This window comes from Arsenicicoccus cauae, from assembly GCF_043162025.1.
Lineage (GTDB): Bacteria > Actinomycetota > Actinomycetes > Actinomycetales > Dermatophilaceae > Arsenicicoccus > Arsenicicoccus cauae.
On record NZ_CP171001.1, the window covers coordinates 1,179,636 to 1,236,124 of the forward strand.

Annotated in this window: 47 protein-coding genes, 2 tRNA genes and 1 other RNA gene (2 of these 50 cut by a window edge); 31 read left to right on the forward strand and 19 right to left on the reverse strand. The window is 73.1% G+C overall.

The genetic code is table 11. The features are described 5' to 3' along the window. Together ACF3NS_RS05485 and ACF3NS_RS05490 are read left to right on the forward strand one after the other, a co-directional pair. Window positions 1-479, forward strand: the 3' portion of a protein-coding gene (locus ACF3NS_RS05485; protein ID WP_392468353.1) for an enoyl-CoA hydratase/isomerase family protein. It extends 316 nt beyond the left edge of the window; the window shows 479 of its 795 coding nt (coding positions 317-795); the start codon falls outside the window, past its left edge; it ends in the stop codon at window positions 477-479. A gap of 143 nt (window positions 480-622) precedes the next feature. Beyond that, the gene (locus ACF3NS_RS05490) at window positions 623-2,470 is read left to right on the forward strand and encodes a S8 family serine peptidase (protein ID WP_392468356.1); all 1,848 of its coding nucleotides are present in this window, start codon (window positions 623-625) and stop codon (window positions 2,468-2,470) included. 88 nt (window positions 2,471-2,558) lie between these two features. Here ACF3NS_RS05490 and ACF3NS_RS05495 read toward each other — a convergent pair whose 3' ends face one another. Further along, window positions 2,559-2,894 carry a type II toxin-antitoxin system VapB family antitoxin gene (locus ACF3NS_RS05495; RefSeq protein ID WP_392468358.1) on the reverse strand — a complete coding sequence of 112 codons (336 nt, stop codon included), beginning with the start codon at window positions 2,892-2,894 and terminating at the stop codon, window positions 2,559-2,561. A gap of 93 nt (window positions 2,895-2,987) precedes the next feature. On the opposite strand from ACF3NS_RS05495, the gene ACF3NS_RS05500 reads away from it, so the two are divergent. The 3 genes from ACF3NS_RS05500 (at window position 2,988) to ACF3NS_RS05510 (ending at window position 6,663) form a co-directional block, all read left to right on the forward strand. Further along, a complete protein-coding gene (locus tag ACF3NS_RS05500) occupies window positions 2,988-4,553 on the forward strand; it encodes a helicase HerA-like domain-containing protein (protein WP_288798678.1) in 1,566 nt (521 codons plus the stop codon). Window positions 4,554-4,964: 411 nt separating this feature from the next. Beyond that, window positions 4,965-6,500: a M4 family metallopeptidase gene (locus ACF3NS_RS05505; RefSeq protein ID WP_392468362.1), complete on the forward strand. Its 1,536-nt coding sequence runs from the start codon at window positions 4,965-4,967 to the stop codon at window positions 6,498-6,500. 75 nt (window positions 6,501-6,575) lie between these two features. After that, window positions 6,576-6,663 (forward strand) — tRNA-Ser (locus ACF3NS_RS05510). Between the two features lie 69 nt (window positions 6,664-6,732). Here the strand turns inward: ACF3NS_RS05510 and ACF3NS_RS05515 are convergent. Next, entirely contained in the window at window positions 6,733-9,303 is a 2,571-nt protein-coding gene (locus ACF3NS_RS05515) for a bifunctional FO biosynthesis protein CofGH (RefSeq protein WP_392468365.1), read from the reverse strand. Window positions 9,304-9,422: 119 nt separating this feature from the next. Here ACF3NS_RS05515 and ffs point away from each other — a divergent pair. From ffs to ACF3NS_RS05530, 3 genes are all read left to right on the forward strand, one after another. Continuing rightward, window positions 9,423-9,519, forward strand: an RNA gene (gene ffs, locus ACF3NS_RS05520) — signal recognition particle sRNA small type. A 131-nt stretch (window positions 9,520-9,650) separates the two neighbouring features. Next, window positions 9,651-12,191: a DNA polymerase III subunit gamma and tau gene (locus ACF3NS_RS05525; protein WP_392468368.1), complete on the forward strand. Its 2,541-nt coding sequence runs from the start codon at window positions 9,651-9,653 to the stop codon at window positions 12,189-12,191. A gap of 119 nt (window positions 12,192-12,310) precedes the next feature. Continuing rightward, window positions 12,311-12,979, forward strand: coding sequence for a lysophospholipid acyltransferase family protein (locus tag ACF3NS_RS05530; RefSeq protein ID WP_392468370.1), 669 nt, complete (start codon window positions 12,311-12,313; stop codon window positions 12,977-12,979). A 70-nt stretch (window positions 12,980-13,049) separates the two neighbouring features. Here the strand turns inward: ACF3NS_RS05530 and ACF3NS_RS05535 are convergent, their stop codons facing one another. Next, a complete protein-coding gene (locus tag ACF3NS_RS05535; protein WP_392468373.1) occupies window positions 13,050-13,874 on the reverse strand; it encodes an LLM class F420-dependent oxidoreductase in 825 nt (274 codons plus the stop codon). A 107-nt stretch (window positions 13,875-13,981) separates the two neighbouring features. On the opposite strand from ACF3NS_RS05535, the gene recR reads away from it, so the two are divergent. Together recR and ACF3NS_RS05545 are read left to right on the forward strand one after the other, a co-directional pair. Further along, window positions 13,982-14,581 (forward strand): recombination mediator RecR, encoded by a 600-nt coding sequence (recR, locus tag ACF3NS_RS05540; RefSeq protein WP_392468376.1) that lies wholly within the window; start codon window positions 13,982-13,984, stop codon window positions 14,579-14,581. Beyond that, a complete protein-coding gene (locus ACF3NS_RS05545; protein WP_392468379.1) occupies window positions 14,574-15,143 on the forward strand; it encodes a DUF5063 domain-containing protein in 570 nt (189 codons plus the stop codon). Before recR ends, ACF3NS_RS05545 begins: the two co-directional genes overlap by 8 nt. Window position 15,144: 1 nt before the next feature. Here the strand turns inward: ACF3NS_RS05545 and ACF3NS_RS05550 are convergent, their stop codons facing one another. Further along, window positions 15,145-16,419 carry a glycosyltransferase gene (locus ACF3NS_RS05550; RefSeq protein ID WP_392468382.1) on the reverse strand — a complete coding sequence of 425 codons (1,275 nt, stop codon included), beginning with the start codon at window positions 16,417-16,419 and terminating at the stop codon, window positions 15,145-15,147. Window positions 16,420-16,535: 116 nt separating this feature from the next. Here ACF3NS_RS05550 and ACF3NS_RS05555 point away from each other — a divergent pair, with 116 nt between their 5' ends. Further along, window positions 16,536-17,804, forward strand: a complete 1,269-nt coding sequence (locus ACF3NS_RS05555) for an aspartate kinase (protein WP_288797345.1) — start codon at window positions 16,536-16,538, stop codon at window positions 17,802-17,804. 13 nt (window positions 17,805-17,817) lie between these two features. Then, window positions 17,818-18,885: an aspartate-semialdehyde dehydrogenase gene (locus ACF3NS_RS05560; RefSeq protein WP_392468386.1), complete on the forward strand. Its 1,068-nt coding sequence runs from the start codon at window positions 17,818-17,820 to the stop codon at window positions 18,883-18,885. Window positions 18,886-18,987: 102 nt separating this feature from the next. On the opposite strand, the gene ACF3NS_RS05565 is transcribed toward ACF3NS_RS05560, so the two are convergent. Beyond that, window positions 18,988-19,968: an LLM class flavin-dependent oxidoreductase gene (locus tag ACF3NS_RS05565; protein WP_392468389.1), complete on the reverse strand. Its 981-nt coding sequence runs from the start codon at window positions 19,966-19,968 to the stop codon at window positions 18,988-18,990. A 118-nt stretch (window positions 19,969-20,086) separates the two neighbouring features. Then, a complete protein-coding gene (locus ACF3NS_RS05570) occupies window positions 20,087-21,217 on the reverse strand; it encodes a citrate/2-methylcitrate synthase (protein WP_392468391.1) in 1,131 nt (376 codons plus the stop codon). Between the two features lie 96 nt (window positions 21,218-21,313). Here ACF3NS_RS05570 and ACF3NS_RS05575 point away from each other — a divergent pair, with 96 nt between their 5' ends. Then, window positions 21,314-22,564, forward strand: a complete 1,251-nt coding sequence (locus tag ACF3NS_RS05575) for a citrate/2-methylcitrate synthase (protein ID WP_392468392.1) — start codon at window positions 21,314-21,316, stop codon at window positions 22,562-22,564. 263 nt (window positions 22,565-22,827) lie between these two features. Continuing rightward, window positions 22,828-24,822, forward strand: a complete 1,995-nt coding sequence (locus ACF3NS_RS05580) for a PTS mannitol transporter subunit IICBA (protein WP_392469083.1) — start codon at window positions 22,828-22,830, stop codon at window positions 24,820-24,822. Between the two features lie 330 nt (window positions 24,823-25,152). Here ACF3NS_RS05580 and ACF3NS_RS05585 read toward each other — a convergent pair whose 3' ends face one another. After that, the gene (locus tag ACF3NS_RS05585; RefSeq protein ID WP_392468394.1) at window positions 25,153-28,677 is read right to left on the reverse strand and encodes a TM0106 family RecB-like putative nuclease; all 3,525 of its coding nucleotides are present in this window, start codon (window positions 28,675-28,677) and stop codon (window positions 25,153-25,155) included. 118 nt (window positions 28,678-28,795) lie between these two features. On the opposite strand from ACF3NS_RS05585, the gene ACF3NS_RS05590 reads away from it, so the two are divergent. The 5 genes from ACF3NS_RS05590 (at window position 28,796) to ACF3NS_RS05610 (ending at window position 34,552) form a co-directional block, all read left to right on the forward strand. After that, window positions 28,796-29,446, forward strand: a complete 651-nt coding sequence (locus ACF3NS_RS05590; RefSeq protein WP_392468395.1) for an NAD(P)H-binding protein — start codon at window positions 28,796-28,798, stop codon at window positions 29,444-29,446. 132 nt (window positions 29,447-29,578) lie between these two features. After that, entirely contained in the window at window positions 29,579-29,839 is a 261-nt protein-coding gene (locus ACF3NS_RS05595) for a hypothetical protein (RefSeq protein WP_019285175.1), read from the forward strand. Between the two features lie 14 nt (window positions 29,840-29,853). Next, entirely contained in the window at window positions 29,854-31,674 is a 1,821-nt protein-coding gene (gene glmS, locus ACF3NS_RS05600; RefSeq protein ID WP_392468397.1) for a glutamine--fructose-6-phosphate transaminase (isomerizing), read from the forward strand. A 185-nt stretch (window positions 31,675-31,859) separates the two neighbouring features. Then, window positions 31,860-33,401 (forward strand): amidohydrolase, encoded by a 1,542-nt coding sequence (locus tag ACF3NS_RS05605; protein WP_392468399.1) that lies wholly within the window; start codon window positions 31,860-31,862, stop codon window positions 33,399-33,401. Between the two features lie 242 nt (window positions 33,402-33,643). Continuing rightward, window positions 33,644-34,552 (forward strand): DUF559 domain-containing protein, encoded by a 909-nt coding sequence (locus ACF3NS_RS05610; RefSeq protein ID WP_392468401.1) that lies wholly within the window; start codon window positions 33,644-33,646, stop codon window positions 34,550-34,552. A 139-nt stretch (window positions 34,553-34,691) separates the two neighbouring features. Here the strand turns inward: ACF3NS_RS05610 and ACF3NS_RS05615 are convergent, their stop codons facing one another. Beyond that, window positions 34,692-35,906 carry a globin domain-containing protein gene (locus ACF3NS_RS05615; RefSeq protein WP_392468404.1) on the reverse strand — a complete coding sequence of 405 codons (1,215 nt, stop codon included), beginning with the start codon at window positions 35,904-35,906 and terminating at the stop codon, window positions 34,692-34,694. Between the two features lie 158 nt (window positions 35,907-36,064). Between ACF3NS_RS05615 and ACF3NS_RS05620 the strand changes: the two genes are divergently transcribed. Both ACF3NS_RS05620 and ACF3NS_RS05625 read left to right on the forward strand, forming a co-directional pair. After that, the gene (locus ACF3NS_RS05620) at window positions 36,065-37,000 is read left to right on the forward strand and encodes a pirin family protein (protein ID WP_392468407.1); all 936 of its coding nucleotides are present in this window, start codon (window positions 36,065-36,067) and stop codon (window positions 36,998-37,000) included. After that, window positions 36,997-37,638, forward strand: coding sequence for a phosphatase PAP2 family protein (locus ACF3NS_RS05625; RefSeq protein WP_392468410.1), 642 nt, complete (start codon window positions 36,997-36,999; stop codon window positions 37,636-37,638). Before ACF3NS_RS05620 ends, ACF3NS_RS05625 begins: the two co-directional genes overlap by 4 nt. Before the next feature lie 6 nt (window positions 37,639-37,644). On the opposite strand, the gene ACF3NS_RS05630 is transcribed toward ACF3NS_RS05625, so the two are convergent. The 3 genes from ACF3NS_RS05630 to ACF3NS_RS05640 all read right to left on the reverse strand — a co-directional run bounded on the left by ACF3NS_RS05630 (window position 37,645) and on the right by ACF3NS_RS05640 (window position 40,310). Continuing rightward, entirely contained in the window at window positions 37,645-38,799 is a 1,155-nt protein-coding gene (locus ACF3NS_RS05630) for an NAD(P)/FAD-dependent oxidoreductase (RefSeq protein ID WP_392468413.1), read from the reverse strand. Window positions 38,800-39,190: 391 nt separating this feature from the next. Continuing rightward, a tRNA-Pro gene (locus ACF3NS_RS05635) sits at window positions 39,191-39,267 on the reverse strand. Window positions 39,268-39,377: 110 nt separating this feature from the next. Next, entirely contained in the window at window positions 39,378-40,310 is a 933-nt protein-coding gene (locus ACF3NS_RS05640; RefSeq protein WP_288797358.1) for a metallophosphoesterase, read from the reverse strand. Window positions 40,311-40,400: 90 nt separating this feature from the next. On the opposite strand from ACF3NS_RS05640, the gene ACF3NS_RS05645 reads away from it, so the two are divergent. Beyond that, window positions 40,401-40,853, forward strand: coding sequence for a GatB/YqeY domain-containing protein (locus ACF3NS_RS05645; RefSeq protein WP_288797359.1), 453 nt, complete (start codon window positions 40,401-40,403; stop codon window positions 40,851-40,853). A 75-nt stretch (window positions 40,854-40,928) separates the two neighbouring features. On the opposite strand, the gene ACF3NS_RS05650 is transcribed toward ACF3NS_RS05645, so the two are convergent. After that, window positions 40,929-43,307 carry a transglycosylase domain-containing protein gene (locus ACF3NS_RS05650; RefSeq protein ID WP_392468416.1) on the reverse strand — a complete coding sequence of 793 codons (2,379 nt, stop codon included), beginning with the start codon at window positions 43,305-43,307 and terminating at the stop codon, window positions 40,929-40,931. Window positions 43,308-43,494: 187 nt separating this feature from the next. Between ACF3NS_RS05650 and ACF3NS_RS05655 the strand changes: the two genes are divergently transcribed. After that, the gene (locus ACF3NS_RS05655) at window positions 43,495-43,824 is read left to right on the forward strand and encodes a WhiB family transcriptional regulator (RefSeq protein ID WP_154593846.1); all 330 of its coding nucleotides are present in this window, start codon (window positions 43,495-43,497) and stop codon (window positions 43,822-43,824) included. 7 nt (window positions 43,825-43,831) lie between these two features. Here the strand turns inward: ACF3NS_RS05655 and ACF3NS_RS05660 are convergent, their stop codons facing one another. Together ACF3NS_RS05660 and ACF3NS_RS05665 are read right to left on the reverse strand one after the other, a co-directional pair. Beyond that, window positions 43,832-45,013, reverse strand: a complete 1,182-nt coding sequence (locus ACF3NS_RS05660; protein WP_392468418.1) for an ArsA family ATPase — start codon at window positions 45,011-45,013, stop codon at window positions 43,832-43,834. After that, window positions 45,010-46,047, reverse strand: a complete 1,038-nt coding sequence (locus ACF3NS_RS05665) for an ArsA-related P-loop ATPase (RefSeq protein WP_392468420.1) — start codon at window positions 46,045-46,047, stop codon at window positions 45,010-45,012. Before ACF3NS_RS05665 ends, ACF3NS_RS05660 begins: the two co-directional genes overlap by 4 nt. A gap of 51 nt (window positions 46,048-46,098) precedes the next feature. Between ACF3NS_RS05665 and ACF3NS_RS05670 the strand changes: the two genes are divergently transcribed. From ACF3NS_RS05670 to ACF3NS_RS05685, 4 genes are read left to right on the forward strand one after another with little or no spacing between them, the layout of a single operon-like run. After that, complete coding sequence (locus ACF3NS_RS05670) at window positions 46,099-46,251, forward strand: DUF4177 domain-containing protein (RefSeq protein ID WP_154593843.1); 153 nt, start codon at window positions 46,099-46,101, stop codon at window positions 46,249-46,251. Window positions 46,252-46,265: 14 nt separating this feature from the next. Beyond that, entirely contained in the window at window positions 46,266-46,742 is a 477-nt protein-coding gene (locus tag ACF3NS_RS05675) for a RidA family protein (RefSeq protein WP_154593842.1), read from the forward strand. A gap of 8 nt (window positions 46,743-46,750) precedes the next feature. Next, a complete protein-coding gene (locus tag ACF3NS_RS05680; protein WP_392468423.1) occupies window positions 46,751-47,668 on the forward strand; it encodes an NUDIX hydrolase in 918 nt (305 codons plus the stop codon). Further along, window positions 47,665-48,480 (forward strand): MBL fold metallo-hydrolase, encoded by an 816-nt coding sequence (locus tag ACF3NS_RS05685; protein WP_392468425.1) that lies wholly within the window; start codon window positions 47,665-47,667, stop codon window positions 48,478-48,480. The genes ACF3NS_RS05680 and ACF3NS_RS05685 overlap by 4 nt, the downstream gene beginning before the upstream one ends. A 48-nt stretch (window positions 48,481-48,528) precedes the next feature. Here ACF3NS_RS05685 and ACF3NS_RS05690 read toward each other — a convergent pair whose 3' ends face one another. Continuing rightward, window positions 48,529-49,206, reverse strand: a complete 678-nt coding sequence (locus ACF3NS_RS05690; RefSeq protein WP_288797364.1) for a Crp/Fnr family transcriptional regulator — start codon at window positions 49,204-49,206, stop codon at window positions 48,529-48,531. 63 nt (window positions 49,207-49,269) lie between these two features. Between ACF3NS_RS05690 and nth the strand changes: the two genes are divergently transcribed. Genes nth through ACF3NS_RS05705 form a run of 3 tightly spaced genes read left to right on the forward strand, consistent with a single transcriptional unit; the run spans window position 49,270 to window position 51,939 of the window. Next, on the forward strand, window positions 49,270-50,076 hold the full coding sequence (nth, locus tag ACF3NS_RS05695; protein ID WP_288797365.1) for an endonuclease III: 807 nt from the start codon (window positions 49,270-49,272) through the stop codon (window positions 50,074-50,076). Then, window positions 50,073-50,726, forward strand: coding sequence for an NUDIX hydrolase (locus ACF3NS_RS05700; RefSeq protein ID WP_392468427.1), 654 nt, complete (start codon window positions 50,073-50,075; stop codon window positions 50,724-50,726). Before nth ends, ACF3NS_RS05700 begins: the two co-directional genes overlap by 4 nt. 7 nt (window positions 50,727-50,733) lie before the next feature. After that, window positions 50,734-51,939 carry a MarP family serine protease gene (locus ACF3NS_RS05705; protein WP_392468429.1) on the forward strand — a complete coding sequence of 402 codons (1,206 nt, stop codon included), beginning with the start codon at window positions 50,734-50,736 and terminating at the stop codon, window positions 51,937-51,939. A gap of 43 nt (window positions 51,940-51,982) precedes the next feature. On the opposite strand, the gene ACF3NS_RS05710 is transcribed toward ACF3NS_RS05705, so the two are convergent. The 4 genes from ACF3NS_RS05710 to nhaA all read right to left on the reverse strand — a co-directional run bounded on the left by ACF3NS_RS05710 (window position 51,983) and on the right by nhaA (window position 55,992). Further along, window positions 51,983-52,912 carry an alpha/beta fold hydrolase gene (locus ACF3NS_RS05710; protein ID WP_288797368.1) on the reverse strand — a complete coding sequence of 310 codons (930 nt, stop codon included), beginning with the start codon at window positions 52,910-52,912 and terminating at the stop codon, window positions 51,983-51,985. 130 nt (window positions 52,913-53,042) lie between these two features. Then, window positions 53,043-53,642, reverse strand: coding sequence for a phage holin family protein (locus ACF3NS_RS05715; protein WP_154593837.1), 600 nt, complete (start codon window positions 53,640-53,642; stop codon window positions 53,043-53,045). Window positions 53,643-53,773: 131 nt separating this feature from the next. Next, the gene (locus ACF3NS_RS05720; protein ID WP_392468433.1) at window positions 53,774-54,637 is read right to left on the reverse strand and encodes a YwiC-like family protein; all 864 of its coding nucleotides are present in this window, start codon (window positions 54,635-54,637) and stop codon (window positions 53,774-53,776) included. After that, entirely contained in the window at window positions 54,634-55,992 is a 1,359-nt protein-coding gene (gene nhaA / locus ACF3NS_RS05725) for a Na+/H+ antiporter NhaA (RefSeq protein ID WP_392468434.1), read from the reverse strand. Before nhaA ends, ACF3NS_RS05720 begins: the two co-directional genes overlap by 4 nt. A gap of 236 nt (window positions 55,993-56,228) precedes the next feature. Between nhaA and ACF3NS_RS05730 the strand changes: the two genes are divergently transcribed. Next, a protein-coding gene (locus ACF3NS_RS05730) for a glycerophosphodiester phosphodiesterase family protein (RefSeq protein WP_392468436.1) crosses the window boundary here: on the forward strand, window positions 56,229-56,489 show its 5' portion. 561 nt of this gene lie beyond the right edge of the window; only the first 261 of its 822 coding nucleotides appear in the window; it begins with the start codon at window positions 56,229-56,231; its stop codon lies beyond the right edge, outside the window.

Below are 56,489 nucleotides of genomic sequence, written 5' to 3' on the forward strand. Positions count from 1 at the left end.
TGCGTGGCAGCTGTATCGGGGGTGGGCTGGAGATCGCCGCGTCGTGCGACCTGAGGGTGGCCGAGGAGGGTGCCAGGTTCGGCGTGACGCCCGCCCGGCTCGGCGTGGCCTACGCGCCCCTCGGCATACGGACCCTCCTGGACCTGGTCGGGCCGGCGACCACCCGGCGGCTGCTGCTGACCGCCGGCCTGGTCGACGCGGTCGAGGCCCACCGGCTCGGTCTGGTCGACGTGCTGACCGGGCCGGGCGGGCTGGACGACGCCGTCGCGGGGCTGACCGACGAGCTGTGCAGCCGCTCGCAGCTGACCATCGCGGCCGTCAAGGAGACGGTGCGGCTGCTGCTCGACGGGGAGGACCCCGAGCCGGCGGCGCGGGCGCGCTACCGCGAGGCGATCACCTCCGGGGAGCTGGCGGAGGGGGTGCTGGCGTTCAGCGAGCGGCGGGACCCGCAGTTCCCCTGGAGCGCCGCCGACGCGTGAGCGGTTGGCCTGGACGGGTGAGCGGGGTGTCGCCATCCGGGTGTCTTGCCCTGGACCATCTCGCATACGCAGAGTGAGGTGAACTAACGTTCAGTGATCTCGTGGGGCTGATCCAGGGCTCCCGATCCCCAGAAGGACACCCCATGCAGACCCGTGCTCGCGTCGGCGTCGCCCTCACCGCCCTCGCCGCCCTGCTCGCCGGGGTGGGCGCACCCTCCACGGCCCACGCCCTGACCGCTCCCGCCCCCGCCGCCTCCGCCGCCTCCGCCCAGACCGCCCTCCCCGCTCCGGTCTCTGCGTGGTCGACGCCCGCGTCTGACGGCTCCCGCCCGGGATGGTCGACCCGCAACGCCTCGGTGCTGCGCGCGCCCGCCGCGGTGGTGGCCCCCGCGCTGGCGTCCGGGGCCTCCCGCCTGCGGGTGGTGACCACGCGTGTCGTCGGCGGCCAGCCGGTCGTCAGCACCGCGACGGTCCCCGCGGCCCAGGCCGTGGCGACGGTCGACCGCGCCCAGGACGCGCCTGGCGCCGTGGCCGTCTCGGTCGACACCCGCGCCCAGGCGACGGGCTACAACGACCCCATCCGACCCCAGCAGTGGTCCCTCAGCCGGCTCGGGGGCGAGACCTTCCACGGACGGGTGAGCACGGCGGGCGTCACGGTCGCGGTCGTGGACACCGGCGTCGACGGGGGCCACCCCGACCTGCGCGGCGTCCTCGTGCCCGGCGCGCAGTTCCTCGAGCCCTCCGCCGGGGGGACCGGCGGCACCGGGGCCACCGACCCAAACGGCCACGGCACCCACGTCGCGGGGATCATCGCCGCGGTGGCCGACAACCGGGTCGGCGTCGCCGGCATGGCGCCGGGCACGCGGATCATGCCCGTGCGGGTGCTCGACGGCCACGGCGAGGGCTGGACCTCCGACATCGCGCGTGGCGTCATCCACGCGGCCAACCACGGCGCCACGGTCATCAACCTCTCCCTCGGCAGCGACCAGCCCGACGTGACCCTGGACAAGGCGGTGCAGTATGCCGTGGCCAAGGGCGTCGTCGTCGTCGCGGCCGGCGGCAACGAGCGGCTCGCCGGCAACCGGGCGTCCTACCCCGCCGCCTACGACAACGTGATCGGGGTCGCCGCCACCACGAGCAGCAGCCGGGCGGCCGCCTACTCCAACACCGGTCGCTACATCGACGTGGCCGCCCCCGGCGACGGGATCGTGTCGACCTACCCGACGCGTCTCATCCGGTCGGGCTACGCCCGGATGAGCGGCACCTCCATGGCGACGCCCCTCGTCGCCGCGACCGTCGCAGGGCTGCGGGCGGCCCGCCCCTCGCTCACGGTGGCGCAGGTCCAGTCGCTGCTGGCCAGCACGGCCACGGACCTCGGCGTCCGGGGCCGGGACGACACCTATGGGGCCGGGCTGGTGGACGCCAACCGGGCGCTGTGCACCCTCAGGGTCTGTCCCGCGGTGCTCACCTGGTCCGGGGTGAGCTCCTGGACCCCGACCGTCGGGACGCCGGCGACCGGCGTCGTCACCGCCCGCACCGCGACCGGCGGCGTGCTTGCCGGCGCGCCCGTCCGGGTCTGCTACGCCCCGGCCCACCTCGGCCGCACCACCTGCTCCGACCGGCGCAGCGACGCCGCGGGCCGGGTGGCGACGACCTTCACCGCCCGCAGCATCACGGGCGTCTCGGTGACCTACCTCGGCACCTCGGCAGCCACCGCGTCCACGACCCACGTCACCTACCAGACGCGGTCTGCGGTCACCACCCGGACCGGGCCCCGCTCCCTCGCCGTGTCGGTGGCACCGCGCCAGGCCACCGTCCTGCTGGATCGCTACGACGCCTACCGCAGGACCTGGACGCAGGTGCGGTCCGCCACCACGTCGGTGGCTGGGGCGGCGGCCTTCACCCGGCTCCCCGCCGGGACCTACCGCCTCCGGACGCCCCGCTCCAGCACGCTCGCGGCGATCGTGACCGGTGCCGTGTCCGTGCGCTGACCTCCCGGCCGCAACCGCGCCCGTATGCCGGGGCCCGGTGCCCGCCGGGGCTGCGGCATACGGCCTGGTGCTGGCGAGCCGCGGGGGCTCAGAGCTCGCGCAGGGGCTCGCCGACCGGGATCCCCGGCGCGTCGAGGTTGAGCACCCGGGCGTGCAGGTGGGGACGCTGCTGCAGGGCCGCGCGCAGCGCCCGGTGCAGGCCGTCCTCGAGGTAGAGGGTGCCCTGCCAGGCCACCACGTGCGCGAACAGGTCGCCGTAGAAGGTGGAGTCCTCGGCCAGCAGCTGATGCAGGTCGAGGGTCGCCCTCGTGGTCACCAGCTGGTCGAGGCGCACGAGGCTGGGGGCGATGCCCGCCCAGTCCCGCGTCGTCACCCTGCCGTGCGCCGGGTAGGGACGGTCCTCCCCGATGGCCTTGAAGATCACGCTGCGTAGCCTAGTCGGACCCTCCGACCGTCGGGGGATCGTTGCGTACCGTCCCGGCGCGCAACGTCCGGGCGACCGCCCCCGGCCACCGCTATGGTCGGTCGCGTGACCGACACGACCTCCCAGCTCGACCAGATCCGCAGCGGCTACGCCTTCGACGGGCCGGCTCTCGACCTCGGCGCCGCCGTCGTCGACGGCACCGCTCACCCCGACGTGCCGGTGCGGCTGCCGCTGGCGGTGATGAACCGCCACGGCCTCGTCGCGGGCGCCACCGGCACCGGCAAGACCAAGACGCTGCAGCTCATGGCCGAGCAGCTGTCCGCGAGCGGCGTCCCCGTCTTTCTCGCCGACATCAAGGGCGACCTGTCCGGCCTCGCGTCGCCCGGCACCAGCAACGAGCGGCTCGCGGCACGGGCCGCAGACGTGGGCCAGACCTGGGAGGCGAGCGGCTTCCCGACCCAGCTGCTCACCCTCGGGGGCCTCGGCAAGGGTGCCCCGATCCGCTCGACGATCACGAGCTTCGGCCCCACCCTGCTGTCGAAGGTGCTGGGGCTCAACGACACCCAGGAGTCCAGCCTCGGGCTGATCTTTCACTACGCCGACACCAAGGGTCTCCTGCTCGACGACCTCAAGGACCTCCGGGAGGTGATCACCCACCTCACGAGCGACGAGGGCAAGGCTGAGCTCAAGAGCATCGGCGGCCTGTCCAAGGCCACCGCGGGCGTCATCCTGCGCGAGCTCGTGACCTTCGACAACCAGGGCGCCGCCGCCTTCTTCGGGATGCCGGAGTTCGACACGGCCGACCTGCTGCAGGTCGGGTCCGACGGCCGCGGCGTCGTGTCCTGCCTCGAGCTCCCGGCCGTGCAGGACCGCCCCGCGCTGTTCTCGACCTTCCTCATGTGGCTGCTCGCCGACCTGTTCCACGACCTGCCCGAGGTCGGTGACGTCGACCGGCCCAAGCTGGTGTTCTTCTTCGACGAGGCGCACCTGCTCTTCGACGACGCGTCGGACGCCTTCCTCGACGCGATCGAGCAGACCGTGCGCCTCATCCGCTCCAAGGGCGTCGGCGTGTTCTTCGTGACGCAGTCCCCCAAGGACGTCCCCGCCGGCGTGCTGGGGCAGCTCGGCAACCGCGTGCAGCACGCGCTGCGGGCCTTCACCCCAGATGACGCCAAGGCGCTCAAGGCGGCGGTCTCGACCTACCCGCGCTCGGGCTACGACCTGCAGTCGCTGCTGACCCAGCTCGGCACCGGCGAGGCGGTCGTCACCGTCCTGTCCGAGAGCGGCGCGCCCACGCCTGTGGCCTGGACCCGGATGCGGGCCCCGCAGTCGCTGATGGCGCCGACCCCGGACGCCGAGCTGGACCGCCTGGTGGCGGCGTCGCCGCTGACGGCGCGCTACGCCACGGCCGAGGACCGCGAGTCGGCGTACGAGAAGCTGACGGCTGCCCAGCAGGCGGCGACCCCGGAGCGCGCCCCGCAGACGCCCGCCCCCGCCCCTGCCCCCGACAAGGGCGCGAAGCCGGAGAAGGACGAGCCCGGCCTGGTCGAGCAGGTCGTGCAGTCCTCGGCGTTCAAGTCGATGCTGCGCTCGGCCGGGACGCAGATCGGGCGCGAGATCACGCGCTCGCTGTTCGGGACGGCCCGCCGCCGCCGCTGACCTACCCCCGGTAGTCACATCCGCCGGGCTTGGTTCGCCAGGCGGATGTTCCTACCGGGGGCGGTCACATTCGCCTGGCTTGGTTTGCCAGGCGGATGTTCCTACCGGGGGCGGTCACATCCGCCTGGTTGGTTCGGGTCGGCCCCGGCCCATCCCGCCCGTCCCCGGTCGCCGACTGCGCCGTATGGCGGATCGGTCGCCGCAAACCGTGACGATCCGTGAGAGCGAGCGTTCGACATACCGCCGGGTAGGCCCCTGAACAGGGGATCTCTGCTGCACGTGGATCCATGGCGGTCAGGGTCTTCACAGAATCCGTCGCAGCACGTAGATTCCCGGCACCCGTTGCTCGACGGGTCGACGGCCCCCACCCCGCCCCCGCGGAGAACCGTCGACGAACCCCCTGGAGGATCCATGTCACGTGCGCGCACCGCCGCCGTCCTGACCACCCCCCTCGCCCTGGCGCTCGCCGCCGCCCTCGTGCCGGCCACCTCGTCGGCCGCCCCGGCAGACGCTGCCTCCGCCACCGCTCGCGCCCTCGGGCTGGGCGCCGGCGAGCAGCTGGTCCAGCGCACCGTGGGTCGCACCCCGGACGGCGCCACGCACATCCGCTACGACCGCCGCGTCGACGGCCTGCGCGTGGTCGGCGGCGACATCGTCGTCCACGCAGACGCCAAGGGCGCGGTGCAGCGCACCACCTGGGGCCGGGGTCGCGCCGTCGCGGTCGCGGACAAGCGCCCCGCGATCTCCGCGTCGGCCGCCGAGGCGACCGCCCGCGCCACCGTCACCGACCTGGTCGGGACCGCCGCCGTCAGCAGCGAGACCGTCGTCGACAACGCCGAGCACGGGCCCCGCCTCGCCCACGAGGTCGTCGTGCGCGGCACCCGCGCGGACCAGACCCCGACGGCCGTGCACGTCGTGGTCGACGCCAAGACCGGTGCGGTGCTGGACACCTGGGACACCGTGACGGCGGGTGCCGGCCACGGCGTCCACGTCGGCGACGTCACGGTCGGCACCAGCGGCGCGGCCCCGAGCTTCCGCATGGTCGATGCGCTCGGGCACCAGACGAGCGACCTCAACGGCGCCACCACGGGCACCGGCACGGTCTTCACCGACGCCGACGACGTCTGGGGCAACGGCACCATGGCGGACCGCGCCTCGGTGGCGGTCGACGCGCAGCTCGGCGCACAGAAGACCTACGACTACTACCTGACGACCTTCGGCCGCAAGGGGATCTGGGACACCGGCAAGGGGGCACCCTCGCGGGTCCACTACGGCAGCGCCTACGACAACGCCTTCTGGGACGGCACGCAGATGACGTATGGCGATGGCGCGGGCAACGCCAACCCGCTCACCTCGCTCGACGTGTCGGGGCACGAGATGACCCACGGGGTCACCGAGAACACCGCCGGCCTGGCCTACCGCGCCGAGTCCGGCGGCCTGAACGAGGCCACGTCGGACATCTTCGGCACCATGGTCGAGTGGTATGCCGCCAGCCCGGCCGACCCCGGCGACTACCTCATCGGCGAGAAGCTCGGCAGCACTCCCTTCCGCTACCTGGACAAGCCCAGCAGGGACGGCCGCAGCGCCGACTGCTGGTCCTCCAAGGTCGGCCGGCTCGACGTGCACTACTCCTCGGGGCCGCTCAACCACTGGTTCTACCTCGCCGCGGAGGGCTCGGGCGCCAAGACCGTCAACGGCGTGAGCTACAACAGCCCCACCTGCAACAGCAAGCCCGTGGCGGGCGCCGGTCGGGACGCCGCCGCCAAGGTGTGGTACTCCACCCTCACCAACGAGCTCACCTCCCGCTCCGGCTACGCCAACGCCCGTGAGGGCGCGATCCGCCAGGCCAAGGCCATCTATGGCAAGGGCTCGGCGCAGTGCTCGTCGATCGCAACGGCCTTCGACGGGATCGCGGTGCCGGCCGGGACGCAGACCTGCAGCAACTGAGCCGGTGAACGCCCGGCGACGAGGCGGTGACGCTCGATTGTGAGCGGGACCGCCCCATCCGGTACATTGCTCGGCGGAGGATTCGCATAGTGGCCTAGTGCGCACGATTGGAAATCGTGTTGGGATAAAACCCTCGGGGGTTCAAATCCCCCATCCTCCGCCAGTCGACAGGCCCCGCACCGTTCGTCGGTGCGGGGCCTCGTCGCGTGCTGGGAGGGCTCCCGGGCGCGCCTCAGGCCGTGGGCTCGAGCTCGGCGTAGGTGGTGGAGCGCTGCCGCAGCGGTCGCCCGATCCCATCGACGATCTCCCGCAGCTCGGCGACCGTCTTGGCCGACCCGTGCTCGGACCCTGCCATCCGGCTGATGGTCTCCTCCATCAGGGTGCCGCCGAGGTCATCGGCGCCGCCGCGGAGCATGAGCCGGGTCCCGTCGACGCCGAGCTTGACCCAGGAGGTCTGGACGTGGCGGATGCGACCGTGCAGCAGGAGGCGGGCGACGGCGTGCACGGCGCGGTTGTCCCGCACCGTCGGCCCGGGTCGCGCGACCCCCGCGAGGTAGACCGGCGCGTTGGTGTGCACGAACGGCAGCGGCACGAACTCCGTGAACCCACCGGTGCGGTCCTGGATCCCGGCGAGCGTGCGAAGGTGGCCGACCCAGTGCCGGGGGTGATCGACGTGGCCGTACATCATCGTCGACGAGCTGGGGATGCCGAGGGCGTGGGCGGTCTCGACGATCTCGATCCACTGAGCGCTGGGCAGCTTGCCCTTGGTGAGGACCCACCGCACGTCGTCGTCGAGGATCTCGGCGGCGGTGCCGGGGATCGAGTCCAGCCCGGCCTCGCGGACCTCCTCCAGCCAGGCCCCGGGTGAGACGCCGGCCTTGGCGGACGCCGTCGCGATCTCCATGGGGGAGAAGGCGTGCACGTGCAGCTGCGGCTGGACGTCCTTGACGGCCCGCACGATCCGCGCGTAGTCCCCGGGCCGCAGGTCGGGGCTGATGCCGCCCTGCAGGCACACCTCCGTGGCGCCCAGCGTGACGGCCTCCGTGGCGCGGGAGGCGATCTCGTCCAGGGACAGGGTGAAGGCGTCGGCGTCGGTCTTGCGCTGGGCGAACGCGCAGAACCGGCACCCGACGTAGCAGACGTTGGTGAAGTTGATGTTGCGGTTGACGACGTAGGTGACCTCGTCCCCGACGGTCTCCCGCCGCAGGTCGTCGGCCAGCCGGGTGACGGCCTCGAGGTCGTCACCGCCGCTGGTCAGCAGCGCCAGGTAGTCCTCGTCCGACAGCCCTGCGGGGTCCGCCTCGGCGCGCGCCAGCGCCTGCCTCGCGTCGGAGGGGGTGCGGACGTGCAGGCCGTATGCCGCGCCCGCGGCACCACCCTCCGCGGCAGCGGCGCTCGTCGTCGCCCGCTCGGCCACGGCCGCCCAGTCGCCGTACACCTCGTCGAAGTCTCCGCGACGGTCCTCGCTGCGGCCCGTCGTGTCGATGGACGCGTGCAGGTCGACCCGGCCGCGGCCCCGCGCCAGCCCGCTGGTGTCGAACCCGCCGTCCGGCTCCTGCCATGCCCGGCCCTCGGGTCGCGCGTCCTCGCGCGCCAGGCCCGTCCCGGCGTCGGCCAGCGCGGCGACGTGGTCGTGCAGGCGCGGGTCGATCCACGCCTCGTCCCGGGCCAGCGCCCCCTGCACGAAGCGGGGATGGGTGGTGAGGCGCTCGCGCAGCTCGAGCCCGGCGGCGGCGGTGGTGTCGCGCAGCAGCGCGATCTCGGGCCAGGGGCGCTCGGGGTTGACGTGGTCCGGCGTGACGGGGGAGACCCCGCCCCAGTCGTCCACGCCCGCGGCCAGCAGGCGGGCGCCGTCGTCGAGGTCGCTGAGGTTGGGCGGGGCCTGCACGCTCGTGCCCGGTCCGAGCAGGATGCGGGTGACGGCGATCGTGGCGAGGTACTCCTCGAGCCCCACGTCCTGCGCCCCGCGCATGGCGGTGTCGTCCTTGGCGCGGAAGTTCTGGACGATCACCTCCTGCACGTGGTGGTACTCCCGGGCGAGGCGGCGGATCGCGAGGATCGACGCGACGCGGTCGGCCGGCGTCTCGCCGATGCCCACGAGGATCCCGGTGGTGAAGGGCACCCCGATCCGTCCCGCGTCCTCCAGCACGCGCAGGCGCACGGCCGGGTCCTTGTCGGGCGAGCCGAAGTGCGGTCCGCCCGGCTCGGTCAGCGCCGTCGAGGTGGACTCCAGCATCATCCCCATCGACGGGGCGACCGGCTTGAGGCGCTGCAGGTCGGACCAGCTCATGACGCCGGGGTTGAGGTGGGGGAGCAGCCCGGTGTCCTCCAGCACCCGGATCGCAGCGGCCCGGACATAGGCCAGAGTGTCGTCATACCCCTTGCTGTCCAACCACTCTCGTGCGGCCGGCCAGCGGTCCTCGGGGCGGTCGCCGAGGGTGAAGAGCGCCTCCTTGCAGCCCTGCACCGCGCCCTGCCGGGCGATCTCGACCACCTCGTCGAGGGAGAGGAAGGGCGCCTGCACCCGGCCCGGCGTCGTCGCGAAGGTGCAGTAGTGGCACCGGTCCCGGCACAGCCTGCTCAGGGGCACGAAGACCTTGCGGGAGTACGTGACGACGCCGGGGCGCCCGGCCTGGACCATGGCCGCGTCGCGCACCCGGCTTGCCGCCACGCACAGCGACTCCAGGGCGGCGCCGCGAGCCCCGAGCAGCACCTCCGCCTCGGCCGGGTCCAGCGCCTTGCCGTCCCGCGCCCGCGCCAGCGCTCGTCGCATCGCGTTGCTGGACCTGCCGTCGTCCGTCATGCCCACCACGCTACGTCGGGGTGCCGACAGACCCATCCCGTGTCCGGGGGAGAGCAGCGCTCTCGAGCCGGGACTGGTCCGGGATTGGTTGAGCGGGCGGGGGCTGGACTAGCATGAGGGTCGGCCCCCCGCGTGGTGGTACCTCTCCCAACTCCCCCAGGGCAGGAATGCAGCAAGGGCAAGAGAGCTCTTCCAGGTGCGCGGGGGGTCTTCTGCTGCCCTCCCCTCCTGCCGTCTCCCCGCCTGCCGTCCCCCCGGGTGCGGGACCAGCGCGTATGCCGGTCCGGCCGCCCCAGGCCGGCGTGACGGCATACCCCTTGTCAGAGGCGACGACTAGGGTCGTGGCCGTGAGCACAGCCCTCTACCGCCGCTACCGCCCCGAGACGTTCACCGACGTCATCGGGCAGGAGCACGTGACCGAGCCCCTGATGCAGGCCCTGCGATCGGGGAGAGCCAGCCACGCCTACCTGTTCAGCGGTCCGCGAGGCTGCGGCAAGACGACCTCCGCCCGCATCCTCGCCCGTTGCCTCAACTGCGAGCAGGGTCCGACGGACACCCCCTGCGGCACGTGCGAGTCGTGCGTGGCCCTGGCGCGCGGTGGCGCGGGGTCGGTGGACGTGATCGAGATCGACGCGGCGAGCCACGGTGGTGTCGACGACGCCCGTGACCTGCGGGAGAAGGCGTCCTACGGCCCGGCCCGGTCGCGCTACAAGGTCTACATCATCGACGAGGCGCACATGGTGACGCCGCAGGGCTTCAACGCGTTGCTCAAGATCGTCGAGGAGCCGCCCGAGCACGTGAAGTTCGTCTTCGCGACCACCGAGCCGGACAAGGTGATCGGCACGATCCGATCGCGGACCCACCACTACCCCTTCCGGCTCGTGCCGCCCGCCCGGCTGACGGAGTACCTGCAGGAGCTGTGCGACGCCGAGGGCGTGCAGGTGGCGCAGGGGGTGCTGTCCTTCGTCGTGCGCGCGGGTGGTGGCTCTGTGCGTGACTCGCTGTCCGTGCTCGACCAGCTCATGGCGGGGGCCGGCGAGGAGGGGCTGACCTACGAGCGGGCGGCGGCGCTGCTCGGCTTCACCGAGGTGGAGCTGCTCGACGCGACGGTGGACGCGCTGGCCGCCGCCGACGGTGCCGCGGTGTTCCGCCAGATCGACAAGGTCATCGAGTCGGGCCAGGACCCGCGCCGCTTCCTGGAGGACCTGCTCGAACGGCTGCGCGACCTGATCATCGTCCTCGCCACCGACGAGGGCGCCGCGGCGGTCCTGCGAGGGGTGCCCGAGGACCAGCTCGAGCGGATGCGCTCCCAGGCGGCCGGCTTCGGGGCCGGCGCCCTGTCCCGCGCGGCCGACGTCGTCAACACCGGCCTCACCGAGATGACGGGGGCCACCTCCCCCCGCCTGCAGCTCGAGCTCATCTGCGCCCGGCTGCTGCTGCCCGGGGCCGCCGGCGAGCAGGGGTATGCCGCCCGCATCGACCGGCTCGAGCGCCGCATGGAGCTCGGCGCAGGCCACCCCACGTCCGCCGGGCCGGTTGCCGACCTGCGCGAGGTTCCGGGTGCGCGCCAGGGTGGTCTCACCGGCGCCGACGCGGCGCGGGCTGCCGCACGGCGTCCCCCCGAGGCGTCGTCGCCCGCGGAGGCAGCGGTGGCCGCCGCGTCCCCCCCGTCGTCCCCCTCGCCGTCGTCCACCACCGCGTCGTCCACCACCCCGTCCCCGTCCCCTGTGGCCGAGCGGGGGGAGGAGGTGCGCCAGCAGGTCGCGGCGGACGCCTCCAGGGTCAGCGACGTGCCGATGCCCGCGCCGGCTGCCTCGGGGGACGTGCCCCGCAGCGCCGGCGTCTCGGCGCAGGAGCGTGAGGCGCTGCAGCAGAAGCACGTGCGGGAGAGCCGTCCTTCGGCGGCGCAGCCGCAGCGCCCCCCGCAGTCCCCCGGCGGGGTCGACGCCGACATGCTGCGGCGCGCCTGGCCCGACGTGCTGGCCGCCGTCTTCAAGGACAAGCGCGTGACCTGGACGATGCTGTCCGAGCACGCCCAGATCATGGAGTTCGACGGCCGTCGCGTCGTGCTCGGCATCAACAACCCCGGTGTCGCGCAACGGTTCGCGACGAGCAAGGTGCACGCCGAGGTCGTGCGTCAGGCGCTGATCGACGTGATCGGCGTCGACGCCCAGGTCGAGGGGGTGCCGCTCGCGTCCCACGCGGCCGGTGGCCACGGTGCCGTCCCGCCCACACGCCCGCCGGCAGCCCCGCGGCAGTCCGATCCGTCAAGCCCAACAACCCCATCAGCGCCATCAACGCCGCCGACGCCCTCAACGCCGTCAACGCCGCCCGCTCCGGGCGCGTCGGGCCCCGGCTCCGCCCCTGACCCGTCCGCGTCGATGCGGGAGGCCATGGGCATGGGGGGAGCGCCCTCCCGCAGCACCGACGACGGCTCCGGTGGCTGGGCCGCCGGCGCGCCGGCGCCCGACTGGGCGGCGCCCAGCCAGCCGACGACGCCGTCCACCGCAGCGGAGCCCCGCACGGACCGGTCGTCGGAGGGACAGACCTCTGCGCCGGCAGGGGAAGCCGACGCGGTGAGGCGCGGTCAGGCCGAGACCTCCGACGGGCCCGGCGCGGCGTCGCACGCCGCGGACGGCCCACGCGACGAGGACGAGCCCGTGGATCCCGAGTCGGTGCCCGTGGACGAGGCGTCGTTGTCGCCCTACCAGCGGGCGATGCGTCGAGCGGCGGCGCAGGAGGGGCGCCAGGCCCAGGGGCGCCAGGTTCGCCGGGTCTCCGACGACGACGTCAGCACCGATGACGAGAGCGTGGACGGAGGTGCCGCCGGGCCGGCGGTCATCGCCAGCATCCTCGGCGGCAAGGTCATCGAGGATCGGAGCCCCTGACGGTGCCCACCGAGGCGGTGGGACCGGCATACGGACGCGGGGCGCGCCAGGGGACCTACCGCCACGTCAAGGACCGCTAGGCTCGCCCCGCACGCCCGTTCCGTCGACTGCGAGGGTCCATGTTCTACCGACTCGTCCACTCGGTGCTCAAGCCGGTGACCCACGCGATCTATCGGCCGCGCATCGAGGGCATGGACAACGTCCCCCGGCGCGGGCCGGTGATCCTGGCGAGCAACCACCTGTCGTTCATCGACAGCTTCGTGATCCCGCTGGCGGCTCCGCGCCAGGTCGCCTTCCTCGCCAAGGCGGAGTACTTCACCGGCACGGGCGTCGTGGGCGCGATCCGTCGCGAGATGTTCGAGGCCGTCGGTGCCATCCCGGTCGACCGCGACTCCTCCCGCGCTGCGCAGCAGTCGCTCGAGGCGCAGCTGGAGGTCCTGCGTCGCGGCGGCGCCACCGGCATCTATCCGGAGGGCACCCGATCGCGCGACGGCCGGCTCTACAAGGGCAAGACGGGAGCGGCCTGGCTCGCGCTGCAGGCGGGCTGCCCGATCGTGCCGGTCGGTCTGATCGGCACGCCCGACATCCAACCCGTCGGCGCGCGCTGGCCCCGGATCGCCAAGGTCACCGTGAGGTTCGGCACCCCCATCGAGGTGGCCGGGCGCTTCGACGGCATCCCCGCCGCCAAGGCCCGCCGCCAGGTCACGGACGAGGTGATGGCCGCGATCCACGAGCTGACCGGCCAGGAGCTCGCGGGCACGACCAACGACCGCTCCGCCCAGGTCTGAGGCGTCCGCTCCGGTCGGCGTCCGTGAGCTGGGAGCGCACGTATGACGGCGGGTGCGGTCAGTCGTGCGGTCAGCGGGAGGCGTTGAGCTCGTCGCGCCACCGCAGCCACGGCTCCACGTGCTCCATCGGGTAGTCCGGCCCGCTCACACCCATCGTGAACGTCGTCGCGCCCATCTCGAGCAGCGGCGTGCCCTCCACCTCCGGTGCCTCCGGCTGCCGCGCGTCGCGCCCGCGGCCGCCGACGCCGACCGACATCTCGATCTCGGCGGGGTCCCGCCCGACCGCGGCGCAGTGGTCCCGCAGCACCGACGCCTTGTGCGCCAGCTCCTCGCCCGTCGCGAAGGTGTGCCAGATGTCGGCGTGCTGCGCCACGATCCGCAGTGTCTTGCGCTCGCCACCGCCGCCGATCAGCACGGGGATGTCGCGCGTGGGCTGCGGGTTGAGCGCGGCCCACCGGGCCTTGATGCGCGGCATCGACGCGGCGAGGTCGTCCAGGCGAGAGCCGGCGGTGCCGAACTCGTAGCCGTACGCGTCGTAGTCGCGCTCGAACCACCCCGACCCGATGCCGAGGATCAGCCGGCCGTCGCTGATGTGGTCGACCGTGCGGGCCATGTCGGCGAGCAGGTCGGGGTTGCGATAGCTGTTGCACGTGACCAGGGGCGCCAGCTGCACCCGGGTCGTCTGCTCGGCCCACGCTGCCAGCAGCGTCCAGCACTCGAAGTGCGCGCCGTCCGGGTCGCCGTTCAGCGGATAGAAGTGGTCCCAGTTGTAGACGATGTCCACGCCCAGGTCCTCGGCCCGACTGACGGCGTCGCGGAGCTGGGCGTAGGTGGCGTGCTGCGGCTGGAGCTGGAGCCCGATGCGGGTGGGGCGCGAGGCGGCGGCGGTCGTCATACCGTCCACCATCCCCGACCCACCGCCGTCGCACCAGTCGACGTCCTCCCTGACCCGGACGCCCGGCACGACGGGGTTTGTCGGCGCCAGGGCATAGGCTCGCGGTTGTGTATGAAGGCGCTGTCCAAGACCTGATCGACGAGCTCGGCAGACTTCCCGGGGTCGGTCCCAAGAGTGCGCAGCGCATCGCGTTCCACATCCTGCAGGCCGACCAGGCCGACGTGAGCCGGCTCGTGGAGGCGCTCAACCAGGTCAAGGCCAAGGTGCGGTTCTGCGTGGTGTGCGGCAACGTCGCCGAGGCCGAGCAGTGCCGCATCTGCCTCGACCCGCGGCGCGACCCGGGCCTGATCTGCGTGGTCGAGGAGCCCAAGGACGTCGTGGCCATCGAGCGGACGCGCGAGTTCCGGGGTCGCTACCACGTGCTCGGCGGCGCCATCAGCCCGATCGACGGCATCGGCCCGGACGACCTGCGCATCACCGAGCTGATGGCCCGGCTCGGCAGCACCGAGATCACCGAGATCATCATCGCCACGGACCCCAACCTCGAGGGCGAGGCCACCGCGAGCTATCTCGCGCGCCTCCTCGGGCCGCTGGGGCTGCGGGTGAGCCGCCTCGCGAGCGGGCTGCCGGTGGGTGGAGACTTGGAGTACGCCGACGAAGTCACGCTCGGGAGGGCGTTCGAGGGCAGGAGGATGCTCAATGTCTGACCGGACGATCGCGGACGACCTGGCTGCGGTGGAGAGCCAGACCGCTCAGGACGTGCGCGCCTTCTGCGACATCGTGACCGACGTGGCCCGGGGCGACGCCCCCGACTCGGCCATCCCGTTCCTGCTGCTGGGTCTGTCACAGGTGCTCCTGACGGGCGCGCGCCTCGGGGCCATCCAGGACGTCGTCCTGGACGAGAGGTTCGAGCCCGACCCTGGTCCGGACGTCGACACGGACCCGGTCCGCGAGGGCCTGGCCCGGTTGTTCGAGGGCCTGGACGACTATGCCGACGTCGTCGACCCCGTCACCTCGGGGGAGCTCACGGCAGGCTCCCTGTCCAACGACCTGGCCTCCATCGTCGTCGACCTGGTCCACGGCCTGCAGCACCACGAGGCAGGGCGGCCGGTCGAGGCGTTGTGGTGGTGGCAGTTCTCCTACCTGTCCTCCTGGGGCGACCGCGCCGCGTCAGCGCTGCGCGTCCTGCAGTCCGTGCTGTCCCACATCCGCCTGGATGCCGACCAGGAGACCGTGGCCGAGGCGGAGTTCGAGGCGCTGCACACCTGAGTCAGCGGGCAAAGGTCCGCTCGAGGTGGGCGACCGCCGCCGCGACCCCGTCCTCGGTGCGCACCTGGTCGCCGAGCCTGCGGGCGGCATCGGCGCACCCGGGTGTCAGAGCCGCTCGTAGGCCGTCCGCCAGCCGCTGCGCGGTGAGCTCTCGCCGCGCGACGGGCGCCGGCCCGCACCCGAGCTCGTGGACCCGCCGCCCCCAGTAGGGCTGGTCGCCCATGTGCGGCACGACCACCTGGGGCACCCCCGCGCGGAACGCCGCCCCGGTCGTGCCTGCTCCGCCGTGCCCGACCACGGCCGCCATACGCGGAAAGAGCAGATCGTGAGAGGCCCCCTCGATGGTGAGGACATCGTCGCCGGTGACGTGCAGGTCGGCGTTGCCCCGCAGCACGACCGCACGGACCCCGGCGGCCCGGCAGGCGTCGGCCACGAGTCGCGAGCTCCCGCGAGGATCAGGTGAGCTCATCGACCCGAAGCCGACGTAGACCGGTGGCGGACCGGCCTCGACGAAGGCGAGCAGCGCGGGGTCGGGCTCGCCGGGGTGACCGGGGTCGCCGGGATCGCCGGGGTGGGCGGGCAGCGTCCACCAGCCGGTGACCTGCACCGGCATGGGCCAGTCCGGTGCCGGCGGCACCACGCGCGGGCTGACGGCCAGGAGCGTCGGCGTGCAGCGGATGTCCGTGCGCACCTGCTGCAGGGTGGGGCGGCGGCTGCCCAGTCGCCGACGCAGCTCGGCGGCGATCGGGGCGACGACGGGCTGGACGGCCGTGGAGGTCAGCGCCCCCAGCACCCGGTTGAGGGTGCTGTGTCGACGGGGGAGGGCGGCATACACGTAGGACGACCCGAGCGAGGTCTGCAGCGCAGGCGCGAACAGCGCGATGGCATGACCGATCCCGGTGGCGCGGGCGAGGGCCCAGCCCGCCTCGAAGGTGAGCGTGCTCGAGATCAGCACGTCGTGGTCCGGCACGGCACGCAGCAGGGTGGTGGAGACGACGTCGGCGGCCAGGGTGCTGACCTCGCGCATCATCCGCAGCTCGCCGACGACGGTGCGAGACGTGCCGCCGAGCCAGCGGCGGCCGAGGTCGGTGCGGGACAGCTCGGCGACCGACACGCCGAAGTCCGTGTAGCCGAGGCCCTGCTCGCGGATCCACGCCTCGAAGTCCAGGGTCGCGGCGACGGTCACCTCGTGACCGGCCGCGCGCAGCCCCAGCCCGAGCGCGACGAAGGGCTGGACGTCCCCGCGCGATCCCCAGGCGAGAAGCAGGTAGCGCACCCGTCGAACCTACCCGAGGCATCTCGGGATGCGGCGTCCGCCAGGCGCGGCGGCGGTGCTCGCTAGGCTGGCCCCGCCCCATCCCCGTCCCCGTCCCCGTCCCGAGAGGCGAGCCCGTGAGCCTGGTGGTCATGAAGTTCGGCGGTTCGTCCGTCGCGGACGCCGACAGCGTCAAGCGTGTCGCGCGCCGGATCGTCGAGACCAAGAAGGCCGGCAACGACGTCTGCGTCGTGGTGAGCGCCATGGGTGACAGCACCGACGAGCTCATCGACCTGGCGACGCAGATCAGCCCGCTGCCCCCCCTGCGCGAGATGGACATGCTCCTCACGGCGGGCGAGCGGATCTCGATGGCGGTCATGGCGATGGCGATCGCCAACCTCGGCTACACCGCTCAGTCCTTCACGGGCAGCCAGGCCGGCATCATCACCGACGAGCAGCACGGCAAGGCGCGCATCCTCGATGTCACCCCCGGCCGCATCCGCGCCGCCATGGACGTCGGCCACATCGCGATCGTCGCCGGCTTCCAGGGGGTCTCGCAGGAGACCAAGAACATCACGACCCTCGGCCGCGGTGGCTCGGACACCACCGCGGTGGCCCTGGCGGCGGCGCTCGAGGCGGACGTCTGCGAGATCTACACCGACGTCGACGGCGTCTTCACCGCCGATCCCCGCATCGTCCCCACCGCCCGCAAGCTCGACCGCGTCTCCAGCGAGGAGATGCTCGAGCTGGCCGCCAACGGCGCCAAGATCCTCATGCTGCGCTGCGTCGAGTACGCCCGCCGCTACAACCTCCCGATCCACGTGCGGTCGTCCTTCTCCCACAAGGAGGGCACCCTCGTCATGGACCACCCCGAAGGAGCAGACGTGGAAGCATCCCTGATCTCCGGAGTCGCGCACGACCGCAGCGAGGCCAAGATCACGATCGTGGGCGTGCCGGACAACCCGGGCAAGGCCGCCGAGATCTTCGAGGCGCTGTCGCAGGCCGGCGTCAACATCGACATGATCGTGCAGAACGTCTCGGCCGTGGAGACCGGCCTGACGGACATCTCCTTCACCCTCCCCAAGACGGACGGCCCGCAGGCGGCCCAGTTCCTCGGCCGGGTCCAGGAGCGCGTCGGTTTCCGGTCGCTGCAGTATGACGACCAGATCGGCAAGCTCTCGCTCGTCGGCGCGGGCATGAAGTCCAACCCCGGGGTGTCGGCGACCTTCTTCAAGGCGCTGGCGGACTCGGGCATCAACATCGAGATGATCTCGACCTCCGAGATCCGCATCTCGGTCGTCACCCGCGACGACCAGCTCGACGACGCGGTGCGCGCCGTGCACACCGCGTTCGGGCTGGACAGCGCGTCCGGCGAGGCCGTCGTCTATGGCGGCACCGGGCGCTGAGAAGGAGACTGACATGAGCACTGGAGTCAACCTCGGCGTCGTCGGCGCCACCGGGCAGGTCGGCACCGTCGTCCTGAGGATCCTCGAGGAGCGCGACTTCCCGGTCGCCTCCCTGCGGCTGTTCGCGTCCGCGCGCTCGGCGGGCAGGACCCTGACCTACCGCGGGCAGGAGATCACGATCGAGGACGCCGCGACGGCCGACCCCAGCGGGCTGGACATCGCGATCTTCTCCGCCGGCGCGACCACCTCCAAGTCGCAGGCGCCGCGGTTCGCCGAGGCCGGGGTCGTCGTGGTCGACAACTCCTCCGGCTGGCGCAAGGACCCCGAGGTCCCGCTGGTCGTGTCCGAGGTCAACCCCGGGGCCATCGGGGACCGCCCCAAGGGCATCATCGCCAACCCCAACTGCACGACGATGGCCGCGATGCCGGTGCTCAAGCCCCTCGCCGACGAGGCCGGACTCGAGCGGCTGGTCGTCTCGAGCTACCAGGCCGTGTCCGGCTCGGGGCTGGCCGGGGTCGAGGAGCTCGCCGGGCAGGTCCGGCGCGGCACCGACGCGGGTGAGGGCGCCATCGAGGGCCTGACCCACGACGGGTCCGCGGTCGACCTCGGCGAGCCCGCCAAGTACGTCGCACCCATCGCCTACAACGTGCTCCCCATGGCCGGCTCGATCGTCGACGACGGCTCCCTCGAGACCGACGAGGAGCAGAAGCTCCGCAACGAGTCCCGCAAGATCCTGGACCTGCCCGAGCTGCGCGTCTCCGGCACGTGCGTGCGCGTGCCGGTCTTCAGCGGGCACTCGCTGTCGATCAACGCGGAGTTCGCCCGCCCCCTCTCGGTCGAGCGGGCCACCGAGCTGTTGGCGTCCGCGCCGGGCGTCGAACTGCGCGACGTGCCGACACCCCTCGAGGCGGCGGGCGCCGACCCGTCATACGTCGGGCGCATCCGGCAGGACCAGTCGGTCGACGGCGGCAAGGGGTTGGTGCTCTTCATCAGCAACGACAACCTGCGCAAGGGCGCGGCGCTCAACGCCGTGCAGATCGCCGAGCTCGTGGCCGACGAGCTGGGGCTGCGCCCCGCCTGACCCGCACCCCCCGAAAACCCGCAAGATCGTGAGGGTTTCGTCCACGCAAGGTGGACGAAACCCTCACGATCTTTGTGTGTGGGTGGCGGGTGAGGGAGCGGCTCAGGGCACGGTGGCGATGATCTCGAGCGCCCGCAGCCGGGCGTCGAGCCCCTGGGTGGCGTTGGTGACCATGAGCTCGTCGGCCTGGGCGTGGTCCCGGAACTCCGCGAGGTAGCGCGCCACCTCGGCCCCGTCCCCGACCGCCGTCCAGCGCATCATGTGCTGCACCTGCTGCCCGAACGCCGTGCCCATTGCCTCGTCCACCTGCTCCTCCGTCAGCTCGGTGCCGCGCCGACCGGCCATGGTGCGCAGCCGCTGGCGGCGCACCAGGCGGGCCTGCTCCTCCGCCGTGGCGGTGTCGTCCGCGGCGATCACGTTGAGCGCGGCGATGACATAGGGCTCGGCGAGCTGCTCGGAGGGCTGGAAGCGGTCGCGATAGACCTGCACGGCCTGCTCGAGCGCGTCCGGGGCGAAGTGGCTGGCGAAGGAGTAGGGCAGTCCGAGGGCCGCGGCGAGCTGCGCGCCGAACAGCGACGACCCGAGGATGTAGAGCGGGACCTGCGTCCCCCAGCCCGGGTAGGCGTGGATGCCCGGCACGAGCGTGTCCTGCGACAGGTAGCCCTGCAGCTCCTGCACGTCCTGGGGGAACTGGTCGGAGGCGCGCGGGTCGCGGCGCAGCGCACGCAGCGTCTCCTGATCGGTGCCCGGGGCGCGGCCGAGGCCCAGGTCGATGCGCCCGGGGTGCAGCTCGGCGAGCGTCCCGAACTGCTCGGCGATGACCAGCGGGGAGTGGTTGGGGAGCATGACACCGCCGGCGCCGACGCGGATCGTCGAGGTCGCCGACGCGACGTGGCCGATCAGCACCGAGGTCGCCGCGGACGCGATGGTCCGCATGTTGTGGTGCTCGGCATACCAGATGCGCTCGAACCGCCCGGTCTCCTCGGCCTTCTGCGCGAGGGCGACGCTCTCGAGGAGCGCGTCGCGCGTGCTCTGGGCGGGGGCGACGAACGCCAGGTCAAGGATCGACAGGGGAGTGGCCATGTGGGGGACAACAGGGCCGCAGCGGCGGGGATTCCCGGCCGTCCGGCCACGAGACCGGCCACGAGACCGTATGCCGACGCGCCCGCCGCCACCCGGGGTGGCGGCGACGCGCGCCGGCTCAGCGCACGACGGGCGGCCCCACGTAGCGCGCCGCCGGGCGGTAGATCTTGGTCGTGGCCGCCTGCTCGAGGATGTGGGCGGTCCACCCGACGACCCGGCTGACGGCGAAGGTGGGCGTGAACATCGAGCGGGGGATGCCGCAGCGCTCCATCAGGACGCCCGCGTAGTACTCGACGTTGGCGTAGAGCTCGCGCCCCGGCTTGAGCTCGGCGAGGGTGTCCTCGACGACCTGCTCGACGGCCACCGCCAGCTCGACGAGGGGCCCGCCGAGGCGCTGCGCCTCGGCCTTAAGCATCTCGGCCCGGGGGTCGTGCGTGGTGTAGACGGCGTGCCCGAACCCCATGATCCGGTCCCCGGCCGCGACGCGCTCGCGCACCCACCCAGGTGCCCGGTCGACGCTGCCGATCTGGTCGAGCGCCTCGAGGGCGCGGTCGGGTGCGCCGCCGTGCAGCGGCCCCGAGAACGCGCCGAGCGCCGCGCACAGCGCCGACCCCACGTCGGCCCCCGAGGACGCGACGACCCGGGCGGCGAAGGTCGAGTTGTTGAAGCCGTGGTCGACCGTCGCGACGAGGTAGCGGTTGATGGCGCGCTCCACCTCGGGCGCCGGGCGCTCGCCGGTGATCATCCACAGCCAGTCCGCGGCCGCCGAGAGCGTGGGGTCGGGGGCGACGGCACGGAGCCCGGCGCCCCGGCGGTGCAGCGCCGCGAGGATCGTGGGCGTGGCGGCGGCCAGGCGCAGTGCCTCGGCCCGGACGACGGCAGGCGAGGCGGCATACGTGGGCGGTGAGCCCGTGGCGAGGTGGGACAGGACGGTGCGCAGCTGCGCGAGGGGCGCGGCCGGGGTGCCGGTCGAGGCCTCGCGGTCGACGAGGTCGAGGGTCGCGTCGTCGAGGACCCGCAGCGGGGCGAGCTCCTCGGCGAAGGCGCGGGCCTCGTCGGGCGTCGGCAGCGAGCCGGTGAGCAGCAGGTGCCAGACGTCCTCGAGGGAGCAACGCTCGACGAGGTCGAGCGCCGAGTGCTCGCGGTAGTGGTAGAAGCCCTCGGCGCCGCGTACGTCGCCGACGGCCGTGTCGGCGACGACGAGGCCCTTGAGCCCCGGTGGGACGGCGAGGTCGCGTGTGGTGGTCATGGTCATCACGGTCGGCCTGCTATCAATGTGTTGTCAACGTTGACCGCGTGCATGGTTGACGGTGTCAACGTCGCCTGATCGCTGCTCGGAGGTCGTATGCCGAACCGCCCCGTCCCGCGCCCCACCCGCACGCGCGTGCCCGACCGAGAGCTGCTCACCACGGCGCAGGTCGCCCGCCTGCTGGGGGTCAAGACTCAGACCGTCTACGCCTACGTGAGCCGGGGACAGCTGAGCCCGACCCACCGCGACGGGCGGCGGGCGAGCTACTTCGCGCCGGAGGAGGTGGAGGCGCTGCAGCGGCGCTCGGGGTCGCTCGGGCGGGGGACCGGGCTGGCGGAGTCCGTGCGCACCACCATCACCCGGCTCGAGGGTGACCGGCTCGCCTACCGGGGGCGCGACGCTACCGTGCTCGCCGAGACCGCCTCGGTGGAGGAGGTCGCGGGCCTGCTGTGGGGCGGCGACGAGCCGGTCGCGTCGGTCGCGTCGGTCGCGGAGGAGGACGCCCTGGCCGACGTCCGCGCGGGGCTGGCGGCCCTGCCCGAGGGGGCCCGACTCGTCGAGCGGCTGCGCCTGGCGGTGCTGCTGCTGACCGCGCGCGACGCGCGCCGGCACGACCTCGCCGCGTCGGCCGTGCGTGAGCGGGCCGGGCGCCTGATCGCCACCGCCACCGCCGCGCTCCTGCCCCGCGAGGCGTGGGGGTCGGCATACGAACGGTCCGACCAGGCGACGAGGTGGACGGCGGTCGTGGGCGGCGACCCCGGGGACCCGTCGCTGGTGGACCTCGTGCGCCGGGCGCTCGTGCTGCTGGCCGACCACGACATGGCCGCCTCGACGACGGCGGTGCGGGTGAGCGCCAGCGTGCGCGCCGACCTCGGGTCCTGCCTGCTCGCGGGGCTGAGCGCGATGGACAGCCCGCTGCACGGCTCGGCGGGGGTGCGGGCCCGGCTCCTCCTCGAGGCGGCGGTCGCCGACCCGGCGGGGACCCTCGGACGGGTCCTCACCGACCCCGGCCAGGCCGCGGGCTTCGGCCACCGCGTCTATCGCGACAGCGACCCCCGGGCCGAGCACCTGCTGGGAGCGCTGCGGGCTGCCGGGCTGGGGGAGCTGGAGGGGCCCACGGCGCTGCTCGAGGAGGGGTTGTGGGAGCGGCACGGTCTGTTCCCCAACAGCGACTGGGCGCTCGCGGTGCTGACCCACCGTCACGCCCTGGTGGGGGACGCGCCCGAGGCGCTGTTCGCGGGGGCGCGGCTCGTGGGCTGGGTGGCGCACACGCTGGAGGAGTATGCCGAGGAGCCGCTGCGCTTCCGCCTGATGGGGGTGTACCAGGGGCGTCGCGACCCAGCCTGACATGTCCGTTCATGCCCGTCAGCGCGTTACCGCTCGTGGTGTCGCGTCCGGTGCTGATGCGGTTGTGCCTGAAAATCTGCGTTCGGGGGACTTTTGCTATTGACTGGTCAGAAGTGGGGCGCTTTACTGGTCCCACGGATCCTCGCCGTTGAGGGTCACCTGGGAAAGGATCGGCCGTGGCTAGTACCACCGGCACCTCGGGCGGCGCAGAGCGCGTGTCGGCCCGCGTGCACGTCCAGAAGTTCGGAACCTTCCTGTCCAACATGGTCATGCCCAACATCGGCGCGTTCATCGCGTGGGGCCTGATCACCGCCCTGTTCATCGAGAAGGGGTGGCTCAACTCCGGCGGCACCGGGGGTCTCGCGGCCAACAGCTGGGTGGCCCAGATCGGCGGCTGGGGCGACTTCAAGGACGGCGGCATCGTCGGTCCGATGATCACCTACCTGCTGCCCCTGCTCATCGGCTACACCGGCGGCAAGAACATCTACGACGTCCGCGGCGGCGTCGTCGGCGCGATCGCCACGATGGGCGTCATCGCCGGCACCGACATCCCGATGTTCATGGGCGCCATGATCATGGGCCCGCTCGGTGGCTGGACGATGAAGAAGATCGACGCCATCTGGGACGGCAAGATCAGGCCCGGCTTCGAGATGCTGGTCAACAACTTCTCGGCCGGCATCTGGGGCATGATCCTGGCCCTCGCCGGCTTCTTCGCCATGGGCCCGGTGGTCGAGGCCTTCAGCAAGGCCGCGAGCCAGGTGGTGCAGTTCCTCGTCAACCACGGGCTGCTGCCGCTCACCTCGATCCTCATCGAGCCCGCCAAGATCCTCTTCCTCAACAACGCCATCAACCACGGCATCCTCACCCCCCTCGGCACCAACGAGGCCGTCGACAAGGGCAAGTCGATCCTGTTCCTGCTCGAGGCCAACCCCGGCCCCGGCCTCGGCCTGCTGCTCGCCTTCGCGATCTTCGGCAAGGGTCTGGCCAAGGGTTCGGCTCCCGGCGCCGCGATCATCCACTTCCTCGGTGGCATCCACGAGATCTACTTCCCGTACGTCCTCATGAAGCCGAAGCTCATCGCGGCCGTGATCCTCGGCGGCATGTCCGGCGTCTTCACCAACGTGCTCTTCGGCTCGGGCCTGCGCGCCCCCGCCGCACCCGGGTCCATCATCGCCGTGCTGCTCCAGACCGCGAACGACAGCTACGTCGGCGTCATCCTCTCGGTGATCGTCGCGACGGCCGTGACCTTCGTCGTCGCCTCCCTGCTGCTCAAGACCGACCGTGCCGACGACGAGGGCGACCTAGCCGCCGCCACCGCGCAGATGGAGGCCAACAAGGGCAAGAAGTCCTCGGTCGCCTCGTCCCTGACCGGTGCAGCCGCGGGCGCGGGCGTCGCCAGCGAGGGCCACAGCGGCCCGATCCACAAGATCGTCTTCGCCTGCGACGCCGGCATGGGGTCGTCCGCCATGGGCGCCTCGGTCCTGCGCCGCAAGGTCAAGGCGGCCGGTCACGACGACGTCACCGTCGTCAACAAGGCCATCTCCACCCTGTCCGACGAGTGGGACCTCGTGGTCACCCACCAGGACCTCACCGACCGCGCCCGTCAGCGGACCGGTTCGGCCGTCCACGTGTCCGTGGACAACTTCATGAACAGCCCGCGGTACGACGAGATCGTCGATCTCCTTGGTCGCACCAACGGCTCCGAGACCCCCGCGGCCGTCGTTACCCCCTCCACGGTGGCCGCGGGCTCCACCTCAGGTGCCCGGGACGGTCACACCGTCACCGGTCGCACCGTCACCGGTCACGCCGACGCCCCCCAGGGTGGCGTGCTGCACCGCGACGGCATCGAGCTGTCGGGCCGCGCCCGGACGCGTGAGGAGGCCATCGAGGAAGCCGGTCGCCTCCTTGTCGCGCAGGGCGCGGTGGACGACGCCTACGTCGCGTCGATGCACGAGCGCGAGCGCTCCGTATCGACCTACATGGGCAACCTGCTCGCGATCCCGCACGGCACCAACGAGGCCAAGTCGTCCATCCGTCGCACGGCCCTGTCGTTCGTGCGCTACGCCGACCCGGTGGACTGGAACGGCAACGCGGTGAAGTTCGCGGTCGGCATCGCCGGCGCCGGCGACGACCACCTCACGCTGCTCGCCTCGCTCGCCCAGGTGTTCCTGGACGAGCAGCAGGTGGCGCGTCTCGAGGCGGCGACGTCGCCGGAGGAGGTGCAGGAGATCCTCTCCACCGTCCAGGCGCAGGCCTGACACAGCCCCTGAGGACCCGACCGAGGGACGAGGGAGGCCCGGAGGGGGCGTCGTGGCCAGGCCCGGTCGACAGGCCTGACACAGCCCCTGAGGACCCGACCGAGGGACGAGGGAGGCCCGCAGGGGGCGTCGTGGCCTGGCCCGACGACCCGCCTGACACCTCCGCAGGGAGGACATCACGACCCAGGTGGGGTCGACGCGGAACGGCGCGATGACCCCACCTGCCCCAAACCCCACGAGGGGTCGCTGAGCCCGGAGGCCGGCGGCCCCTCGTGGTATGTCCGGGAGCGGGTCGGTCCCAGGCCGGGGGGAGGGTGGGCCGCCGCACGGTCACCGGCCGCGGCACAGCCGGATGAACGCGCCCAGCTGGAGCAGCTGCTCGGGGGTGTGGGGGGTGAGCTCGGTGAGCACGCTCGACCGCACCAGCACGGCGAGCCACTGGGCCCGCGAGATGGCGACGTTGAGCCGGTTGCGGTCCAGAAGGAAGTCGGCGCCGCGCGGCAGGTCGGCCAGCGCGGAGGCGGTCATCGACATGATGGCCACCGGCGCTTCCTGACCCTGGAACAGGTCCACGGTGCCGACCCTCACCTCGTCCAGCCCGGCCCGGGCGAGCGCCTCCCGGATCGTGCCCACCTGGGCGTTGTAGGGGGCGACGACCACGAAGCCGTCCTGGCCGAGCGGAGTCTCGGCAGCGTCCGGCGTGGCGCGCCAGGGCGTCCCGAGCAGCCCACGCACGACCTCGACGACGGCGTCCGCCTCCTCGGGCGAGGACACGTTGTTGTCGTGGTGCTCGACCGTGACCACGCGCAGGCCGGGCTCGACGCCGCTCAGCGACCGGCCCAGCGTGGTGGACTCCTCCGAGCGCAGGCGTCCGGCATAGGCGAGGTGCGAGACGGGCTCGCACACCGCGGGGTGCATGCGCCACGTCCGCTCGAGGAAGTACCCGAGGTCCTCGGGGAGGGTGTCCTGCCCGGCCGAGAGCCATCCGAGGGCGGACTCGTCGACCGGCTCGGGGTGGATGCCCTGGGACACCTGCGGGAGCTGCTGGGGGTCGCCGAGCAGGAGCAGCCGCGTCGTGCAGCGGGCCACGGCGAGGGTGTTGGCCAGGGAGTACTGGCCGGCCTCGTCGATCACCAGCACGTCGAGCTCGCCGTCGTCGACCGCGTTGCGGTTGCAGAAGTCCCACATCGTGCCGCCGACCACGCACCCCCGCGATGCGGCCCGGTGCTCGTCGAGGAATCCCCGCAGGGCGCCCGCGTCCTTGAACACCGTCCACGACGGGTCCTCGTGCTTGGTCTTGGGCTTGCAGACGTCCTCGGCGGGGACGTCGACCCCCACGACCTTGTCGAGGACGTTCTCGACGACCGCGTGCGACTGGGCGACCACGCCCACCCGCCAGCCCAGCCGGACCAGGTTGGCGATGACGTGCGAGGCGACATAGGTCTTGCCGGTCCCGGGCGGTCCCTGGACCGCGAGGTAGGACCCGTCCAGTGCCGTGACGGCGGCCGTGATGGCCTTGACCGCGTCCCCGTCGACGACGGGCGGCAGGCGGTCCAGACCGCGGAGCCGGGGCGGCCGGCGACGCAGGATCTCGATGCCCGGGTGCGGCGGGAGCGCCGCGACCCCACCGGCCGCGTCCACCCGCGATGCCAGCGCCACCAGGGCGTCCTGGATGGCCTTGACCGCGGGGCCGGGCCCGACGGTCACGGCCACGGGCAGGTCGTCGTGCTCGTCGGCGCCCTTGGCGAGGCGTTCCTCGATGGTCAGGCGGAGCCGGCCGCCGGAGACCACCTGGGCCTCGGTGACCGTGAGGGTGCTGGTGGCGCCCATCGCCTCGGGGCTGGGCGCCTCGATGCTCACGGGGACGGGGGTGGGGTAGACGAGGAAGCCGCCCCTATCGCCCTTGCCGAAGGACATGCCGGGCTCGTGGCGCCCCACCGCCGACAGCACCCGCCGGACACTGCGCTTGCCGGGTGGCTTGTCCCAGTCCTCGACCACCTCGACGCGGTCCAGCACGATGGCCTCCCTGGACTCCTGCCAGTCGTCCAGCGAGGACCGGAGCCGGTCGAAGTGCGCCCACCAGAAGGGCTTGCCCTCGCGCCGGTGGTAGTCCACGGCCGCGCCCACCATGGCGACCGCCTGGTCGTCGGCGTCGCGCTGGTCGGCGGGGCCCGCCAGCGCGAGGAGCCGCTGCACGACCGCCGCGCCGGGGCCGGCGTCGTCCCCGGACGTCGGGTCCTCTACCTCGGGCCCCGCGTCGATCGCAGGCCCTGTGGGGACGCTCTCGCTTGCGATGCCGGACTCGGTCAGCCGGTCGAGCAGCCAGTCGCGCAGCCGCAGCGTCGACACGCAGTCGTACTCGTTGTAGTCCGCGATGGCCTGCAGCAGCCGGTCCGCCTCCTCGACGTCCCCCCGGGCGCGGGCCTCGGACCAGCGGTGGTACTCCACGATGGAGTCCCCGGCGGTCGTGACGTCGCCGGCGCGCAGGTCGTCGCCCATGTAGAGGGGCTCGAGCTTCTTGATGGAGTAGGACGGCTGCGAGACGCGCAGGGACCGCTTCACCACGCTGTAGAGGTCGACCAGGACGCCCTGCCTCAGCAGGTCGTCGACGACCTGCTCACCGACGCCGTGGCGCCCGGCGAGGCGCAGCAGCGCCGACCGCTCGTAGGCGGCGTAGTGGTAGATGTGCAGCCCCGGGTGCCGGGCCCGGCGCTGCTCGACGTAGGCGAGGAAATCGATCAGTGCCTGTCGCTCCTCGGCGCGGTCGTGCGCCCAGAACGGCCGGAAGGTGCCGTCGGTCTCGACCACGCCGAAGAGGTACTCCAGGCCCTGGTCCCCGGCCTCGTCGCCCGCCCACATCGGGTCGCCCTCGAAGTCGAAGAAGATGTCCCCCTCGTCGGGTGCGGGGATGGCCCGGAGCGCCTCGGGTGTGTGGACGTCGAACTGCACGGCACCCGTCGACCCGTCGGGCGGGCACTGGCGCACCTGCAGCCTCGCCTGGGCACGCAGCTTGTCGAAGGTCGTCCTCGCCAGCCCCTCCACCGGCTCCTCGCACGCGGCGAGCTGGTCGATGGTGACGATCCCGGCGGCGCGCAGCCTTTTGCGCTGCACCGCGCGGACCCCGGCGACCAGCCAGACGTCGCGGGCCGCCGCCACCTCGGCGGCGCACACGTCGCAGGACCCGCAGGCCGTGATGCCGGGGGTGCCCCAGGCGATCGGCTCGGTGGCGGCCAGCCGGGCGGTGACCAGCGCCACGAGGTGGGAGCGGCGCTCGGCATACACCGCCTCGAGCTCGGCCACCGGATAGGTGGGCCGAGAGCGGTCACCCAGCACGAGCGTCACCCGGTCGGTCGGGTCGATGCCGCCGCGACGGAGCTGGTCGGCGTAGGCCGCGAGCTGCAGCAGCGCGGTCACCTTGGCGTGCCGGGCGAGCTTGGTGTCGTGCACCTCGTAGGCGGGATGCTCCGGCGTCCAGGAGTCGGCGCGCACGAGGAAGTCGGCGAAGCCGAGAAGCTCGCCGTCGTAGAGGCACCCCTGGTAGACCACGGGCACGCCCTCCCGCATCGCGGCGAAGGTCGCCTCGCGGGCGGCCCACAGCGCGACGGGGGTGGGGCGGGGGTGCTCGATCCGGCGCACGCCCTGCTCGCCGTGCAGGGCGAGCCACCGCTCGAGCTCCACCTGCTCGTGCGCGTCCCCCAAGGTCGCGAGCTGGTCCATCATCGCGTCCGGCGCGGCCTCGCTCCGGGGCAGGCGCCCCAGCAGCACGTCCAGCCCGCGCAGCAGCCCGAGCTCGCACGTGGACGCGCGAGACAGGTCCGTGGCGCTGATCACGACGCGTTCGCCGATCTGGTGCATGTCGACCCCCTTGGTCCGTTGCGAGGAACGTAGCAACGACCACCGACACACCCCCTCGGGCATGAACGTGGACGTGTCGTCGTTGACCCGTAGACGCCCAGAACGGAAAGGACTCCTCATGTCCCGCATCGCCGTCATCGGTGGCCACGGCAAGGTCGCCCTGCTCCTCGCCCCCCTCCTCGTCGCCGACGACCACGAGGTCACCTCGATCATCCGCAACCCCGAGCACGCCCCCGACGTGGAGGCGACCGGCGCCAGCGCCCGCGTCGCCGACCTCGAGCAGCTGGACACGGACGGCATGGCGGAGGTCCTGCGCGGCCACGACGCCGTCGTATGGTCAGCCGGCGCCGGCGGGGGAGACCCCGAGCGGACGTATGCCGTCGACCGCAACGCCGCGATCCGCTCGATGGATGCCGCTGCGCAGGCCGGGGTCCGGCGATACGTGATGGTCAGCTATCACGGTGCCGGCCAGGACCACGGCGTCGACCCCGACGACGCCTTCTACGCCTACGCGCAGGCCAAGGCCGACGCCGACACCTATCTCAAGCGCACCGACCTCGCGTGGACGATCCTCGGCCCCAGCCGGCTGTCCCACGATCCGGGCAGCGGTCGCATCGCGACCCCCGGCGTCCAGGACGCGCCCGCGTCGCGCGCCAACGTCGCCGCCGTCGTCGTGGCGACCCTGGACCGGCCCGACCTGGCCGGGCGGACCATCGAGTTCAACGACGGCGAAACCCCCATCGCGGAGGCGCTCGCCGACCTCGGCTGAGACCGAGCGAGATCGAACGGGATCGAACGGGATCGAGGCTCGATCCCGCATAAGCAGTGCAAAACGTCGAGATCCTGCCCGATATCGGGCAGGAACTTGTCGTATGACGTCCCTCCGCCTCACGATCATCCTGTGCACGACCCCGACATCGTCGATCGCGTCGCCGCCTCGACCGGCCTGAGCCGTTCCGAGGCCGAGCGCGTCGTCGACGACGTCGTGGCCTGGCACCGGGAGAGCGTCGAGGACTACGTCCGCCGCCGCCACGCCCACCTCAAGACCTACGGCACCCGCAACGCCGAGGCGTTCGCCATCATCGCGGACGAGCTGCGATCGCGGGTCGTCGCGGCGCCCGAGCTGTCCGAGCGACAGCTGCGGCGCATCATCTACGGCTGACCAGGAGATCACCCATGTGCGGCATCGTCGGATACATCGGATCCCAGCCCGCGGCACCCCTTCTCGTCGAGGGGCTGCAGCGGCTGGAGTACCGCGGCTACGACTCGGCCGGCCTCGCCGTGCTCGGGCGGACGGGAACCACGGTGGTGCGCACCGTCGGTCGCGTCCGCGGGCTCGAGGCTGCGCTGCCCAAGCGGCTCGCCGGCAAGGTCGGCATCGGCCACACCCGGTGGGCGACCCACGGACCCGCGGCCGAGCGCAACGCCCACCCGCACCGCAGCGAGGACGGACGGATCTCGGTGGTGCACAACGGGATCATCGACAACGCCACCGCACTGCGCGCCCAGCTCACCTCTGCCGGGGTGGAGCTCGCCAGCGACACCGACACCGAGGTCCTCGCCCACCTCGTCGCCCGCTCCGGCGCCGACACCCTCGAGGGCGCCGTGCTGGAGGCACTCGACCGCATCACCGGCACCTACGCGCTCGCCGTGGTCGACGAGCGACACCCGGACCGGATCGTGGTGGCCCGCAACGGCTCTCCGCTGATCATCGGCGTGGGGGACGGCGAGATGTTCCTGGCCTCGGACGTGGCAGCCCTGGTCCGTCATACGACCTCCGTGGTGCACCTCGACGACGGCGAGCTGGCGACCATCACCGCCACGGGCTTTCGCACGTTCACGGCCGACGGCGAGGACACCGGGCGCAAGCCCGTCGAGATCGCCGTCGCCGCAGAGGATCTCGAGCTGACCGGGCACGAGCACTACATGCGCAAGGAGATGCTCGAGCAGCCCGACAGCGCCGAGGCCGTCATCCGTGGCCGGCTCGACGAGCGTTTCGGCACGGCCCGGCTCGACGGCCTCAACCTCGCCCCGCGCGAGCTGCGCGGGTTCCGGCGCGTCAAGATCCTCGGATGCGGATCCGCCTACTACGTGGGGCAGCTCGGCGCCCAGCTGCTCGAGGAGCTGGCCCGGGTGCCCGCCGACGCCGAGGCCGCCTCCGAGTTCCGCTACCGCAACCCCGTGATCGAGCCGGACACCCTCTACGTCGTCGTGTCGCAGAGCGGCGAGACCGCCGACACGGCCTTCGCCGTGCAGGAGGTCAAGCGCAAGGGCGGCCAGGTCGTGGCCCTCGTCAACGTCGTCGGCTCGACCATCGCCCGCGAGGTCGACGGTGGCATCTACCTGCACGCCGGACCCGAGATCGCGGTCGCCTCGACCAAGGCGCTCACCAACATGGCCATGGCCTTCGCGATGCTGGCGCTGCTCATCGGGCGCGTGCACGACCTGTCGGTCGCGGACGGCAAGCGAATCATCAACGGGCTCAAGGCGATCCCCGCACAGATCCGCGAGATCCTCGACCAGGAGGGCGAGATCGCCAAGCTCGCCCGCGAGATCGCCGGCTCTCAGAGCGCGTTCTACATCGGGCGCGTGCGCGGCTTCCCGGTCGCGCGCGAGGGTGCGCAGAAGCTCAAGGAGGTCAGCTACATCCACGCCGAGGCCTACCAGACCTCCGAGCTCAAGCATGGCCCGCTGGCCCTGATCGACGAGTCCATGCCCACCGTCGCGATCATCCCCGACGACGACCTCACCGACCGCAACGTGGCCGCGGCCGAGCAGGTGCTGGCGCGCAAGGGCCCGCTCGTCGCCATCACCCACCCCGGAGTCGACCTGTCCCACCTCGGGATCCGCTCGATCGTCGTGCCTCGCAGCGAGCCCGAGCTCGACCCGATCCTGCTGACCATCCCCACGCAGCTCATCGCCTACCACGCGGCCCTCGCGCTCGGCCACGACATCGACAAGCCGCGCAACCTGGCCAAGTCCGTCACCGTCGAGTGACGGCGCAGGGGCGTCTTGGCCGGCAACCCCCGTCGCGAGCTCCATCCGCCGTCTGCGGTTGCGGCCCCGGTCTCGTGCTGCAGCCCGAGACCGGCGCCAGCGAGCAAGACGGTGGACAGGGCGCCAGACGCCGCGTCGTGGACGCCCGCCTCCGAGCGGCCCGGCGCGCCAGGTAGCGTCGCCGCATGAGCTCGACCTCCCTCCTGATCCACGACGTGCGCCCGGTCGGCCTCGACAGGCCCGCCGGCAGGGGGGCGTCGCTGTCGCGAGGCGAGCCGGTCGAGCCTGTTGACGTCTTGGTGATCGACGGGGTGATCCGCGAGGTCGGCCCACGCCTGACGGGTCGCGCGGGCCGAGGCGTCGACGTGCTCGACGCCGGCGGCCGCTTCGGCATACCGGGCCTGTGGGACCAGCACGTCCACCTCGACCAGTGGGCGCTGCAGCAGGTGCGGCTCGACACGTCCCTCGCGACCGGACCGGGCGATGTCGTCGAGCTGGTGCGCCGGCGCGTCGCGGAGCTCGGGACGGCCGACCGGACCAGCGTGGTCCAGGGATGGGGACACCGCTCCTCGACCTGGGCGGAGCCGCGGACCGCGGCGGCGCTCGACGAGGTGAGCGGCGATCACCCCGTCGTCCTCATCAGCGGTGACGCCCATCACGGGTGGATGAACTCCCGTGCGCTGCAACGCCTCGGCTTCCCGGCCGGGCCGGGCGCGGGGGTGGTGGAGGAGGGGCCGTGGTTCGCGGCGTACGGGCGGCTGGGGACGACCTTCGGGCCCGACCCGCACCTCGGCGACGGCCTACGCACCGTGCTCCGCTCGGCCGCCGAGCTCGGCGTCGTCGGCGTCGTGGACTTCGAGTTCGGCGGGGCGCTGGGGTCGTGGCCGGGCCGCGTGGCCGCGGGACTGGACACGCTGAGGGTGCGGGCATCGACCTACGAGGACGGCCTGGCCGACGTGCTCGCCCGCGGTCTGCGCACCGGCGACCCGCTCGACCGGACCGGGCTGGTCACCATGGGGCAGCTCAAGCTCATCTCCGACGGCTCGCTCAACACCCGTACGGCACACTGCTGCTCGCCCTACCTCGACGGGACGGGCCGCGGCGCGCAGAACTACTCGGGCGAGCAGCTCGTCGAGCTCCTCGGCCGGGCGGCGCGGGCCGGTCTGGAGTGTGCGGTGCACGCCATCGGGGACGCGGCGGTGCGGATCGCGCTCGACGCCTTCACGGCCACGGGGGCGCGCGGTGCGATCGAGCACGCCCAGCTCGTGCGGTGGCCCGACGTGCCTCGTCTCGCGGCGCTGGGTCTGCGCGCCAGCGTCCAGCCCGCGCACCTGCTCGACGACCGCGACGTCAGCGACGGCTGCTGGGCCGACCGGACGGACCGGTGCTTCGTGCTGCGGTCGATGCTGGACGCCGGCGTCGAGCTCGCCCTCGGCTCCGACGCGCCCGTGTCCCCGCTCGACCCCTGGCTCGCGATGGCGGCGGCCGTCCACCGCTCCGGCGACGACCGCGCGCCCTGGCACCCGGAGCAGGCCATCACGGTGCGCGAGGCGCTCGCGGCGTCGGTCGACGGCCAGCGGCTGACGCCCGGCTCGCGCGGCGACGTCGTCCTGCTCGACGCGGATCCCGTTGCCCTGGTCGGGGACTCGCGCGAGCTTGCAGACGGGCTGCGGCGGATGCGCGCCGGCGCCACGGTCGTCGCCGGTCGCGTGGTCCACGGCGCCTGAGCCGTATGCCGCCCCGCCCCGCCCCGCACCGCGCCCGCTCGCTGCCCGCCACGCCCAGCCCCCGACCCCCGGCGCGCACAACTGCTGCACTACGGGAGCCGGTGAGAGCGAATTCCGTTGGGGCACGAAGATCGGATGACGATGGGGAGGGGCATGTGCAGCAGTTCGTGACGGGGATGCCCGAGGCCGGGCCCTGTGGATGACGCCCGCGGTGTCCGATCGAGCGGGGTCATGCTGGTCCGATGCGCACCGTTGCCGAGACGATCGCCGAGCTGGGTCATGTCGCCACGTGGGCCGAGCTGCAGCCCCACGTCACGCGCCGCGCCGTCACGACCGCGGTGTCGCGGGGCGAGGTCGAGCGCCTGAGCCGCGACCGCTACGCCACACCCGGACTTCACGCCGCGCGCCGTGAGGCGGAGCGACACCACGGCGTCGTGTCTCACCTCAGCGCCGCGGTCCATCACGGGTTCAAGGTGCGCACCCCGCCAGCCCGTCCGCAGGTCACGGTGCCGCGCACGCACCACGTGACCAAGGCGGACGACGACTGCTGTGCGGTCAGGCTCCGGCGCCTGGGCCCCGGTGACCACGCGCAGGGAGTCACCACACCCCTGCGGACGGTCGTGGACTGCGCACGTGACCTGGCGTTCGAGGACGCGTTGTGCGTGGCGGACTCCGCCCTGCGCTCGACCCAGGTCACCGCGGACGACCTGATCGCCGTGGCACGGCGCGCGCGAGGCCCGCGCGCCCGGGCGCTGAGGCGCGTGGCGCAGCACGCCCACGGCGGCTCGTCTGGCCCGATGGAGACGGTGCTGCGGGTCATCGCCCTGGGGTGCGACCTCGACCTGTCCCCCCAGCTGCAGATCGCAGATCACGGGCTGTTCGCGGTGGTCGACCTGGGAGACCCCGCCCTGCGGCTGGCGGTGGAGGCCGACTCGTTCGCCTGGCACGGCGATCGCCGCGCGCTGGATCGTGACTGTCGCCGCTACGACGAGCTCGTGGTCTGGGGGTGGACGGTGCTGCGGTTCAGCTGGGAGCAGGTCATGCTCGACCGCGACTTCGTCGAGTGGTGCCTCACGCACGTCGGCCGCGGGCGGGACGGCATCGCCCCGCCCGTCCCGCCGCGACCCACGCCGCGCCGCCGCCCCGCGTAACCAGCTGCTGCACTCTCGACCTGGGCTCACGCGAATGCCGTGGTAGCACAACACCCGTTTGTCGAAACCGCCTCCTATGTGCAGCAGTTGTGCACGCGGGCCGTCCGCCAGCGCGCGGCCGGCGCGCCGCCCGCGTTGGTCAGGCGGCGTTGTCGGGGTTCTGCGCCCACAGGTCCGGGCCGAAGACCTCGTAGCCGATGTCCTCGGGCGCGACGCCCTTGTCGATCAGGGTGCGTCGCGCAGCCTGCATGAACGGCAGCGGCCCGCACATGAACACCTTGGCGCCTGAGGGGATCTCGGCGTCGGACAGGTCCATCAGGCCGGGGCGGGCGGGGTGGATGGTGGGGGCGGAGTCGGCGTCCTCCTCGTACCAGAACTGCCCCACCACGTCGTGCATGGCCTCGGCCTGCCCACGCATCGAGGTGTAGAGCGCCTGGTGCGCGTGCGACCGGTCGGCGTGGAACACGCGGATCGAGCGGTGGGGCTGACGCTGGGACAGGTCCTCGAGGATCGCAGCCATCGGCGTGATGCCGATCCCGGCCGACACCAGCACCAGCGGCGCGTCGGAATCCTCGAGCACCACGTCACCCGCGGGCTGGGAGATGTCGAGCACGGTGCCGACGACCGCGTTGTCGGCGAGCCAGTTGCTGACCTGGCCGTCCGGCACGCCGTCCGCGCCGTGCACCCGCTTGATGGTGAGGCGGAAGGCCTCGCGACCGGGCACGCCGGAGATGGTGTACTGACGCGGCTGGCGCTCGCCGCCCGGCAGGTCCACGCCGACGGCGACGTACTGACCCGTGTGGTGGGCGGGGAGCTCGCCCTCGACGGGCTTGATCACCAGGGAGAAGGACTCGGCCGTCTCGTCGGTGCGGTCGACGACGGTGTACTGGCGCCAGGGGTGCTCGGGGTCGGTGCCGCCGAGGGCGTAGAGCTTGCCCTCCTCGGCGATCAGCTGGCAGGCGAAAAGCCAGTAGACCTCGTCCCAGGCTGCGGCGATCTCGGGGGTGACGGCGTCGCCGAGGACGTCGCCGATGGCCCACATGAGGTGGTGCCCGACGATCGTGTACTCATAGCTCTTGATGCCGAGCGAGACGTGCTTGTGGGCGATGCGCTGCATGATCGGCCTGAAGTCCGGGGCGCCCGGGTCGATCAGGTTGACGGCATAGGCCACCACCGACGCGGCCAGCGCCTTGGGCTGCTCGCCGATGGCCTGGTTGGCCTTGTTGAACACCCGCATCAGCTCGGGGTGCGCCGCGAACATGTGCGGGTAGAAGCGGCGCGTGATCTCCTCGGCGTGCTCGGCGACGACGCCGGCCGTGGCCTTGACGGTCTCGGTGGACTGCGGTGACAGCATGTGGGGTTCTCCTCGGGTCGCGGCGCCAGGCCGGGGAGTAATTACGGGATTTAGAGGAACAACGGCAGCGTAGCCCCTCTGCTTGGCATGTGCCGCTCGGAGTGGGATCGTTCTGTCATGCGTCTGCCTCGGCTTCCTTCTCCGGCAATGGACTTCGTATGACGCACGCCCTGGCCCCCCGACTCGTTCCGCTCGGCGGCCCGCGCACCATGACCGTCCGCCGCACGCTGCCCCACCGCGACCGCACCCTGGTGGGGCCGTGGTGCTTCGTCGACCACTACGGGCCGGACGACGTGGGGGTGACCGGCGGGATGCTGCTGCCGCCCCACCCGCACATCGGCCTCGCGACGGTGAGCTGGTTGTTCGACGGCGAGCTCGAGCACCGCGACAGCCTCGGCACCGAGGTCGTCGTCCGCCCCGGCGAGCTCAACCTCATGACCGCCGGCGACGGGATCGCCCACTCCGAGGTCTCCACCGCCGCCACGACGACCCTGCGCGGCGCTCAGCTGTGGCTGGCCCTGCCCGACGGATCCCGGGGCGTGGCACCACGGTTCGAGCATCACGCGCCGACGGCCGAGGAGGACGAGCACGGCACGCTACGCGTGGCGATCGGATCCCTCGAGGGCGTCACCTCGCCCGTTCGCGTCGAGTCGCCCACGGTGGCAGCGGAGCTCGTCGTCCGTCCCGAGACGGAGCGCGTCGTGCGGCTGGACCCGGCATACGAGCATGCCGTCCTCGTCGACTGCGGAGCGGTGGCCGTGGACGGTCAGGTCGTCGCTGCCGGGATCCTGCTGCTGCTCGACGCGGGACGTGCGAGCCTCGGCGTGCGGGCGGGCGCCCACGGTGCCCGCCTGCTGCTGATCGGCGGGGAGCCGCTCGACGAATCCCTCGTCATGTGGTGGAACTTCGTCGGGGGCAGCGACGAGGAGGTGCGAGCAGCGCGCGCCGACTGGATGACGGCGATCGGCGCGGACGACGATGGCGGCCGTCCTGGGCGGTTCGGTCCGGTGCCGGGATGGCCGGCCACGTCCGTCCTGCCCGCCCCAACCCTGCCGGCAGCGCCCATGCGCCCGCGCCCACCCCGGCGGCCATGAGCGCCACGAAGGACCCCTGGGACGGCCACCCGGACGTCGTGCGCCTCCTCGGTGCGCCACCGTCCCGCTGGGCCGACGTGGTCGGGCGGGTGCTCGACCCGAGCTGGCAGACGCTCGTGCTCGCGCTGGTGGTCTCGTTGCGCCACAGCCCCGATGTCGCGAGCGGGCTGGGGTGGGCGATGGCCGCCACCACCTTCTGCGTGGTCGTGCCGTATGCGCTCCTGGCCACCCTCGTCGGTCGCGGGCACGTCACGGACCGTCAGGTGGTGATCCGTGAGCAGCGCCGGATCCCGCTCCTCGCGGCGCTCGCCTCGGTGGTCGTGGGGCTCGCGACGCTCGCCCTGGTCGGTGCGCCCCGCCCGCTGGTCGCCCTGGTCGCGACGGTCCTGGTGGGCCTGCTCGTCCTCGGCGGCGTGTCGCGCTGGCACAAGGCGTCCTTCCACGCCGCCGTGACCACCGTGTCCGTGGCGGTGCTCACGCGTGAGCTCGGCCCGGAGTTTTTGCTGGTGGGGGTCCCCGTGCTGGCGCTCGCCGCGTGGGCACGGGTGCGCGCGGGGCGGCACAGCCGTGCGCAGGTGGTGGTGGGTCTGCTGGTCGGCATCCTGGTGACCGCCCTGATCGACCACACCGCGACCTGACCCGGCTCAGACCTCGTCGATCGAGGCGCCCTCGGTCACCAGCTGCTCCGCACGCTCGTAGTCGTGGTCCGCCTCGTAGGTCAGCGCCCCGACGACGACCCCGTCCTGGGCATACCAGACGGTGAGCCCGCCAGGCCGCTCGACGACCCTGACCTCGTCGAAGCCGTCGCCCCACGCCACGTGCTTGAGGGTGCGGTCGCCGATCTCGGACCAGAAGCCGGGCACCGCGGTCCAGGACTCGTCTGCACCTGCGGCGTTGCGCCCCGCGATCTCGCCCATGGTCAGCGCCTCGCCCCAGTGCTCGACGTGCAGCGGACGCCCCGCCGCCGCGTTGTGGGCGCGCGCCACGTCGCCCGCCGCCCAGAGGCCGTCGACCGAGGTGCGGAGCCGCTCGTCGACCACCACGCGCCCCTCGTGCGTCGAGATCCCCGTCCCCACGAGGAAGTCCGTCGACGGGGCCACCCCCAGCGCGGCCAGCACGAGGTCGGGGGAGCGCGTCGTGCCGTCGGACAGGTGCACCTCGCGCGGCGCCCGCACGCTCGTGACCTCCACGCCGGTGACCAGCGCGATCCCCTCCTCGGCGAGCCAGTCCGTGAGGAGCCGCGATACCCGCTCGCCGAGCCGCGCCGCCTGCGGCGCCTGCTCGGTCGTGACGACCGTGACGTCGATGCCGCGCCGGGCCAGCGAGACGGCCGCCTCGCAGCCGATGAACCCCGACCCGATCACCACCGCCGAGTGCGCGTGGCTCGCCGCCTCCACCAGCCGCTCGGCGTCGGTGAGGCTGCGAAGCAGGTGCACGTCGGCGTCCGGCTCGGCGGTGGGCAGCGGCGTCGGGGTGGCCCCCGAGGCGAGCACCAGTGCGGCATACGGGATCTCACGGCCCCCGGCGTGGACCACCCGGGCGTCGGGGTCGATCCGATCCACGCGGGTGCCGAGCTCGACGGTGATCCCGGCGAGCTCGGGGTCGGCGTCGTCGATGGCGACCGGCTGGGGTGCGAGCTCGCCGCGCAGGATGTCCTTGCTCAGCGGGGGACGCTGGTATGGCGGATGCTCGTCCGCCGTCAGGATCGTCACCGGCCCGGGGCCACCCGCATCGCGATAGGCCTGGGCGGCGCTCACCCCCGCAGGCCCCGATCCGACGACGACCAGTCCGTGGCTCATGGCGGCTCCGCTCCTCGGTGCGTGCGGTCGTGGTGCGCGATCTGCGTTCTCGGGCGCATACCCCGGAGCGCGTCCACCATGCCGTGCAAGTCCGGCGACAAAGCGGGCCCTCCGAGGAGGGCCGTTGAGCCAAGATCCCGACAGGGATCCGGCGGGGTGTGACCATGGTTCACGATCGGAGTCTGAGTTGCCGCCACTGATGCCATCGTCATTTCACATCAACCGAGCCCGTCTCACGGCGTCGCCGCTGCCCGACACTGTCACGGGGCCGAGCAGAGCCGCCTTCGCGCGCCCACAGAAGTGGCGATAGCTTGCCGAGGAGATCAGGCTGTTCGTGCAACGAGGACAGGCTCTGACCCGCGTCGCCGCGGATCAGAGCCTGTCCCTCAACTGGTCGGGGTGACAGGATTTGAACCTGCGACCTCGTCGTCCCGAACGACGCGCGCTACCAAGCTGCGCCACACCCCGTGTTGACTGACCGAGGATAGCCGACGAACGCCCCCGGACACGAATCGATCAGGGAGCGTCGCCGCCCGCCCGGCTCGGCGACCTGATCACCCCAGCGCACACTCCCGCTCTCAGCCCCGCGCGCGCAGCGTCATCAGGGTGGCCTCCGGACGGCACGCGAACCTCACGGGCGCGAACGGCGAGGTGCCGAGACCCGCCGACACGTGCAGCCACGCGGCGTCGTCGGGCGCCTCGGACGACGGCGCGTTGTCGCAGGCCGGCCACCAGCGCGACAGTCCCTTGACCCGCTCACGCCCCAGGTCGCAGTTGGTCACGAGCGCGCCGTAGAACGGGACGCACACCTGCCCGCCGTGCGTGTGACCGGCGATCACCAGGCCGGCGCCGTCGCGCGTGAAGGCGTCCAGCGTGCGCAGGTACGGCGCGTGCGCCACCCCGATCGTCAGGGCGGCGTCGGGGTCGGCGGGCCCCGCGACCTCGTCATACCGGTCCCGGTCGATGTGCGGGTCGTCGACGCCGACGAACTCGAGGTCGAGGCCCTCGACGCTCAGGTGGCCGCGCCGGTTGTCGAGGTCGAGCCAGCCGGCGTTCTCGAAGCCGCGCACGAGGTCCTGCGTCGGCAGCTTCGTGCGGTCGCCCTCGACGCGCGCGTGGTCGGACGTGAAGTAGCGGAAGGGGTTCTTGGCGACCGGCGCGAGGTAGTCGTTGGACCCCAGCACGAACACCCCCGGCCGCTCCAGCAGCGGACCCATGGCGTCCAGCACCGCGGGCACGGCCTGCAGGTGCGCGAGGTTGTCGCCGGTGTTGACCACCAGGTCCGGCTCGAGCGCGTCGAGTGAGCGCACCCACTCGATCTTGCGGCGCTGCGAGGGCACCAGGTGCAGGTCGGAGACGTGCAGGACGCGCAGGGGGGCGGAGCCGCGCGGCAGGACGGGCGCCGTGACCCGCCGCAGCGTGAAGGCGTTGCGCTCGACCGACGAGGCATACGCGAGGGTGGCGGCTCCGGCCGCGGTGGCTCCGGCGAGGGTGCGGGCAAGAGTGTTCATCACGGCCATGCTCCCAGACATCCAGCCCGTATGACGGCCCGACGTCATAGTCGGGTGACCGCGCGGTGGCGGGGGAGGACACTGGTGGGCATGAGCACTCTGAAGCAGACCCTCCAGCACGACCTGACCGAGGCGATGCGCGCCCGCGACCAGGTCCGCACCGCGACGCTGCGCATGGCGCTGACCGCCGTGACGACCGCCGAGGTGGCGGGGGAGCACCACGAGCTGACCGACGCGGACGTCCTCAAGGTCCTCACCAAGGAGGCCAAGAAGCGGACGGACGCGGTCGAGGCCTACCAGGCGGCGGGGCGGCCCGAGCTCGCGGAGGCGGAGGAGGCCGAGCGCGCGGTGCTCGAGGGCTACCTGCCGGCGCAGCTGGACGACGCCGCGATCGAGGCGCTGGTCGCCGAGGCCGTGAGCGAGACGGGCGCGACGGGGATGGGGCAGATGGGCCAGGTCATGAAGGCCGCTCAGGCCAAGGCCGCCGGCCAGGCCGAGGGTGGCCGGATCGCCGCCGCGGTGAAGCGAGCTCTGGCCTCCTGACGTCACAGATCGACCGGCCTTCGTCCCATTGGCCTGGGGGGACGAAGGCCGGTCGATGTGACGACCGGGGGTAGGTCAGGGTGTGGGGGGTGCGGCGCGGTTGCTGGCGGGGGCCTGCGGCGTGCCCCGGACCCCGGTCGAGATCCGCAGCGTCACGGTGCTGCCCTTGGGGGCGCGGTCGGTCGGCCGGGTGCGGGCGACCGTGCCGCGCGGGTAGCCGCTGGCGACGCGCCCGCCGACGGTGACCTGGAAGCCCGCACCCTCGATCGCGGTCGTGGCCTCGTCGACCGCCATGCCCCGGACGTCCGGGATGGCGACGGTGCGGCCGTCGTCCGCGGGCTGGGCCGCCTGGCCGAACGGCACGACCGGCTTGCCGTCGTGCGCCGCCCGCATGATGCCCTGCCAGATCGGGCCGGGGATCAGGTAGCCCATGGCCTTGGCGTAGTAGCGGGACGAGCCGTCGACGGAGTGCAGGCGCATGCTGCGCCAGGACCCGTTGTTCTGGTCCGGGGTGCCGGCCCAGACGGCGGTGGCGTACTGCGGGGTGGCGCCGACGAACCAGGTCTCGTTGTCGGCGTCGGTGCCGGTCTTGCCAATGGACGGGCGGCCGATCTGCACCGGTCGGCCCGTGCCCTGGGTCATCACGCTCTGAAAGATCCCCGCCGCCTGGTTGGCGATGCTCTCGTCCAGCACGCGCCGGCACCCGGGCAGCTTGAGGTCGACCTTGTTGCCGTCGCTGTCCGTGACCGACTCGAGGGGGGTGTTGGGGCAGGAGATCCCGCGGTTGGCGACGATGGCGTACATCTGGGCCATCGTCTCGGGGCTGGCGTCCTCGCCGAGCAGCAGGGTGGGGGGATAGGTGCTGAGGGGCTTGCCGTCGGGGGAGCCGTCCTCGGCGGCGCGGCGCGAGTTGTGCATCCCCATGGCGAGGGCCGTGTTGCGGATGTTGCACGTGCCGATGTCGGCGGCCAGCGCGACGAAGGCGGTGTTGATCGAGTTGCGCGTGGCGATCCCGATGTCCGCGCCGGGCGGCGGGTCGTCACCCTCGGCGTTGCCGGGCGTCCAGGGCGCGCCGGCGCCGGTGGTGCAGCCGCTCTGGAAGTCGCGGGGGTACCAGGGGGTGCCGGGCGGGCGGATGTCCGGGATGACGTAGCCCTCGCCCTTGCCCTGCTTGAGCGCCTCGATCACCGCGAAGAGCTTCATCGTCGAGCCGACGCTGAACCCGCCCGAGGCGCCGTAGCGGAAGTCCGCCCCCCAGTTGACCTGGGTCTTGCCCGGCTCGGGCTTGCCGGTCGGGCTGTAGCCCGTCGACTGGACCATCGCGCGGATCTTGCCGGTGTTGGACTCGATCGTGGTGGCGGCCGACCCGAAGGTCGGGTAGTCCTGCGGCGAGATGATGCGGCCCATCGACTCGGCCGCCCGCTCCTGCAGGTCGGGGTCGATCGTCGTCACGATGCGGTAGCCGCCGCGGCGGATCCGGCCCTCACGCTCGTTGGGCTGGGTGCCGAACGCCGGCAGGGTCTTGAGGTAGTTGACGACGTAGTTGCACCAGTACGGGTAGGTCGAGGCGGCGCAGCTGTTCTTGGGCGGGTCGGCCCTGACGACGCCGAGGGGAGCGGCCTTGGCGGCCCCCAGCTGGGCCGCGTCGATGTAGCCGTAGCGGTGCATGGCCTCGAGCACGACGTTGCGGCGCGACAGGGCCGCCTTGGGGTTGTGCACCGGGTCGTTGGCGCCGGGCTGCTGCACGACGCCGGCCAGGGTCGCGGCCTGGGGGATCGTCAGCTTGGCCGCCGTGGTCCTGAAGTAGTGCCGCGCAGCGGCCTCCACGCCATACGCCTGGTCCCCGAAGTAGACCAGGTTGAGGTAGTTCTGGAGGATCTGCTCCTTGGTGAGCTCCTTCTCGACCTGCGCGGCGTACTTGAGCTCCTGCAGCTTGCGCGACGCGGTCACCGCCTTCGCGGCCTTGGCCGCCTTGGTGTCCCCCCGGTCCAGGGCCGCCTTCTCGAGCGTGACCTTGACGTACTGCTGCGTGAGGGTGGACGCGCCTCGCGCCGTCCCGCCCACGAGCGCGCCCGCCACGGCCGAGCCGATGCCCTCGAGATCGACGCCGCCGTGCTCGTAGAAGCGGTGGTCCTCGATGGAGACCTGGGCCTTCTGCATCCAGGGCGAGATCGCGCGCAGCGGCACCACGATGCGGTTCTCGCTGTAGAGCGTCGCGATGACGGTCTTGCCGTCCGAGGCCAGCAGCTCCGACTGCTGCTGAGGCACCACAGAGGTGAACTCCGTGGGAAGAGCTTCGTAGACCTCCGTGCCCGACTTGACGACGGTGCCCATCACCGCCGCGGCTGGGATCAGCAGACCCGCCCCGAGGAAACCGCCGACCACCGAGACGGCGAGGAAGGCCGCCAACAGGCTCATCACGGTGGGGATGGCACTGAGTCGTCCCTGCTTCATGGGCCCAGCGTACTTTTTTTGGCGCGACCCGTAACCCACCGCCGGGGGGCGCGTTTACAGCGCAGAGGACACCAACCGCGACACCGATGACTAGTCCCTATGATCGACCGTAAACCCCCCGGACGAGCCATGTGTCGCAAATCGACGAACACCTACCCTTACGGGTGAAGACTGGGAGGCATTCGACATGACTGCACTGACTGCGCGCTCCGGGGAGCGTGCCGGCCAGCAGTGGATCCAGGAGTGGGCACCGCTCGGCAACTGCGTGACGCAGGACCCCGACGCGTTGTTCGTCCAGGGGGCAGCCCAGCAGCAGGCCAAGCAGATCTGCGTCGGATGCCCGGTCATCGCCGAGTGCCTGGCCGACGCGCTGGACCACCGCACCGAGTTCGGGGTGTGGGGCGGTATGACGGAGCGCGAGCGCCGGGCCCTGCTCAAGCGCCGCCCGGAGGTGCAGTCGTGGCGCCCCGTCCTCGAGGCCATGCTGCAGCGCAGCAACCCCAATAAGGTCGCCTGACCCCCGCTCAGCCGCTCACCCCGAGAGACGCCGCCACCCGCCGCAGCCCGGCGAGGTCGTGCACGTCCGTCGCCTCCGCGGCCGCCACGCTGATCAGCAGCTCCGGACGGCTCGCCCGCAGCTCCGCCAACACTTGCGCGTGCCGCTCCGCCACCCGGTCCGACGCCGCCCCCACCCGCAGCAGCGCCCCTGCTGCCCGGGCCGCCCGAGCATCCTGACCCCCTCCCGTCAGCCGCTCGGCGGCCCCCTCAGCCCCTCGTGCGCCCAGCGTCCCCGTCGCCGGGCGCACGAGCCGGTTGAGGACCAGTGCCGCGGCGGGCATCCCCTCGGACCGCAACCGCCGCAGGAAGTAGTCGGCCTCGCGCAGCGCCGCCGTCTCCGGCGTCGCCACCACCACGAACGCCGTGCCCGGCTCCGAGAGCCGGGCGTAGGTCTGCTCGGCGCGCTCGCGGAAGCCCCCGAAGGTCGAGTCCAGCGCCGCCACGAAGGTCTGCACGTCCCCCAGCAGCTGGGTCCCCAGCACCTTGGACAGCACGCCTGACACGAGCGACATCCCGCCGCCGAGTGCCCGCACGCCGACCCGTCCCCCGAGACGCGCGGGGGCGGTGAGGAGCCGGACCAGCCGCCCGTCGAGGAAGGACCCGAGGCGCTCCGGGGCGTCCAGGAAGTCCAGCGCCGACCGGCTCGGGGGCGTGTCGACGACGATCAGGTCCCACGTGCCGTCCCGCTCGGCCTGGGTGCGGAGCTGGCCGAGCTTCTCCATCGCCATGTACTCCTGCGTACCCGCGAACGAGCTCGATACCGACTGGTAGAAGGGGTTGGCCAGGATCTGCTCGGCGGCCTCCAGGGTCGCGTGCGCCACGACGACCTCGTCGAAGGTCCGCTTCATGTCCAGCATCATCGCGTCGAGGCGACCGCCCGCGGCCTCGTCGATCCCCGTCACCGTGCGGGGGCGGTCGTCCAGCTCGGACAGCCCCAGCGACTGGGCGAGCCGGCGCGCCGGGTCGATGGTGAGCACGACCACCCGGCGCCCGGCCTCGGCGGCGTGCAGGGCGAGGGCCGCGGACGTCGTGGTCTTGCCCACGCCCCCCGAGCCGCAGCAGAGCACCACGCGGGTGCCCGGGTCCCGGACCAGGGCGCCGAGGTCCGAGGCCGTATGCCGGGCGCCGGGGCGGGGCGGGGCCGTCATACGAGCGCTCCGACCTGCGAGGCGAGCGCGGCCGCGAGCCGCGGGAGGGTGCGCGGACCGATGCCCTCGAGCGTCGGCAGCAGCACGGTCGGGAGCCCGACGGCGTCGAGGACCTCCTGCTGCTCGCCCTCGGCCAGCAGCCGCTCGGCGTGGCCGCGCGCGTGCGCGAGGAGGCGGCGGGCGGTGTCGTCGGGTTCGGGGACCTGCAGCGCCCGCAGCTCATCGGCGATGGCCGCCACGTCGACGTCGCCGTCGACGGCCGCGTGGAAGGCGTCGAGGTCGTCCTCGGCGAGCCCGTCGTCGCGCACCTGGTTGACCACGAGCAGACCGGTGCGCAGACCCGCGTCCCGCAGCTCGCCGACCGCCTCCACGGTCTCGGTCACGGGCATCTCCTCCAGCACCGTCACGAGGTGGACCACGGTCTGGTCCGAGTGGACGACCGCCGTGACCGCGTCGGCCTGCGCCTTGATCGGCCCCACCCGCGCCAGGTCTGCGACCTCGGCGTTGGCCTGCAGGAAGCGCACCACGCGACCGGTCGGCGGCGCGTCCACCACGACCACGTCATAGCTCTCGGGCGTGCCGCGGCGCCGCTGGTGACGCGGGGTGCGGCGGGTGGCCTCGTAGAGCTTGCCCATCACCAGCACGTCGCCCAGACCGGGCGCGATGCTGGTCGCCAGGTCGACGGCACCCACCTGGTCCAGCACCGCCCCGGCGGGACCGAGGTGGTAGTGGACGCGGAGGTACTCCATCAACGAGGCCCGCGCGTCCACCGCCAGCGCGTGCAGCTCACCGCCCGCCGGCGTGACGTGGACCAGCCGCTCGTGGTCGTCCAGCGGGCTGCACCCCAGCACCGGGGCCAGCGACTGACGCTGCTCCACCTCGGCCAGCAGCACCCGGCGACCGGACTCGGCCAGCGCCGTCGCCATCGCCGCCGCCACCGTTGTCTTGCCGGTGCCCCCCTTGCCGGTGACCACGTGCAGCCGCGCCTCGCGCCAGGCGTCTGGCCAGGGCTCGGGGGCGGGCGCGGTCGGCATACGGCTGATGCTAGTGCTGTGACCCCCCGCGGCGGTCGCTAGAGTGCGGGCATGACCACCTGGGAGTACGCCACCGTGCCGCTGATCGTCCACGCCACCAAGCAGATCCTCGACCAGTGGGGCCAGGACGGGTGGGAGCTCGTCACCGTCCTGCAGTCGGGCGAGGGCAACCTCGTCGCCTACCTCAAGCGCCCCAAGGCCTGACGGGCAGGCATGGCATGAGTGCCGTCGAGGACCGTCTCGCCGAGCTCGGGCTCAGCGTCCCCGAGGTCGCGGCCCCGGTCGCGGCCTACGTCCCGGCGCTGCAGGACGGGCGCCGCATCCACACCTCCGGGCAGCTGCCGATGGTGCAGGGCTCGCTCGCCGAGACCGGCAAGGTCGGCGAGGGCGACGGGCTCGTCAGCCCCACGCGCGCCAAGGAGCTCGCGCAGGTGTGCGCCCTCAACGCCATCGCCGCCGTGAAGTCGGTCGTGGGCGACCTCGACCGGGTCGCCCAGGTCGTCAAGGTGGTCGGGTTCGTCGCGAGCGACCCCACCTTCACCGGCCAGCCGGGCGTCCTCAACGGTGCGAGCGAGCTGCTCGGGCACGCCTTCGGCGACCGCGGGGTGCACGCGCGCTCCGCGGTCGGGGTGGCCGTGCTGCCGCTGGACGCGCCGGTCGAGGTCGAGATCACCGTCGCCCTCGCCGACGACTGAGCTCCGTGATGGGCGGCGAGCACGGAGTCGAGCAGGGGGTCGTACGCGACTTCCCCGCCGGCGGGCTCGGCTCGCGCGCCCGCGCATGGCTCGACGGCGACATCGAGGTGCGCCGTCACCAGGAGCCTCGGTATGCCGCCACGGTGCAGCTGGTCCGCGACCCGGCCGTGAGCTGGGTGGCAGACGACGAGACATCGTGCGGTGTCGAGGTGTTCATGCTGCGCCGCGTCGCCTCGATGGCCTTCGCGCCCCGCATGATGGTCTTTCCCGGCGGCGGGGTGGACCCGCGCGACGCCGACCCGGCCCTGGTCGCCGACCACTGGGCCGGGCCCTCGCCCGCAGCCTGGGCGCAGCGGATGGCGTGCTCCGAGGACGTCGCGCAACAGCTCGTGGTGGCCGCGGTGCGCGAGGTCTTCGAGGAGTGCGGGGTGCTGCTGGCCGGGCCCGATGCGGACTCGATGGTCGCGGACGTGCGCGACGCCGACTGGCACGCCGACCGGGTCGCGCTCGAGGCCCGAGAGCTGTCCTTCACCGAGCTGCTGCGGCGCCGCGGGCTGGTCCTGCGGTCCGACCTGCTGTCCTACCGCGCGCACTGGGTGACACCGGAGTTCGAGCCGCGGCGCTACGACACGGCGTTCTTCGCCGCGCTGCTGCCGGTCGGGCAGGTCCCGGACGACGCGACCTCCGAGGCCGACGCGGCGGGGTGGTGGCGCCCCACGGACGTGCTCGCCGGCGCGGCCGACGGGTCCGTGCTGATGCTGCCCCCGACGATCGTCGCGCTCGAGCAGCTGGCCGTCGCGTCGTCGTCGGCGTCGTTCGTCGCGGAGACGCCCGAGGTGTGGTCGATCTCGTCGGACCTGATCGAGGACGAGCAGGGCCGCATCTGGATGCGGGCGCGCGTGCCCGACACCGGGGCCGTCTCGTGACCGCCCCCGGCGCCCGTCTCGTGCAGCCGCCCCCGACCGCCACGCCGTGGCTCGGCGGCGTCGTCACCGAGCGGGCGACCTGCGTGCTCGCGCCCAACCCCGGCCCGATGACGCTCGACGGCACCAACACGTGGGTCCTGTCCGAGCCGGGCGGCGAGGCGGTCGCCGTCGTCGACCCGGGCCCGCTCGACGAGCAGCACCTGCTTGCCGTGGTCGCGCTCGTGGAGGAGCGCGGCGCCCGCGTGACCCACACCCTGCTGACCCACGCCCACGCCGACCACGCCGAGGGGGCGGGGCGCTTCGCCGAGCTCACGCGCACGCGGGTGCAGGCGATCGGGGACGGTCACGACAACCTGCACGAGGGCTCGGTGCTGCACGTCGGTGAGCTCGAGGTGGCCGTCCTGGCCACGCCGGGCCACACGTCCGACTCCGTGTCCTTCGTGCTGCCCGCGGACAACACCGTGCTGACCGGCGACACCGTGCTGGGCCGCGGAACGACGGTGGTGGCGCACCCCGACGGCGTGCTCGCCGACTACCTCGCCTCGCTGCGGCGCCTCCGGTCGCTCACCGGCAGCGGCGCCGTCACACGGATCCTCCCCGGGCACGGGCCGACGGTCGACGCCGCCGACGAGGCGGTCGCGTACTACCTGCAGCACCGCGCCGACCGGCTCGATCAGGTGCGCGCCGCCCTCGCCGACGGGGACACGACGGCTGACGAGGTGGTCGAGCGGGTGTATGCCGACGTGCCCCGCGAGGTCTGGCCGGCGGCCCGGCTCAGCGTCCTCGCCCAGCTCGCCTACCTGCGCGACTGAGGACGCCGCGAGGCGGCGGGCCCGGCATACGGCCTGGTGGCCGCTCGCTCAGCGAGCGCGACGATAGAGGCGCTCGATGTCCAGGAGCACGACCGCGCGGGCCTCGAGGCGGATCCACCCGCGGCTGGCGAAGTCGGCGAGGGACTTGTTGACCGTCTCGCGGGAAGCGCCGACGAGCTGGGCCAGCTCCTCCTGGGTGAGGTCGTGGGCGACGAGGACGCCGTCCTCGGACGGGCGACCGAAGCGGCGGGACAGGTCGACGAGGGCCTTGGCCACGCGGCCGGGCACGTCGGTGAAGACCATGTCGGCGAGCGACTCGTTGGTGCGGCGCAGGCGACGCGCGAGCGCGGCGAGCAGGGTCAGCGAGACCTCCGGGCGAGCGGCGAGCCAGCTGCGCAGACTGTCGTGGCCGAGCCCGACGAGAGAGGTCTCCGCCACGGCGGTGGCGGTCAGGGTGCGCGGGCCGGGGTCGAACAGCGACAGCTCGCCGAACATCTCGGCGGGCCCGAGCACCGCGAAGAGGTTCTCGCGCCCGTCGCCGCTGGTGCGACCGAGCTTGATCTTGCCGTCGACGATGATGTAGAGGGCATCGCCCTGGGCGCCCTCGTGGAACAGCACCTCTCCCCGCTCGAGGTGCACGGGGCTCATGGAGGTCTGCAGCGTGCTGGCTGCCTCGTCGTCGAGCGCCGCGAAGAGCGGGGACCTTCTCACCACGTCGTTGTCCACGTCAGTCATTGTGCCATCACGGACGTGGAGGGGCGGGACCGACCGCGCGAGTAGCCTGATCGGGTGTCCACCCTCGACCCCGCCTCGCGTCCGACGCCCACCGGTGAGTCGCCGCTTGCGCTCACGCGCCGTGCCCGCCGGACCTATCGCGTCCTGCACGACACCTACCCCTACGCCATCGCCGAGCTCGACTTCACGACGCCGCTCGAGCTGCTGGTCGCGACGGTGCTGTCGGCGCAGACCACCGACGTGGGGGTCAACAAGGTCACCCCGGCCCTCTTCGCGCGCTACCCGGACGCGGCCGCCTACGCCGCGGCGGACCGCACCGAGCTGGAGGAGCTGATCCGTCCGACCGGCTTCTACCGCGCCAAGACCGACGCCCTGATCAAGCTCGGGACGGCCCTCGTCGAGCGGTATGACGGGCAGGTCCCGGGCCGCCTCAAGGACCTCGTCACGCTCCCCGGCGTGGGGCGCAAGACCGCCAACGTCGTCCTCGGCAACGCGTTCGGCGTCCCGGGGATCACGGTGGACACGCACTTCGGGAGGCTGGCCCGTCGCCTCGGCTGGACCGCCGAGGACGACCCGGTCAAGGTCGAGCACGAGGTGGGAGCCCTCATCCCGCGCAAGGACTGGACGATGCTCTCGCACGTCCTCATCTACCACGGCCGCCGCCTCTGCCATGCCCGCAAGCCGGCGTGCGGCGTGTGTCCCGTGGCGACCCTCTGTCCGGCATACGGAGAGGGCGAGACCGACCCGGCCAAGGCCCGCAGGCTCGCCAAGTTCGAGCTCGCGCCCGGCGCGCCCTGGCCGCAGCGCCTGGGCGAGGCCCCGAGCGGGCTGGCGGCCCGGTGGGCCGAGGAGGGCGTATGACGGCAGCCCGACCCCAGTGGCTGGACACCCTGGTCGACCGTCTGGGCACGACGCCGGCGCACTACTACTCGCGCTTCCTGCCGCCGCAGGAGGGGGCCGGTCGCCGGGCGGGGGTGCTCGTCCTGGTCGGCCCCCGCGACGGTGACGGCACCGACCACGAGATCCTGCTGACTGAGCGGGCTCACGGCATGCGCTCGCACGCCGGGCAGGTGGCCTTCCCCGGAGGGTCGGTCGACCCCGAGGACCGCGACGTGGTCGACGCGGCGCTGCGCGAGGCCCACGAGGAGGTCGGGCTCGACCGGACCTCGGTGGAGGTGCTGGCCACGGTGCCAGAGCTCTACATGCCGCACCGGGACTTCGGGGTGACCCCCGTCGTCGGGTGGTGGCGCGAGCCGCACCCGTTGACCGCGGGCGACCCGCGCGAGGTCGCCTCGGTGCTGCGGGCCCCGGTCTCCGAGCTCGTCGACCCTGCCAACCGGTTCACCGTCACCCACCCCAACGGCTACCGCGGGCCGGCCTTCGAGGTCGACGGGCTGCTGGTGTGGGGCTTCACCGCAGGGATCCTCAGCAAGCTGCTGGACCTCGCGGGCCTCGCCGAGCCCTGGGACGTGTCGCGCCTCGAGGAACTTCCGGAGCAGATGTGGCGCTGATCGGGTCATGAGCCCAGTCGTCCTGGACGTGATCCTGCTCGTCGCCCTCGGCCTGCACGCCGCCGCGGGCTGGCGTCGCGGCCTGGTCATGTCCGCCTTCGCGACCGCGGGGCTCGTGGCCGGCGCCGTCCTCGGCCTGCGCGCCCTGCCGCCGCTGCTCCAGAACGTCCAGGCGCTGCGTGACTCGCTCCTGCTGCGCGCCGCCGTCCTCGCGCTCGGCGTCCTGCTGCTCGCGGTGATCGGCGAGGCCCTGCTCGGACGCGTCGGTGCCCACCTGCGGTCCCGCAACCGCCTGCGCCCCACCCAGCTGCTCGACGCCGCCACCGGGGCCGTCGCCTCGGTGCTGGTCCTGGCATCGATCTACTGGTTCGTCGGCGACACCCTGCGCGCGGCGGCCCCCGGCAGCGTCGCCCGCACCGTCGCCGGGTCGCGGGTGCTGCGCTCCGTCGACGCGGTGATGCCCGCCCAGGCCGGGAGAGCCTTCGCGGACTTCCGGTCGCAGGTGGAGGCCAGCGAGTTCCCCCGCGTCTTCGAGGGGATGGGGGCCGAGCCCATCACGCCCGCCGCCCCGCCGGACCCGCGCGTCGCCCGGACGGCCGGCGTCGTCGCGGCCCGCGACTCGATCGTCAAGGTCGTCGGGGACGCGCCCGCCTGCCGCCGCGAGCAGGACGGCAGCGGCTGGGTCATGTCGCCCCAGCGCGTCGTCACCAACGCCCACGTGGTCGCCGGCACCGATCGGGTGCGCGTGCAGGTCGGTGGCCAGGGACGCTCGTATGCCGCCACCGTCGTCTCGTTCGACCCCCGCCTGGACGTGGCGGTGCTGCACGTCCCCGAGCTGCAGGCCCGGCCGCTGCAGGTGGCCGACACGCTGCGCGCCGAGGCCGACGCGGTGGTGGCCGGCTTCCCCGGCGGCGGGCCGTACCGCCTCGGCGCGGCCCGCGTGCGCACGGTCGTGTCGGCGCGGGGCGAGGACATCTACGGCAGCGCGGGGGCCGTGCGCCAGGTCTACTCGCTGTACGCCACCGTCCGCCCCGGCAACTCCGGCGGGCCGCTGCTCACGACCGACGGCCGCGTGGCCGGGACGGTCTTTGCCCAGTCGCTCGACGACCCGAGCACGGGCTATGCCCTGACCAGCGCGGCCACCCGACCCATCCTCGCCGAGGCCGCCACCGACACCTCGCCCGCCGCCACGGGCTCCTGCTCCGCCGCGTGACCGTCCCCCCCGACCCGGGGGCCACCGTTCGTGAGCCGGGGGCTCAGCGCGGCAGCGCGGCGAGCCAGGGCAGGAGCAGCGCGTCCACCCGCTCGGGGGCCTCCTCCGCCACGAAGTGGCCCGTGCCGGGGAGCAGGTGCGCGTCGAGGCCGGCTGCGACATACCGCGCGGATCCGCCCATCGTCTCCGGGAGGACGGCCCTGTCCGCGGCGCCGTGCAGGTGCAGCACCGGGACGCGGACGGGGCGCCGGAGCGCGGCAGCCCACTGCCGCCCCGAGACCCACAGCTGGGAGCGCGCCATCCAGCGGTAGTACTCGGCGGCGGAGTGGGCGACGAAGGGCAGAGCCATCTGCTCGGCATACCGGGTGGTGATGTCGACGTCCAGCCAGGACGCGCCCGGCGCGGACCACTCGGTGAGGATCCGCGCGACGTAGCCCGAGGCGGGGTCCCCGAGGCGGCGCTCCGGGACGAACGGCCGCTGCAGCCCGGCGAAGGTCCGCCCCGCCTGGATCTGCGTCGGCAGGGTCAGCGACGCGGTCCTCAGGGCGAGCGGGTGCGGCGCCCCGAGGGCGACCACCGCTCGGGTCGCGGCGGGCTGCAGCGAGGGCATCGACCACGCGATCCAGGCGCCGAGCCCTTGGCCCATCACCACGGCCGAGCGCTCACCGAGGGACCGGACGACGCTGGCCGCGTCCGTGGCGGAGGTGAAGGTGTCGTAGCCGACGGGCGGCTTGTCGGACGCGCCGAACCCTCGCAGGTCCAGGGCGGCCACCCGGTAGCCGGCCGCGCTGAGCGAGGTCAGCTGGTGCCGCCACGCCCACCAGAACTGCGGGAAGTCGTGCAGCAGCAGCACGAGCGGACCGTCCCCGGCCTCGGCGACGTGGAACCTGGCGCCGTTGGCGGACACGAAGCGGTGCCGCCAGGGGCCCGGGACCAGGGTGCTGGCGGCGTCACGCATGGTGCCGTCGTTCATCGTGCCCATCCTGGCAAATGAGCACGTGGCAGCACCAACGGCTCGCTGGCCACCCTCGGGGGCCGGGCGGACGACGGCAGGGCCCCCTCCCACTCGGGAGGGGGCCCTGCGCGAGTTCGTGCGGTGCGGCTCAGGCGCGCGTGGCGCCCGACTCCGTGCCCGCCGTGCCCGCCGTGTCGGCCGTGCCCGTCGTCGCGTAGGTCGCGGTGGCCTCGCGGGAGGTGGTGGCGCTGTGGGACGCGGCGCGCTGGTCGGCGACCGCGGGCCGGGAGGTGTTGGGCTTGAGGGCCTCCACCGTCTCCTGCGCGTTGCGGATCGTCCGCTCGGGCTTGACGTTGACCTTGCTCAGGGCCTTCTTGCCGATCATGGCGAGGATGCCGGCGACGACCAGCAGCACGACCGCGACGATCAGGAAGGACAGCCACGGGGCGAGGCCGAGCGCGACCAGGCCGTACGCGACGGCGATGAGCAGCAGGATCAGGGCCAGGAAGGCGAGCACGCCCGCGCCGGCGAACATGCCGATGCCCTTGCCGGCCTTGGCGACGTCGGTCTTGACCTCGGCCTTGGCGAGCTGGATCTCGTTGCGCATGATGCTCGACACGTCCTGCGTCGCGTCCGCGACCAGCTGGCCGATGGTGCGTGCAGTGGTGTCGCTGCCGTAGTTGCGCGCCTCGCGGTCGCGCTCGGCGCGGCGAGCCTCGTGCTCCTGCTCAGTGTGGGACGTGGACATGGGGGCGACTCCTCGCGGACGGTGGGACCGAGATCCCTGGGCAGGGGTTCGGTCGTGTCATTCACACATTCACCCGAAACCATACCCACATCGGGCGCGCGGACGGGTGAGGTTGCATGATGCGGACGAGGTCAGGCGAGCAGGCAGGCGGCCAGCACGGCGCCGCTGAACCCGATCTCCACCAGCCCCACCTGCAGCGGCGTGATCGACCGGCCACGCAGCGGCCCAAGCACCGGCATCGCCCAGGCGCGGACGGCGGCGAGGGCGAGCACCGCGGTGGCCAGGACCAGCGCGGTTGGCGAGACACCTGCGGTGAGTGCCCGTATGCCGCCCAGCGCCGCCGCCAGGAGCGCCACCGTCATCGCCGCGTGATAGGTGACGGAGGCGACGAACCAGCGCCGGTCGCCGCGCTCGCGGATCATCGTCTTGACATAGACGACCGTCCCGAAGAAGTAGGCCAGCTGCAGCAGCGTGACGAACGCCAGCACCCGCACCTCCTCGGGCCGGTGCGTGACGGCGTCGGCGAAGGCAGCGACCGCCCCGAGCGGGGGGCTCGACGGCAGGCCGGCGCTCCACAGGACGGGGGTGACCAGGCACGCGGCGGCGACGGTGACCAGGCCGCTGAGGGTGGCCCGGTCGCGGCGGCGCGCGGCGAGGACCAGGGCCACCGCGAGGAGCGGGGCAGCCACGACGAGCCACCCGGCCAGCCCGGGCCCCAGCGCGAGCACGGCGAGCCCGAGCAGGCAGCAGGCGACGGCATACGCGCGGACGGGGGGCCAGTAACGGGGCTTGCGGCGGGCCTTGAGCCACAAGGTGACGGCGTTGAGCAGGAAGTAGCCCACGACCGTGATGGCGAGGACGGGCAGCGCCACCCAGCGCCAGCCGTGGTCCCGCACGAGCAGGACGGTGCCGGTCACGGCGGGCACGACGAGCATGGCCCAGGCGCCGTGCTGCTGGGGCACCCAGCCGGGAGGACGCTTGCGGCCGCGGGTCATGGCTGGGTGCGGCGGCCCTCGTCGAGCCGGCGCGTGCCGTCGGTGGTGTCCTCGCCGGGGGTGTGGACACCCTCGTGCTCGTAGACGTCCGGGACGCCGTCGAGGTCGAGGTCCTCGGCCTCGCGCTCCGCCACCCGGGCGTAGTGCCGGTTGCGGCTGCGCAGGACGACCGACGCGAGCACGGCCGCCAGCAGGGAGCCCAGCAGGACGGCCATCTTGACGTGGTCGTCGCGGTCCGAGCCCGCGCCGTACGCCAGCTCGCCGACCAGCAGAGACACGGTGAACCCGATGCCGGCCAGCAGGGACAGCCCCGCGATGTCGGCCCACGCGAGGTCGCTGTCGAGCTCCGCCCGCGTGAAGCGCGCCAGCAGCCAGGTCGCGCCGAGGATCCCGACGAACTTGCCCAGCACCAGACCGGCGACGACGCCCTGCGCCGCCGGGTCGGTCACGGCCTGGCCGAAACCGCCACCCACGACGGTCACGCCGGCGGCGAAGAACGCGAACAGCGGCACCGCCACGCCGGCCGAGACCGGGCGCACCACATGCTCCAGCCGGTGGCCGACGTCGACGGGGGTGACCAGGCCGAGCAGGACGCCGGCGACGGTGGCGTGGACGCCGGACGCGTGGACCAGACCCCAGGTGAGCAGGGCCAGCGGGATCAGCAGCCACGGCGAGGTCCAGCCCCTCCGCGTCGCGACGGCGAAGGCCGCCAGCGGGACGAGGGCCCCGAGCAGGGCGAGCGCCTGCAGCGACTCGGTGTAGGCCACGGCGATGATCGTGATGGCGATGAGGTCGTCGACGACGGCCAGCGTCAGCAGGAAGGACCGCAGCGCCGACGGCAGGTGGGTGCCGATGACGGCGAGCACGGCGAGGGCGAAGGCGATGTCGGTGGCGGTGGGGATCGCCCAGCCGCGCAGGACGTCGCCGCCCCCGCCGCCGATCATCCCGACGCCGAGGAAGATCAGGGCGGGCAGCACCACCCCGGCGCAGGCGGCCGCCACGGGGACGGTGGCCTTGCGGAGGTCGGACAGGTCGCCACGCGTGAACTCGTGCTTGAGCTCGATGCCGGCGACGAAGAAGAAGATCGCGAGCAGACCGTCGGCCGCCCAGTGGCCGACCGAGAGGTCGAGGTGCAGCGCCGACGGGCCGACGTGCAGGTCGCGAAGCTCGGCATAGGACTCCCGCCAGGGCGTGTTGGCCCAGACGAGCGCCGCGAGGGCGGCGAGGAGCAGGAGGGCGCCGCCGACGGTCTCGGTGCGCAGCGCGGCGGTGATGCGCTGGGTCTCGCGCCAGCTGCCGCGGGCGAGGACTCGGGTGCTGCCGGTGGCGCGGGGGCGTGGGGAGCTCGCTGGCATGATGCCTTTCGCGGACGACGTGGGGACGCGGACGAGGGGTCGCGAGGGACGACGCCGACCAGACTTCCCGGCACACCGACATCCATCCTACCGCGCAGCGCGCAGCGCGCCGCGGCACAGCCTCCGGCCGCCGGTGCCCGAGCACCCGGTGGCCGGATCGGGAAGGCCCGGTGAACACCTTGCCGCCAGCGCCCGCCCGGCCCCGAGCGGCCCGCCGAGCCCCTGACGATGGAGGCATGACGTACGGCGACGGTCCTGGCCCCCTGGCGCTCGCCCACCGCGGCGGTGCGCAGCTCGCCCCCGAGAACACCCTGGCGGCCTTCGAGCGCTCGGTGGCGCTCGGGGTGCGCTATCTCGAGTCCGACGTGCGCCTCACCGCCGACGGGCACCTCGTCTGCTTCCACGACGAGACGCTCGACCGCGTCACCGACGGCACCGGCCGGGTGGCGGCCCGCACCGTGGCCGAGGTTCGCCGCCTCCGGGTGTACGGGCAGGAG

Bases quoted from the DNA above. Each gene is read 5' to 3' on its own strand.
- ACF3NS_RS05720 (WP_392468433.1), bottom strand. From the start codon at position 54,637: ATGACCCGCGGCCGCAAGCGTCCTCCCGGCTGGGTGCCCCAGCAGCAC.
- ACF3NS_RS05630 (WP_392468413.1), bottom strand. From the start codon at position 38,799: ATGAGCCACGGACTGGTCGTCGTCGGATCGGGGCCTGCGGGGGTGAGC.
- ACF3NS_RS05500 (WP_288798678.1), top strand. From the start codon at position 2,988: ATGGTCGGTCGCGTGACCGACACGACCTCCCAGCTCGACCAGATCCGC.
- glmS (WP_392468397.1), top strand. From the start codon at position 29,854: ATGTGCGGCATCGTCGGATACATCGGATCCCAGCCCGCGGCACCCCTT.
- ACF3NS_RS05715 (WP_154593837.1), bottom strand. From the start codon at position 53,642: ATGTCCACGTCCCACACTGAGCAGGAGCACGAGGCTCGCCGCGCCGAG.
- ACF3NS_RS05560 (WP_392468386.1), top strand. From the start codon at position 17,818: ATGAGCACTGGAGTCAACCTCGGCGTCGTCGGCGCCACCGGGCAGGTC.
- ACF3NS_RS05675 (WP_154593842.1), top strand. From the start codon at position 46,266: ATGAGTGCCGTCGAGGACCGTCTCGCCGAGCTCGGGCTCAGCGTCCCC.
- ACF3NS_RS05585 (WP_392468394.1), bottom strand. From the start codon at position 28,677: ATGCACCAGATCGGCGAACGCGTCGTGATCAGCGCCACGGACCTGTCT.
- ACF3NS_RS05505 (WP_392468362.1), top strand. From the start codon at position 4,965: ATGTCACGTGCGCGCACCGCCGCCGTCCTGACCACCCCCCTCGCCCTG.
- nhaA (WP_392468434.1), bottom strand. From the start codon at position 55,992: ATGCCAGCGAGCTCCCCACGCCCCCGCGCCACCGGCAGCACCCGAGTC.
- ACF3NS_RS05590 (WP_392468395.1), top strand. From the start codon at position 28,796: ATGTCCCGCATCGCCGTCATCGGTGGCCACGGCAAGGTCGCCCTGCTC.
- ACF3NS_RS05605 (WP_392468399.1), top strand. From the start codon at position 31,860: ATGAGCTCGACCTCCCTCCTGATCCACGACGTGCGCCCGGTCGGCCTC.
- ACF3NS_RS05705 (WP_392468429.1), top strand. From the start codon at position 50,734: ATGAGCCCAGTCGTCCTGGACGTGATCCTGCTCGTCGCCCTCGGCCTG.
- ACF3NS_RS05535 (WP_392468373.1), bottom strand. From the start codon at position 13,874: ATGACGACCGCCGCCGCCTCGCGCCCCACCCGCATCGGGCTCCAGCTC.
- ACF3NS_RS05530 (WP_392468370.1), top strand. From the start codon at position 12,311: ATGTTCTACCGACTCGTCCACTCGGTGCTCAAGCCGGTGACCCACGCG.
- ACF3NS_RS05565 (WP_392468389.1), bottom strand. From the start codon at position 19,968: ATGGCCACTCCCCTGTCGATCCTTGACCTGGCGTTCGTCGCCCCCGCC.
- ACF3NS_RS05710 (WP_288797368.1), bottom strand. From the start codon at position 52,912: ATGAACGACGGCACCATGCGTGACGCCGCCAGCACCCTGGTCCCGGGC.
- ACF3NS_RS05490 (WP_392468356.1), top strand. From the start codon at position 623: ATGCAGACCCGTGCTCGCGTCGGCGTCGCCCTCACCGCCCTCGCCGCC.
- ACF3NS_RS05645 (WP_288797359.1), top strand. From the start codon at position 40,401: ATGAGCACTCTGAAGCAGACCCTCCAGCACGACCTGACCGAGGCGATG.
- ACF3NS_RS05615 (WP_392468404.1), bottom strand. From the start codon at position 35,906: ATGCTGTCACCGCAGTCCACCGAGACCGTCAAGGCCACGGCCGGCGTC.
- ACF3NS_RS05625 (WP_392468410.1), top strand. From the start codon at position 36,997: ATGAGCGCCACGAAGGACCCCTGGGACGGCCACCCGGACGTCGTGCGC.
- ACF3NS_RS05650 (WP_392468416.1), bottom strand. From the start codon at position 43,307: ATGAAGCAGGGACGACTCAGTGCCATCCCCACCGTGATGAGCCTGTTG.
- ACF3NS_RS05665 (WP_392468420.1), bottom strand. From the start codon at position 46,047: ATGCCGACCGCGCCCGCCCCCGAGCCCTGGCCAGACGCCTGGCGCGAG.
- ACF3NS_RS05670 (WP_154593843.1), top strand. From the start codon at position 46,099: ATGACCACCTGGGAGTACGCCACCGTGCCGCTGATCGTCCACGCCACC.
- ACF3NS_RS05640 (WP_288797358.1), bottom strand. From the start codon at position 40,310: ATGAACACTCTTGCCCGCACCCTCGCCGGAGCCACCGCGGCCGGAGCC.
- ACF3NS_RS05545 (WP_392468379.1), top strand. From the start codon at position 14,574: ATGTCTGACCGGACGATCGCGGACGACCTGGCTGCGGTGGAGAGCCAG.
- ACF3NS_RS05580 (WP_392469083.1), top strand. From the start codon at position 22,828: ATGGTCATGCCCAACATCGGCGCGTTCATCGCGTGGGGCCTGATCACC.
- ACF3NS_RS05680 (WP_392468423.1), top strand. From the start codon at position 46,751: ATGGGCGGCGAGCACGGAGTCGAGCAGGGGGTCGTACGCGACTTCCCC.
- ACF3NS_RS05655 (WP_154593846.1), top strand. From the start codon at position 43,495: ATGACTGCACTGACTGCGCGCTCCGGGGAGCGTGCCGGCCAGCAGTGG.
- ACF3NS_RS05660 (WP_392468418.1), bottom strand. From the start codon at position 45,013: ATGACGGCCCCGCCCCGCCCCGGCGCCCGGCATACGGCCTCGGACCTC.
- ACF3NS_RS05570 (WP_392468391.1), bottom strand. From the start codon at position 21,217: ATGACCACCACACGCGACCTCGCCGTCCCACCGGGGCTCAAGGGCCTC.
- ACF3NS_RS05610 (WP_392468401.1), top strand. From the start codon at position 33,644: ATGCGCACCGTTGCCGAGACGATCGCCGAGCTGGGTCATGTCGCCACG.
- ACF3NS_RS05575 (WP_392468392.1), top strand. From the start codon at position 21,314: ATGCCGAACCGCCCCGTCCCGCGCCCCACCCGCACGCGCGTGCCCGAC.
- ACF3NS_RS05700 (WP_392468427.1), top strand. From the start codon at position 50,073: ATGACGGCAGCCCGACCCCAGTGGCTGGACACCCTGGTCGACCGTCTG.
- ACF3NS_RS05515 (WP_392468365.1), bottom strand. From the start codon at position 9,303: ATGACGGACGACGGCAGGTCCAGCAACGCGATGCGACGAGCGCTGGCG.
- ACF3NS_RS05620 (WP_392468407.1), top strand. From the start codon at position 36,065: ATGACGCACGCCCTGGCCCCCCGACTCGTTCCGCTCGGCGGCCCGCGC.